This window comes from Jeotgalicoccus huakuii, from assembly GCF_036665975.1.
Classification (GTDB): Bacteria; Bacillota; Bacilli; order Staphylococcales; family Salinicoccaceae; genus Jeotgalicoccus; species Jeotgalicoccus marinus.
The window spans coordinates 114498-163312 of the sequence record NZ_JAVIYN010000002.1 but is presented as its reverse complement, the minus strand read 5'-3'; the positions used below and the strand labels follow the sequence as shown (position 1 = coordinate 163312).

The following is a 48815-nucleotide window of genomic DNA, read 5'->3' as shown; positions in this document are numbered from 1 at the left end:
ATTTTACTTAAAACGGTGATATATCCACCACTACCATAATCTATACAGCGTTTCACACGCGATACTGTCGCGCTAGATGCTCCCGTTTTTTCTTGAATTTTTGAATATGTCATTCCTTCATTAATGAGCTTTGCCACTTGAAAACGTTGTTTAAGCGAGACAAGTTCATTAGACGTGCAAATATCATCAAAGAATTTATAACAGTCTTCTTTTGACTCAAGAGATAAGATACCGTCGAACAAATCATCAAGCTCCTGACCTTTTAACTTATCTATTTGCATGTAATCAACTCCCGTATTTTCATATATCCCACTTTAACATACTAAAGAGCTAAAGAAAATCGTTGTACTTATTTCTGTTCTTTGTTAGTATGTAATTTATCAGATTTCTTTATCACGCTAAAGTAGTAAAGGAGAATATGCATGTCAGCAAATCAGTTAATACTAAAACGAACTGCATTGGGTACAACGTACTTAGACTTATTGGACCGCTCAGGTTTTACCTTAGTCGATATGAATATGATTGAACCTTTTTATATAGACGATAAAAATCATCATCCGACGAGTATCGTGTTTGAACGAGATAGCACAATGTACGCGATACGCAGTGATTGGACGAGAACTTTACTTAATTTCAATAACAATTACTATTCAAATGAAACCAAGTTTGGTTATTTTGGCCCGGTTGTAAGGGAACATGAATCTTTCTACCAGGCCGGTGTCGAAATATATAAGGTCGGAAATCAAGACATTATCAATACTTTACTGATGCATATTCAGTTTGTAGAAAATAGTACAGAAGATACGATTAAGACTTTTGTAATCAACAACGATCAGCTTTTGGATTTGTTTGTCGACAAATACAAACTCAGTGAAAATATCCGCACACTCGTCTACAGTAAAAATATTTCAGAGTTGAGACGGGTGCTTGGTACTGACCATGATTTATACAAGATTATAAGTGCTAAGGTGAGTGAACAATATGGAATGATTCAACATCTTTTCGGCGACACTGAGATAATGCAGTTAATTGAGAGAGTAAAAGACGTTATTAAATCTCAAAATAAAGAAATGAAATTTATTTTAGATCTATCATTTCGGTCACCTCAAAAATATTACAATGGTTTGTACTTCCAAGCTTTCCTCAATGCGAACTCACCTGTACTCAGTGGTGGACAATACAACAGCAGTGCCTTTGGAATAGGCTTAAATCTTTCTGATGGAGGCTTGTTATGATTACGGTAGCATTATCAAAAGGTCGACTATTTGATGATTTCATAAAATATTTAGAAGAAAAAAATTTAGATAAATACAGCGGAGTATTAAAAGAAAAATCTCGGACTTTATATACTACATCCGGAAATGTGCGATTCATTTTTGCTAAAGGGCCAGATGTTCCTGTTTACGTTGAACGTAGTGTCGCAGATATTGGCATCGTTGGATCAGATACTTTAGAAGAGGATGCATTTTCTTATTTAAACGTATCTGAACTTCCCTTCGGGCAATGCCATTTTGCCTTAGCTGGACCACCGAATATAGAACGTTTTGAGACGATTGCCTCGAAGTATATTAATATTGCACGAAAATTCTTTAATGATGAACAACAGGCGGTATCTCTCATTCATTTAAATGGCTCAGTCGAACTGGCTCCAATACTGGGCCTAGCAGATGGGATAGTGGATATTGTACAGACAGGGAGTACTTTAAGAGATAACGGTTTAATTGAATATCAAAAGATATTAGATGTTCAAGCAAGATTGATTGCGAATAAGCAAACCTTTTATACCAAAGAGGATGACATCTATGAATTTTTAAGCGAAATTGGAGTGATTGAATGAATGCCGAGCAGTTTATAGAACGTTTTTCTACATCGACACAAGATGATAGTGACAGCTTGAAGTCGGTTCTAGATATTATCAACGATGTAAAAATAAATAAAGATGAAGCACTAAAGAAATATACGAAAGCTTTTGACGGTGTGGAAATAGAAGATTTTAAAGTGCCAGAAGAGAGCTTAAAGAATAGTTTTGATGCTTTAACTGAAGAAGAAAAGAATGCCCTGATATCTATCAAAGACCGAATTAGTGAATATCAGGCGTCAATTAAATATAAGGATGTCGAAGGCGATGAATTCTCTTATGTCTACAAACCGATAGAAAGTATCGGTATTTACATTCCAGGTGGTACCGCACTTTACCCATCCAGTGTACTGATGACAGCAGTACCTGCCATGGTTGCAGGGGTAAGTAATATCGCCGTTGTAACGCCAACTTTCTCTGATAACAACATTACTTTTGGAGCCTTATATGTCGCTGGTGTAAAAGATGTATACCGTATCGGTGGTGCTCAGGCGATTGCTGCTTTAGCTTATGGTACAAAATCTATTCCAAAAGTGGATAAGATTGTCGGGCCAGGGAATAAGTATGTAGCACTTGCAAAAAAATTATTGTTTGGTGATGTCGGGATTGATATGGTTGCTGGACCTAGTGAGATTCTACTCTATGTGGATGAGAGTGCAGACTATACTGCAATTGCTTATGATATTTTTGCTCAAGCAGAACATGACGTTAATGCACGTACCTTCCTCATCGCTGAAAGTGAGTCAGTGATCGAAGGTGTAGAAGCTGAAGTGAATCGCTTGGTAGACGAACAAGAAAGAGCAGATGTAATTAAAGGCTCTCTTAAAAATAATCACTGGCAAATTGTCGATACTAGAGAAAATTTAAAACAAGTTATCGACTATATTGCACCGGAACACGTATCGATCCAGCATCAAGATGCTAAGTCCATTGCAAGTGAAATTTCTTACGCAGGTGCGGTGTTTATCGGGCAATATTCACCAGAAGCAATCGGTGATTATGCCGCAGGCCCATCCCATGTGCTTCCAACGAACAGAACAGGTCGCTTTAGTCATGGTCTCAATGTCAATGACTGTCTGACTAGTCATGCCATTATTAATTTAAAGAAAGAGACTTATGATGAGATTAGTCAACCTGCTAAGTTGTTGGCTGACAAAGAAGGGCTATTCGCACACGGAGAATCTTTGAATATTAGAATGGAGTGAGCGCATGATCAGTATGGATAGAAACACATCCCCAAAATCACCGCTAACAAAAGACATGATTAATAAGGCGGTTGAACAAGCAAATATTGAAACATATTCAGAGGAAGAACTTGAAAAATTTAAGACACTTTATGCTAAAAGAAATAGATTTAATAGGAATCAAATCGAAGTTGCAAATGGCTCAGATGAATGGATTCAAAAAATTGTAATGACACTTGGTCAGAGTGGTGTGATGTCCTTTAAGCCGGACTTCTTTATGTACCAAGTCTATACAAATCAAGTGGGTATTCGATTTTACTCAGTCGCTTCAAGAGGAGATTTTTCTTTTGATTTTGATGCGGCAGTTAGGGCAATACAAGATAAAAAACCATCCGTCTTCTTTATATCAAATCCTCATAATCCAACAGGCGTCCTATTACCATCTTATGCGATGAAACAGTTAGCCGATGCGATGAAGGCTGTTGGAGGTTACCTTGTTATAGATGAGGCGTACGGAGAGTTTGCTTTGGATCGAGAATTGCCAACAGGCGACCACGTCATCATCTTAAGAACGCTTAGTAAAGTGTACGGTCTTGCCGGCCTAAGAATCGGTATCGCCATTGCAAAAGGAGAAGCTTTCGATAAAATCACCAAGATTAATCATCCTTATCCCTTGAATAGTCTTTCTCTAGTCTTAGCCAATGCACTCTTAAATGACGAAGAGAAACTAGATGAATGGTTTAACTATCAAAAAGAACTTCATCAAAAATTGGTCGATAGCTTTGAAATCGTGCGTCGACACGTCAGAATTAAACCATCACATACGAATTTTGTCTTTGTATATGGTGATAAGGCAAAAGACTTATACAACTATTTACTTGAAAATGGCTTTAAAGGTCGAGTATATGAAGAGGACCAACAACTATCCAATGTGGCGAGGTTCTCAATTGTCGACGAGACAGCTGTAGACGAACTTAGAGCCCTGATCACTAAGTGGGGTGAAGCGAATGACTGAATATAAAAAAGTGAGAGATACAAAAGAAACAAAGCTTGAAATTGTTATGGATCCAAAAAGGGATTTCAAGGAATCTAATATCAATACAGGCGTAGGTTTCTTTGACCACATGTTGGCCCTGTTTAGCTTTCACTCAGAAATATACCTGAACGTAAAAGCAGAAGGTGACCTCCATATTGATGCCCACCACACTGTAGAAGATATTGGTATTGTCTTAGGACAATTGATTAGAGAAATATACGTAGATCAACAGAGTTACCTTAGATATGGATCCATGTATTTACCAATGGATGAATCACTGGCACGCGTTGTGCTCGACTTATCAGGACGACCATTCTTGAGTTTCAGAGCGGAATTTTCAAGAGAAAAAACCGGAGACTTTGATACTGAGCTCGTTGAGGAATTCTTCAATGCAGTAGCGATGAATAGTCGTATGACACTGCACATTGATTTACTTAAGCGAGGTAACTCACACCATGAAATAGAAGCAATATTTAAAGCATTTGCACGCAGTTTAAAAATTGCATTGTCACCAACGAATTCCGGAATTCCATCATCTAAAGGCGTCATCGAATAAGAAAGGACTGTCACTATGAATATTGTACCTGCAATCGACCTGATTGATGGCAATAATGTCAGGCTATCACAAGGTGATTACGATAAAAAAACAGCTATGAAAAGAACGCCAGAAGAGGCACTTCGGTTCTACCAAAGCTTTGATTCGGTTTCTCGGATTCATATTGTCGACTTGATGGGTGCCCTCCATCAAGAATCTAAGGAATCGAATCTAGTGAGCCATCTGAGATCTTTATCCTCCAAACCTTTGGAAATTGGCGGTGGACTTCGTTCATTAGAAATGATTGAAAAATACCACGAAATGGGGGTAGACTACTTTATTTTAGGGACTAGAGCCATTGTGGATATTCCGTGGTTGAAGGATATTACATTAAAATTTCCCAGGAAAATCTTTGTCGGTGTTGATGCGAGAGAGAATGATATCTATATCAACGGTTGGACTGAAAACTCAGGAATTACGATTGATGAATATCTAAAGCAAATTGAAAACCTTGAACTTGCGGGTGTCATATATACCGATATTAATAAGGACGGTATGGGGCTTGGACCTAATTTTCTGAACACTGAAAGAATTAATCATCTAACTAAGCACAAAGTTGTTGCAAGTGGCGGTGTGAGAGATAAGCGTGATTTAGATCGTCTAGAATCACTAGGTATTACCGAAGCGATAGTAGGTAAAGCGAGTCACAAAGATGAATTTTGGGAGGACATTACATGACAAAGAAAAAGATTATTCCATGCTTAGATGTAAAAGACGGTAGAGTAGTGAAAGGTGTTAACTTCGTAGATTTAGAAGATATCGGTAATCCAAAGGATTTAGCAGATAAGTATAATCAAAGTGGTGCCGATGAATTAGTATTTCTAGATATTTCAAAAACTGAAGAAGGTCATGATTTATTACTTGATCTGATTAGGGAGACAGCTAAGGACCTAACAATCCCACTCACAATAGGTGGCGGCATCCAATCTGTTGAAGATATCGAACAATTATTTGAAGCTGGTGCAGATAAAGTGAGCATAAACTCAGCAGCTGTAGCCAATCCAGCTTTCGTTACAGAAGCTTCTAAGAAATTTGGTAGTGACAAGATCGTTGTGGCGATTGATACAGAATGCGATGATACAGAAGATAAGTATTACGTCCTCACACACGGTGGTAAGAAACGTGCAGATATCGATGCTTTAGACTGGGTGAAACAATGTGAATCACTCGGTGCAGGTGAACTGTTAATCACGAGTATGGATCACGATGGTGTGAAACAAGGATTTGACTATGACTTCTTGAGTAAATCAGCAGAAGCAGTGAGCATTCCAGTTACTGCCAGTGGTGGTGCTGGAAGCATCCAAGATTTTATCGATGTGTTTAATAAGACAAATGTAAGTGCAGGACTTGCAGCTTCCATCTTCCACAAAGGAGAAGTTGAAATTTATGAATTAAAATCATCCTTACAAAAAGAAGGCATAGAGGTGGAGATTTAATGCAGGCAGATTTCTCTAAAAATGATCGACTGCTTTCTGTAATTCTACAGGATAGTGAGACAAAACAAGTGTTAATGAATGGCTTTATGAATGAAACGGCATTAGAAAAGACTAAAGCAGAGGGTGTTGTGTGGTTTTATTCTAGGTCAAAACAGCGCCTGTGGAAAAAAGGAGAAACGAGCGGTAATACCCAAGAAGTCGTATCTATGAAGCTTGACTGTGATGGTGACGCCTTACTTATAGAAGTTGATCCAAAGGGACCTACATGCCATACAGGGACAAACAGTTGCTTTGGGGACGATTACTTCAACCTTCAAACACTAGAAAAAACTGTTCAGAAAAAAATGGCACAACCAGAAGAAGGTTCGTATACCAAGTATTTAATGGAAGAAGGACTAGATAAAATCCTCAAAAAATGTGGTGAAGAAATGACGGAAGTCGTTATCGCTGCTAAAAACCAAGACAAAAAAGAGCTCATTGATGAATCTAGCGATCTATTGTATCACTTCTTAGTTCTCTTAAATCAAAATGATGTGACTTTAAAAGATATAGAAGAGAATTTAGAACAGAGACACGGTAAAAAACAAGAATACAGCATACGTGATGATATAGATAAGTGGTAAGTGGTTGTGGTGAGCGTCTAGGAGTTTAACGGTGGAATGGTGTTGACCTTCTGAGCGTCTAGGAGTTTAACGGTGGAATGGTGTTGACCTTCTGAGCGTCTGGAAGTTTAACGGTGGAATGGTGTTAACCTTCTGAGTGGCTGGAAGTTTAACGGTGAAATGGTGTTGACCTTCTGAGTGGTTAGGAGTTCAACGGTGAGATGGTGTTAGCCTCTGAAGCCATTTACTTATAAATAAACCTGTTAGCTACTAATATAGCTAACAGGCCTTTTTTATTTATCTCTAATCTCAATAGAGTATTTAACTTGATTGATAACTAAGATAATACCGATTAAAATGATTGAGAAAATTTGTGATTCTCCAGTTATAATTGTATAGAACATCATCGCTACTAAGGCAAAAAATAGTAGAAGCGTCGTTAAGTTTGTTGAACGATACATTGCTTTTGCCATGATATAAATTTCACCATCATCAGATGCATTAAACAATTTGTCTGCATAATCTTTGTCACCTGGTTCAGGCAAGTCCCTATCAGGGAATAAAGATTGAATTAGACTAGGTGTCACGAAGCTGACGCCAACTGAGACTAAAAATAAAATGCCTGTCGCAATCAACAACCATGTATCTCTTGCATGCATCAGTTGAATTGATAATCCAATGAAGGAGAGGATAATTGCTGAAGATGATGATACTGTCAAAATATTATATGAGTTGTATTTATAACGGTCCCACTCATCATCAGTAAAGTCTTTATTATTTCCTTTAAGTCGTGAAATCAATTGATAATTTTTGACAAGCGTATAAATCACTAAACCTAGAGTAGTAATGACAATCACGATACTCAGATAGTAATAAATATTATCCATATAAATACTATTAATATTTCCATATAAAGCTTCAATCAACAAGTAACCGCCTGCAAAACCTATGAGTGCGCCAATAATCATTTTTAGAACTAATTTCATTACAATTCCTCCTCTTCAAAAATGAAGATACTTTCTATTGGTTCGTTAAAGATATTTGCTAACCGCTTAGCTATAAGTAGAGAAGGAATATACTCTTCTCTTTCAATTAGACTAATTGTTTGTCGTGAAATTTTTGCGAGTTTGGCAAGTTCTGTTTGGTTTAACCTATCTCTAGCACGCAGTTCTCTTAGTCTTGTTTTCATATTTTGACCTCACTGATCAATATTTCAAATCGATTTGATATTTATAATGTAACATTAACACGTCATATTGACAAGTTTATTTGTCATAATGTAATAATTAATTGTCAATAAAGGCGATAAAAAAGGATAACACCGCAGTGTTATCCTTTAAAATTATTTATCTAAATTTGCTTCAATATCTTTCTTAGTATGCTCAAATTCATCCATATCCATCTCTAAAGCTTTTCCACCTTCAGCAATTGATTTAATGCTCTTAAAGTGGTGTTGCCAGCCTCCAAAGTCTTGAGAGAGATATTCAGTATCTAATGGCAATCTCTGGTTGAGCATAATCTTGCTCGAGTCATCATTTTTCTCTAATAGAAATTCTATTTCTCCACCATACCATTCGAAATGAAGCACTTTAGGATTCTCGTATTTGTAGATTTCACAATCCTCTTCATCCTCTGTACCATGGCCGAAAGTGATGACATCTCCACCACGAACTGAAAGCTCTGGGAACCATTGTTGAACGCCTAAAGTTGTTCCGAGTAGTGGGAAGATATCGTCTGGGCGAGCAGCAACATCGGTTATCAATTTTTGGTATGCGCTGTCGTGATCTGTGTGATATGACACCTGCATTGATTTTCACCTCAATTATTCTCTAAAGTATTATTTACTAATACCCGAATTTTTATTTGACTAACAGTCAGCTTGAACATAAATTGAAACTTTTTTAATTCTTGCTTCTTTTTTACTATTTTCAAATTCGAATATATAGGCGTAGGACAATTTTTCTCCTGATTTTAAAGATGTGACACCTGAAGCGGCCCCTTCCTTACCGTGAGTGATTAAATGGTTAATCTCTAAACTGCTGATTGATTCTACATCAGTAAAAAACTCAAAATCACAATCATCTGTGTGTAAATGACGAATCGAAGTTGGCTGGTTAGTATGAACACCAATCACAAAATCCCTTAATATTTCTCTTTTAGGCGCATTATTACAAGATAAAGACCCCATAACCGCAAAAGGTGTCTTAAATGGTAAGGGTTCTGGCACTTTGAAATTTAAATTTTCTTCAGCTAAAGCCGTCTTTAAAATTTTAATGGCTTTCGGACCGACACCGTGAATTTTCTGGAGGTTATCTTCGTCGATTTTTGAAACATGTTTTAATTCAGTGACACCGATATTGGCGAGGGCATTTGTAGCGGGCTTTCCGATCTTTGGTAAAGTCATGTCAAATCCTCCCTAAAATTGTCAAAAATTTATTAAAGATGTAGCGACTTCAAGCATATTATGACATACTTGACCACAAGTAAAAACTTAAAACAAGAGGAGTTAAAGAAATGTCTGAGAAACGGACTGAATTAGAAAGTACGATGTCAAAACGATTCATTTGGGCGATAGCCTATGGTTCTTCTATTGGTTGGGGGGCCTTTATATTACCTGGGGATTGGTTGATTTCATCAGGAACACTTGGGGCAACACTAGGTATCACTATTGGTGGTATTCTGATGCTCATTATTGCAGTGGGCTACGGTGCTTTGACAGCGAAGTTCCCGGTTTCAGGTGGTGAATTTGCATTTACCTATGCTGGATTTGGTAAATTTGCAGCCTTTATTGCTTCATGGTTCTTGGTACTCGGTTACATATGTGTCGTCGCACTGAATGCCAGTGCCTTTAGTTTACTTTTTAAATTTGTCTTACCAGACTTCTTAGAAGTCGGTTACCTTTATACTATAGCGGGCTGGGATGTTTATATTATGGAAGTGATTTTATCCACCTTGATATTGATCATCTTTGCTTGGATTAGTATGAAGGGCTCAGGTCTTTCAGGAAACCTTCAATTTATATTCTGTTTGTTTATGGCCTTAGTTGTAGCAGGGTTATTTGTATTATCTTTCTTCGTCGGAGAATTCTCATTTGAGAATGCACAGCCACTTTTCCATGAAACAGACGGTGTTTGGAAGTCCATCATTCTAATTGTTGCAATAGCGCCGTGGATGTATGTTGGCTTTGATAACATTCCACAAGCAGCAGAAGAGTTTAAATTTAGTGCAGATAAAACCTTTAAACTTATTGTGTTTGGAATTATAGCATCCATCATTACTTATGTCGCAATGATTTTAGTAACATCATGGATTTACCCGGATCAGAATTCTATGGACGGGGCAGTTTGGGTAACTGGCTCAGTCATTCAAAACTCTATGGGGATAATTGGTTTAATGTTTTTAACATTTGCCATAACTTTCGGGGTCTTTACTGGTCTTAACGGTTTCTACATGTCATCATCACGTTTAATTTTTGCACTGGGACGTGCGCAATTTGTACCGGCAATATTTGCTAAAGTACACAAGAAAAACAAGACGCCACATTACGCAGTGTTATTCGTCCTAATCGTTTGTCTTGTTGCACCATGGCTAGGAAGAACTGCTTTAAACTGGATTGTAGATATGTCTTCTGTTGGTGTATCTATTGCTTTCTTAGCAACGAGTGCAGTCGCAGTAAAATACTTCTCTAAACCAGAAAGCAAAAACGTTGTATACGTCATATTTGGTGTTCTAGGTGTTATCATCTCATTAGTGTTCCTAGTGTTATTACTATATCCAGGATCACCAGCAGCACTTTCGGCACCGTCATATTATGCCTTATTAATGTGGGTAATCTTAGGTACTATATTCTTTGCATTTAAATACAAGACCTTGAAATCATTGTCTAAAGAAGAATTGGACTTTTTAATTCTAAATAAAGGTAATGATGACGAAAAATAATATAGGAATGGGTATGTAGTGAGTAGCATATTTTTTAGGAGTTGGTTGTCATATGTTAAAACTAAAGAGAGTGTATGATGATATTTCCACCCAAGACGGCAAAAGAATTCTTGTAGACCGAGTTTGGCCAAGAGGCATTAAGAAGGAAAATTTAGAACTCGATGAATGGTATAAAGAATTGGCACCATCTACTGAACTTAGAAAATGGTTTAATCACGATGTAGATAAATGGAAAGAATTTAAAGTGAAATATGAAGAAGAGTTGAAAGATAAGGGTGATCTTATCACTGAGATTCAGAAAGACTCTGATGGTCATAATGTGACACTTTTATATGCAGCAAAAGACGAACAACACAATCAGGCTGTAGTTTTAAAAGAAATAATTGATGACAAATAAAAAAGAGGGGTGTCCCCCTCTTTTTTATATTTTAAGTTTTCCTCTAAAACCTCTAGCGCCATAATATGAATCCGCACCATTGTGGTATACGAAGATACTATCGTAACGTCGGTCAGAGAAGAGCGCACCACCTAAGGAACGAATTTTTTCAGGTGTAACAATCCAACTCGATGATTTAAGGTCAAATTCTCCAAATTCTTGTAGCGTTCTGTACTCATCTTCACTTAGAATCTCTATACCAATCTCATTAGCGAGATCGACAGCTGAGTTATCAGGTTTATACTTTTTACGCGCTTCTAAAGCTTGGCGGTCATAGCAAACGCTACGTCTCCCTTTAGGGCTCTCTTTAGAACAATCTACAAAATGGAGATCCCCGTCTAAAACAATGACATCAGGTTCACCTTCAGTGACTTCCATGTTGTAAAGCGTTACAAGTTTTTTGTCGTCAAGACGAGATTCAATATCTTCAAATGATAAAGACTCATGTCTTTCTTTGTGAGTATCAAAACGAGATTTTAGTTTGGCAATTAACGTTTCTTTTTCTTCAGCATTTAGCTCTTGTTTTAATGTCATTGGATAGCCTCTTTTCGTTATTAGTACTATAAAAATATATTACCATGATAAAATACATACATAAACAATTTCGATAGGGGTCTTAGGGATGATTGTGACAACTGCTGGTCGTTATTCACAGGAAACTTTGGCGCTAGCAATAGATATCGCTACGCGTTACAAACTGGTATTTGTAAATAGAGAGAAACGCTCTATATCAGCTATAGAGATCCAGTATAACGACGATATACTAGTTGTAAGTTCAGACAGTATCAGTATTAAGCTATCAGGCGTAGATAAGCCACTTGTCTATCATCCAAATTTTGCAATGGTTAGAGCGAAACGCATCATTAAAGGTGAAGTAGATGCCTTAGTTGAAACATCGAAGCTAGAGCAGGGAATGACATTTCTTGATTGTACAGCAGGCCTCGGGGCTGACAGCATTATTGCAGGAATGGCAGTTGGTCAGACAGGAAAAGTGTATGCCATTGAGAAAGACTTTTCACTTTATGTCATGTTAAAAGAAGGAATGAATCAATATAAAAGTCACTTAGATGAAATTATAAGCAGTATGAGGCAAATAGAAGTCATCCACAGTGATCATGTAAAATATTTAGAAAACCTTGAGGATTCTAGTATAGATATCGTATATTTCGACCCGATGTTTTCAACAGAAATAGAGGAGTCACAAGGAATACAGGCTATTGCTACTGTAGCAAATCAAGGTCTCACTACTAAAGCTGTAGAAGAGGCACGGAGAGTGGCAAAAAGAAAAGTGATTCTTAAAGATCACTACAGAAGTCCTAGGTTTGAAGCATTAGGCTTTGAACAAGTTAAAAGAAAATCGAGTAAGTTTCATTATGGAATCATAGAAGTTTGACAAAAAATTCACGATGTATTATTATAAAATGAAATCTATAAAAGTTTTCTAGGGTTCCGTTATGAAAATAAGTCTGGACCGAGAGAAAACGCCGGATTATCCGGTACACGGAGGGACAAAAGCCTGGGAGAGTAACGAATGTTATTCTCCCAGGCTTTTTTCGCTCTAAAACAAAGAAAAGGAGCATTGATATGTGGTTATTAGTTGTATTAGCAGCCCTATTTGAGATTGGCTGGGCAAGTGGATTAAAGTATGCAGTAACGTGGTATGAATGGGCATTAACAGGCTTAGGTGTCGTCGGGAGCTTTTTACTTTTAGTGTATGTTTCTACTAAACTACCCGCAAGTACAGTCTATGCAGTATTTGCAGGCCTTGGTGCTGTTGGGACGGTTGTTGTAGACATTGTTATATTTGGTGAAGATTTTAGCCTTACAGTCATCTTTTTTGTTGCCTTATTAATCTTTGGTGTAATTGGCCTTAAAACGGTAACAGATCATGAGGAGGGTGCGAAATGAGTTGGATTATTTTAATATTTGCTGGACTCTTTGAAGTTGCCGGAGTTACTGGTATGACATGGATTGGTCAAGGTAAGAAGGTACGAGGTTGGTTGACACTTTGCATCGGCTTTCCAATCAGTTTGGGATTATTAAGTCTCGCAATGGAAACAATAGCACTTGGTGTCGCTTATGCTGTATGGACAGGTATTGGTACAATCGGTAGTGCTTTAGTGGGTATAATTTTTTATAAAGAATCAGCGAGCTATAAGCGTGTAATGTATCTTTCAATCATTGTTATTGCTGTCGTTGGATTAAGAATATTTGGTTAATGTTTCACATGAAAAAAGCACGGTCAAATGACCGTGCTTTTGTGTAATTAATCTTGTTTGAAGACACTTGTAGAGTGTTTTGGTTGGATACGAGACTTAGCATCGTATGAAGATTTAGCGTATGAAATTGCGACTGGTGCTTCACCGAATCCAGTGGCAATTAGTTTAACTTTACCTTCAAAGGTAGTGACATCTCCTGCTGCGAAGATACCTTCGATATTTGTCTGCATGTGAGCATCTACTTCGATTGAGTTTTTATCCAGTTTTAGGCCCCAATCTTTAAGTGGCCCTAGTGAAGAAATGTTACCAAAGTTAACGATAAGTTGATCCGCCTGAATCACTTCTTCGCTACCATCTTTAGCAGTTAAAACCAACTCTTCAATCTGACCTGCATCACCCTTAATTTCTGTTACATTAAGAGATGTTTTAACTGTGACACTGGAGTCTTTAACTTGTTGGACTGTCGTTTCATGTGCTGTAAAACGTTCACGTCTATGCACAAGTGTGACTGACTTAGCTAATTTTTCTAACATGAGTGCCCAGTCAAGTGCTGAGTCACCGCCGCCAAGAACGACGACATCTTTATCTTTGAATTTTTCTAAATCACGAACAGCATATTGTAGGGAAGCGCCTTCGAATTCTACTTCATTTTCTAGACCAAGTTTTCTAGGTTGGAAAGCGCCGACACCAGCTGTAATCAAGATTGTACGTGTTAAATATTCACCTTTGTCCGTTGTTAGGACAAAGTGATCATCTTCTTTTCTATATGATTGAACAGTTTCACCTAAATGAAAATCAGGTTCAGCGTATTTCGCCTGTTCAACTAAATTATTCACAAGATCTTTGGCGAGGATTTTTGGAAATCCGCCAACATCATAAATATATTTATCCGGATAAAGTTCAGTTAACTGTCCACCTAATTCAGGTAAGCTATCGATTAAGCGTACAGACATCTGTCTCATTCCAGCATAAAATGTTGAGAATAGACCTGTCGGTCCACCGCCAATAATTGTTATATCTGTAATTTCATCTTTCATTTATATAACCCTCCAAAATATGTGAGAAATCTCATAAGAACTTTCATCTTCTTAATTATTACATATTGCGAATCAAAATTAAAAGTGTTATAACGCGAGATTGAGCGATTGACGCGTAATTCAGACTTTAGTACCACTATATTCTTCGAGGGTCTCGCCAAAATATTACTGTTATAAGAAAACCGATTACTAAAACAATTGCACTGAAGTAATATGGTAAATCTAAATTAATATCAAATAGAATACCACCGATGATTGGGCCAACAACATTTGCAAGGGAAGTGAAAAATGAATTCATTCCTCCTGCAAAACCTTGGTTATCTCCTGCTATATGTGATAGGAAGGTTGTAGCTGCAGGTCTGATTAAATCGAAACCTACAAAGATAATAAAAGCAATGGCCATTATTGCCCAGTAGGACTCCATAAAGGTAATGATAAATACCAAGAAGGCTGAATAAATGATTGATGCCCTGATAATATTGAGTTCTCCAAACTTACGAACAAGTGGTTCAAAAAAGATAATTTGGGCAATTGCACCAATCAAGGCACCACCAGTTATTGCGACTGCAATATCAAACGGTGTAAAGCCGAGTTTTCTATCGAAATATAGACTAAAGAATGATTCGAATGCAGACATACCAAATGTAGAAACAAAGATAACTAAGAAAGCAATAAAGAATACTGGAGTTAAGATTGTTCTAAAGTTGCTCGCCTTAACTTCGGTTTTCTCTGCTGCGACCTCAGTTTTTCTTCTTGGTTCGGTCAATAGAGAGATTGCTGAAACTGCACTGATGATACCGAGTACAGCAGCGACGAAAAATGGTAGACGTGTACTGACTTCAGCTAAGATACCACCGACACCTGGCCCAATTATAAAACCGAAATTTAAAGCAGCGGTCATATAGCCAAGTGCTCTTGCACGGTTTTGATCTGTTGTTAAGTCAACAATAAATGCAGTGACTGCTGGCATTATAAATGCCCCTGCTAAGCCACCTAAAATTCTTGAAATGAAAAGGACTTCTATTGTCGTTCCAAGTCCAAATAGTAGTTCGGAAAAGGCGAAAATGACCATTCCGATAACGATAATAATTTTCCGTCCAAATTTGTCGGCTGCACGACCCGTAAAAGGCGAAAAAATCAGTTGAGTCATTGCAAAAGCAGCTGTTAAGTAACCGACGCCAGCACCAGAAATATTAAGTTCATTCATGATTGAAGGTAGAACTGGTATCACTAAACTGATACCGAGAAAGACAAGGAAAATACTATTGTAAAGTAGATATAATTGATATTTTTGTTTCATAATTTATACACCTATGTACCTTTTAAAATGTGGTAAAGTATTGATATGCCTATAATACACCCAGAAATAGTAAATAGATAGCAAAAAAAACCCAAGAAGCGGAGTGATATTATGAGTGATCATTATCATAATCACGGACATCATGATCATACTCATGGTGCGAATAAAAAAGCACTGACGATAAGTTTAATTCTCATCGGAGTGTTTATGATTGTTGAAGTTATCGGAGGTATTGTCACGAACAGTCTGGCACTTTTAAGTGATGCTGGGCATATGTTAAGTGATGCCTTTTCTTTATTAATCGCACTCTTAGCCTTTAAATTTGGTGAGAAAAAAGCGGACAAAGCCCGTACATTTGGCTACAAGAGATTTGAGATTCTAGCAGCGGTTTTCAATGGAACGACCTTGATTATTATTGCCATCGCAATTTTTATCGGAGCAATTAATCGCTTTATAAATCCACCAGAAGTAGCGTCAACTGGTATGTTAGTTATTGCAATAATTGGTCTTATAGTGAATTTAATTGTTGCAAAGATTTTAATGTCTGGAGATACACATGATAACCTCAATATGCGAGGTGCATTTTTACATGTGCTCGGTGACTTATTTGGTTCTGTCGCAGCAATTATTGCCGCCTTATCCATCATGTTTTTGGATTGGGGATTCATGGATCCTTTAGCCAGCGTTATTGTTGCAGTTATTATTACTGTCAGCGGATGGAGAGTACTTCGCCAATCTCTACATGTCCTTATGGAAGGTGTGCCACATGACGTTAATTTGAATCATTTATTAGAGGAGGTAAGAACCGTAGATGGTGTTGAAGACATTCACCACGTTCATATTTGGAGTATTACGAGCGGTTTTAATGCAATGAGTGGACATATTGTAGTGAATGGCAGCTTAAATGTGCATGAAACGCAAGCAATCATTAATGATATAGAAGAAAAGATGAAAGACTCAAATATCAACCATGTTACTTTACAAGTGGAATGTAAACATCATCATCATAATGGCCAAATTCTATGTAATGATGAATAAGATGGTATATATTTAGTGTAAGGGGGAGATTTAATGAATTATCAAGAAATCGATACACCTGCACTCTTAATAGATGAAGCAGTTCTAGAGAAAAATCTAGCTTATATGAGTGATTATGCGAAGAAGCAAAATGTGAGGTTACGGCCACATACTAAAACACATAAGATGCCTAAACTTGCACAGAAGCAATTACAAAGTGGTGCGAGTGGTGTTACGGTTGCTAAAATTGGTGAAGCGGAAATCATGGCGGTCTATGGTATTCAGGATATTTTTATTGCAAATCAAGTTGCGGGTAAACAGAAACTTGAAAGAATAAAAAAACTTGCAGAAACTGTTGATATTTCATTTGGGGTAGATAGTATTGCTCACATTAAAGAGATTGAAGCAGTATTTGAGGGTGCTCAGAAAAAAGCTCAGATTCTAATCGAAATCGAAGTTGGAGAAGAGCGTTCTGGTATTATTGAGGTCAATGATTATAAAGCTTTACTTCATGAAATAAAATCGTCAAATAACATTGAGTTAAAAGGGATATTCTCACACGATGGCCATACTTACAAAGCAGTAGATCAGGCGGATTGTCTTGATGTATTTAATACAGCAACAACAAGAACCTTATACTTCAACGACATTGCAAGCGAGATGGGCTTTGAACTCGAAACAGTGAGCATTGGCTCAACACCACCATTCATGTTCGGTTTTGATATTCCTGAGGGTGTCACGGAGATTAGACCAGGCACCTATATTTTAATGGATTGTTCACAATCTAACGCGATAGGCACTTACGAACATTCTGCCGCTAGTGTACTGACAACTGTAATCTCTAAACCGACTAAAGAACGAGTGATCACAGATGTTGGTGCAAAAGGTCTAACTGCTCAGTCTAGAAGTAAAGGGCTAACGACAACTACAGGATTTGGTAAGGTCATAGAATACGACGATGTACATGTACACGGTGTGTTTGATGAACATGCGATTATATATAACGAACACTTTAACCAAGCAATCAATATTGGTGATAAAGTTCGCATCATACCGAACCATATCTGCCCAGTATCGAATCTCTATCATAAAGCATATCTATTAAGAGACGGTGAAGTTGTCGACACATTAGACATCGCAGCTCAAGGTAAATTGCAATAGCACAAAAAAGGCTTGATTCCTTTTTGGAATCAAGCCTTTTTTCTTTATATTACACACCTCTAGGCTTATCTTTTTCAGCATAAGCATCGAGTTCTTCTAGATATTCTTCATGAGAAGATTCTTTGTAAGTTTCAAGTCTTTCTTTACTAGGTGTGATAGAAAGTCCAAGATACTTACGTTCGTTGTTTGCGTCTTTGTAGAATGCGAGCATCATACCAATTAAAACAAAACTAAATGGTAGTGCAGATATAATTGCTGCAGATTGTAAGGCATTCAGTCCAGTTTCTCCACCTGCAGCTAATAGTGTAAATGCAATAGCAGAAAGTGAGATACCCCAAATCACTTTAGTCATACTTGACGGATTTAAACTACCATGTGATGTTTGCATACCTAATACAAAGGTTGCCGAGTCTGCTGATGTGATGAAGAAAATTGATACAAGTAAGATAGCAACAATTGACAATAACCAACCTAATGGCAAGGTGTCAAACACTGCGAAAAGTTGAACCTCTGTTGCCATTTCAAAAATTCCTGGGTCGTCATTAACACCAGCCATAATACCAGTGACACCAAATACACTGAACCAAATAATACCAATTACAGTTGGAACGAGTAGTACTGCAATGATGAATTCTCTAATCGTACGGCCTTTAGAAACACGTGCGATAAAGATACCAACAAATGGACTCCAGCTCATCCACCAACCCCAATAATAGATTGTCCATGAACTTAACCACTCAGCTTTCTGTGGATTTAGAGGCGCAACATCAAAAGTATTTCTTACAATTGAGCTTAAGTAACCACCAGTACTTGTTGTCATGATGTTTAAAATCATCATAGTTGGCCCGACAATTAAAATAATTGCAAAAAGGATACCTGCTAAGATCATATTTGTATTACTTAGATATTGAATTCCTTTACTCAGACCACTCCAAGCACTGAATAGGAAGAGCACAGTCACTGAAGCAATAATAATTGCCTGACTTGTTAAGCTGACAGGTAAACCGAATAGATAATTTAAGCCACCATTAATTTGAATGGCACCGATACCTAGAGATACGGCTACACCGATTACAGTAGCGAAAACAGCAAGGACATCGATTACTACGCCTAACCAGCCATCTACTCTATCACCAAATAGAGGACGGAGCGTTTTAGAAAGTAGTCCAACTTCGCCTTTTCTGAAACTCGCGTAGGCTAAGCATAAGCCGACGATTCCATATATTGACCAAGCGTGAATACCATAGTGTAGGAAAGTAGATTGCATTGATTCTGCAAGTGCTGCAGTAGTTTCTCCGTCTGCAGTTGGTGGAGAAAGGTAATGGGCGATTGGTTCTCCGGCACCATAGAATACCAGTCCGATACCCATACCAGCACTAAAGAGCATTGCAATCCAAGAGATTGTTCTAAATTCAGGTTCATCATCAGGTTTACCTAACTTTAGTTTTCCGATTGGACTGAAGATAAGAAAAATACAAAACATAACGATTAAAGCCACTAATATCATGTAATACCAGCCAAAATAACTTGTTACCCAGCCGGAAATGGAGCCAGATATATCACCGAAACGATCCGGGAAAATTGCACCGATGACAACTAGGGCACCGACGATTAAAGCGGCATATAGAAATACATGAGAAATTCCTTTGTTCTTTTCCGAAGATGGCGTTTGATTAGCCATTACATCACTCCTTGGTTTTTGATTAACAACGATAAATAATAACAATCTACACTAACAATTTCAACCTCACTAGACGAAAAGTTTGAATCATGAAAGTAGATAAAAATTTAATCATTATAATATAGATAGCCCTGTATATAAAAAATAAACGTGAAAAAGGGCAAAACCATGAGATTTTGCCCTTTGACAGGTGTGTATTATTGAGTAGATAAACGTTTTGCAGTATCAAAAAGTGTGTTCACAGCAGGTAACATACTGTCTTCATCTATGTCGAAGTTTTCATTGTGATGACCTGCTTTTAATTCTGTGCCGAAAATAGAGTATGTTGCTTGTCCACCTTTTTCTTGAACACGGTTGATTAGAAAAGTTGCATCCTCACTACCGCTCGGTTTATCTTCTTCAATTGTTGTTTGTAAACCATTTGATTGAGCTGCCTGGGTCACGATTTCAGCAAGTGTAGTGTCTCCTTTAGCACTTCGGCCTTCTCCGACAGTTTCAAGTGTATATTCAACCTGAAACATCTCAGCTGCCCCTTTGATAATGGACTCTGCATAGCTTCTCATATAGTCGTTAATTTCAGAAGTAGTACCCCTAATCTCCATTTTTAAAGAAGCAAAATCAGCAATGGCATTACGTGAGCTACCTGCGTGTAATTCACCAACATTCACGCGTGTTGCGCCTTCAGAATGGCGGGGAATTGCATTTAAGTTAATCACAGCATTTGCTGCAGCTAACATCGCATTTTTACCTTGTTCTGGATTGCCACCTGCATGAGCTGACACACCTTTAAATGTTACATTGATTTTAGTTGTGGCTAAGAATCCATTGTTTGACCCTAAGAAGTGATTCATTGGAACACCTGTACCTATATGAGAGGCGATGAGGTAGTCAACATCGTCAACGATTCCTTTTTCAGCCATTGACCGTGCACCTCTCGTGCCTTCTTCGGCAGGTTGAAAAATGATCTTTATAATACCGGACAATTCGTCTTTTCTTTCTTGTACAAGTGTCGCAAGACCAAGTCCAATGGATGTGTGGACATCATGTCCGCAGGCATGCATATCATTATTAATCGAACGAAAGCCTTCTTTAACAGGTACATGGCTGTCGTGTTCTGCCTCGTAGATTGGTAAAGCATCCATGTCGACCCTAAAAGCTGTCGTTGGACCTGCTTTGTTTGTATCAATAGTTGCAACAATACCGGTATAACCATCCTTTAAATCATTTAAATATGCTTCTACGGCCCCGTGTGCTTTCGCCCATTGGTAATGCGCTTTTGTTTCATCATCACTTGGTTTGCCCATAACATAATTGGGATCCATAACTGCCGTACCAATTTCAAAATCAATATCTAGTTCATTCAGTGTTTGAGCGACGATTGAAGCTGTACGCATTTCTAAAAACCCGAGTTCAGGATGTTGATGAAAATCACGACGCCATTGAACGAGTTTGTCTTTTAATTCCATGCTTCTTCATCTCCTAAGATTATTGTGCGCGGTCTTCTAGAAATACTGATGCTCCAGGTCCAAGCGGTAATCCTGTAAAGTAGAAAATAGCTAATAAAATAATCCATGCCAACAAGAAAACTAATGAGTATGGTAGCATCAGTGACATGTAAGTTCCAATGCTTGCATTCTTATCATAGCGCTGCATAAAGGCTAAAATGATAACCATGTATGGGAATAGTGGTGTAACGATGTTAATAGATGAATCTGCAATACGATAAGCTGCTTGAGTAAAGGCTGGATCGTAACCGAGTTGCATAAACATCGGTACAAATATTGGTGCTTCGATTGCCCATTTTGCTGAACCTGATGTAATCAAGAAGTTTAATAGGGCTGTGAAGATAACGTAGCCAATGATTAATGGGAGACCGGTAAATTCAACACTTTCTAAGAATTCAGCTCCATTTACAGCAAGCCATGTTCCTAAATTTGACCAGTTAAAGTAAGCAATGAACTGAGCAATCGCGAATACAAGTACAATATAACCAGCCATGTCCTTGATTGATTCGGTCATGTAATGTGTTGCATCTTTTGTGGAACGAATTTTCCCGGTTGTAACACCAAAAGCAAGCCCAATTAAAATAAAGAATATAAGTATGATTGGAACAATACCGTCAATGAATGGAGATGGAATAATACCACCATCTTCATTGGTTAAAGGACTGTTAGGTATGAAGATGACAGCAATAATTATGCCCCAGTATACTAGACCTGTTATTAATGCAGCAATCAGGCCTTTTTTGGCATTAGGTAATTCTTCTTCATTTTCTTCCTCAACACTGTCACCTGTGTATTTACCTAACCGTGGTTCAACAAATCTAGAAGTTAAAAGTCCACCAATAATTGTTAGCATAAATACTGAGATAATGTTGAAGTACCAGTTGTCTACAGGTGTAACAACGATTGAATCATCAATCAAACGTGCAGCCTCTGTTGAAATACCTGATAAAAGAACGTCGGTACCAGCGATGAAAAGGTTGGCCGTAAAACCAGCCCCAGCACCGGCAAAACCAGCTGCTAAACCTGCTAGTGGATGACGTCCAAGTTTATAGAAAACAAGTGCACCAAGGGGTGGGATAATAACAGCAGCAGCATCAGATGCTAAGTTACCCATGATACCCACAAATACTACTGTATAAGTTACTAGGAATGGTGGTGACTTGAGTATAGTTTTACGGATTGCGTAATCTAGTAAACCAACTTTCTCTGCAAGACCAATACCAAGCATCATAGAAAGTACCAGTCCAAGTGGTGCGAACCCTGTAAAGTTTTCGAGCATGGATGTGAGTATAAACTGAAGACCTGCCCCTGAAATTAAACTATTTATCGGTAGTTCTTCACCGTTACCTGGATGTATAACAGACGCATCGAATAAACTGAAAATCCAAGAAATAACAATGATTAAAAATGCTAATCCTAAAAATAATGCGAATGGGTCCGGAAGCTTGTTTCCGAGACGTTCTAATGTGTCTAGTAATTTCTGAAAAAACCCTTTTTTCTCTGTCATAAAAACCCTCCCATTTGTTATGTAAGTATTTGTGTATGCTAATTCATATACTTGAGTTTACATAATTATTAGAAAGTTGTCCATGCAATATAAACGATTTTGTAGTGGACTGTTTTTAATATACTTATACTACTGAATCTAATATAATAAGCTATAGTAAAATGTACGGATTCTAGGAGGAAAAAAATGAAAATTGCCTATATTGTAGACAGTACTGCAAGCCTGTCAGAAGAGTTAAGTAACCATCCAGATGTATTTCAGGTTCATCTATCGGTTACTTTTAGCGATGGCTCAGTTTTTAAAGATACTACAGATGAAAGTGCCTTGAAATCATTCTATCAACGACTTGCTAATGAAAAGGAATTGCCAAAATCATCTCAACCACAAGTTGGTGAGTACTATGAAGTCTGTGATGAGATAGTAAAAAGAGGCTATGATACTGTAATTGCAATTCATATCGGTAGTGGTATTAGTGGCACATATCAAAGTGCACAAATGGTTTTAGAAGAATACAAGGAAGAAGGCAAATTCGATTACCATCTTATCGATTCGAATGGGACATCATTCATTATTGAACATCTCCTAGCTGAAACAATCGCTTTAATCGAAAGCGGTGTAAGCGTTGAAGAAACGACTAAAGAAATAAATGATTTAGTTGGAGATACAAAAATATATCTAGCAGTTGATGATTTAAACTATCTTGTTAAAGGTGGGCGTCTTAGTGCAGGGAGTGCCTTTATTGGTAGTTTATTTAAGATTAAGCCGATTGTTCACTTTGCTAAAGATGGTAGCGTAAAACCATATGATAAGGTAAGAACGAACAGTAAAGTTATTAAATTGTGGGAATCACTAATAGATGAAGCAATGGATAAGTTCAATGGAAAAATCAAGATTGCTATTGCGCATGGTAATATTTCTGAAGAAGCTCACCAACTAAAAAAACGATTTGAAAACATGTATCCGGGTATAAGTTGTAGAGTAGGATTTCTAACTCCAGCTTTAGGAGTGCATGGTGGAATCGGAAGTAAGGGTCTCGGCATATTCCGTTATATTGACCATAAATAGAAAAAGGAGTCTCTTACGAGGCTCCTTTTTATTATAAGGAGAGAGATTATGTATAAGCGACCAGTAATGAAAGATTATTTTAATGAAGACTTAGCTCGACTGTATGCCGAACATATTAGTGAAGTCTACCCTGCTTTTGATAGAGCGAATTTTATTTATGATGTTGTTAAGGAAACAGAAAATAAGAGAATGTCTGAAAGGATTGAAGCGTTTAGCAGGCAACTAAAAAATTATTTGCCAAATGATTATATAGCAGCAACAGATATTATTATGTCGATACTTGGTGTAGAGAACGATGAATTCTATTTCCCTTTTGAAAAAATGTACTATTACAGAGCCTTATCAAAGTTTGTAGAAATGTATGGCCAAGATCATTTTGAACAATCTATTAAAACTATAGAAGAAATCACCAAAAGAGATACTGCTGAATTTGCCATACGCCCTTTTATAAGAGATGACTACGAGCGAGTTGAAACGGTATTCAGACGTTGGGCTAATGATGAAAACGCACATCTTCGACGCTTAGTAACTGAGGGTACTCGGCCACGCTTACCTTGGGCCAAAAAACTAGACTTTATAAAAGGTGACGTCACTGAGAATTTAAAACTATTGGAACCATTTTTAAGTGACTCATCACGCTACGTTGAAAAATCAGTTGGTAATCATCTTAATGATCTATCTAAATACGATGAGACAGCTGTCACTAATTTTATAAGTGAACATTTCGAGAAGACTAACCCTTTTATTATAAAACGTGCTTTAAGGACGCTAAAGAAAGCAGGAAATGCTAGAGCACTTGAGCTATTAGAGCAATTAAAATAGTTCAAATACTTTTTAATCATCCTTTAAGAATTGATTAACTAACCCTTAGCTTAGTCTGTCTATACTAAAGTCAGAAAGTTAAACAACCGATATGAAATCGGAAAAAATGGAGGATGATTGAAGATGAAAATGACAAAAAGTATCTTTGTAGGTGGCGCATTAGTTTCAGCCTTAGTGTTAGGAGCAACAAATGTTAATGCGGATGATATGGAATGGGATGACGACGACAACCAAGAGCAACTAAGTGGAGAAGCTCAAAAAGCAGCAGATAAAGCAGTAGCAGAATACGGTGGTAAGGTGACAGAAATCGAATACGACGAAGATGACGGCCAATATTACTACGAAATTGAAATTGAAAATAACGGTGAAGACTTTGATGTTAAAGTTAAGGCAGATGACCTAAGTATTATAGAGGATGATCTTGATGTAGACGACCGCGATGACGATATAGATGAAGCGGAAGATGATCGTGATGATGACAGAGACGAAGCGGATGAAAGAGATGACGACGACCGTGACGATAGAAATGAAGTCCAAGCGGCAGAAAAGACTTCTAAATCAAACAACGAAAATACGAATCAAGTTGCATTAGAAGATGCATTTGAAGGTGACAAAGTTGCCAATGCTGTAAAGAAAGCCCAAGAGGAATTTGATGGCATCTTAGAGAGTGTGAATTACCAAGAAGATGATGGTGATCACTATTACGAAGTGACGCTTGTAAACAAAAATGATGAATATGAAGTTAAATACAATGTCAATGATCTTAAGGTTATAGATGAAGAAAGAGACGATGATAGTGATGACTTCAAAAATGTTGAGAAAGCTCAGGATGTAAAGATTCTATCACTACAAGATGCTAAGGCGCTTGCTAAAAGTGAAGTAGATGGCACAATTACAGAATGGGATTACGATGTTGATGACTTCGAATACGATTTTGAAATCGGTGACTATGAAGTTAAAATCAATGCTAAAACTGGTGAAGTAACTGAAGTAGAAGACTAAGAAATACGCCCATATGGGCGTATTTTTACTCATAGTCAACATGATATAATGACCGTAAGAATGAACTGTGAGGGGATATCATGGAGCAAATATTGATTGTAGAAGATGATGAGAAGATTGCTAGAGTGATTCAACTAGAACTGGACTACGAAGGCTATAAAACTGAAATAGCATATACGGGGAAAGAAGCTTTGGAGAAATATGAAGATGGCGCGTTTGACCTAGTGCTCCTTGATGTAATGATTCCAAAGTTAAATGGCTTAGAAGTATTGAGACGGATACGGCTAAAAGATGAAGAAATTAAAGTCATCATGCTCACAGCAAGGGATGCAGTAATGGATAAGGTCAGTGGACTGGATTCAGGTGCCAATGACTATATGACTAAACCATTTGAAGTTGAAGAACTTCTCGCGAGAATTAGAGTACACTTAAAATCGACGACTGTAACAGAGACTAAATCAGAAGTTATAAAGCACCGACATATTGAAATTAACCCCATGTCTAGAGAAGTGTTCAGTAGTGGTGAAGCAGTCTATATGACTCAAAAAGAGTTCGATGTGCTGTTGTATCTTATGAATAATAAGAATCAGGCCTTGTCTCGTGAACAGATTATCGAGGCAGTATGGGGATATGATTACTTTGGAGATACGAACACTGTAGATGTTTATGTCAGATACATTAGAAAAAAACTAGATGAATCCAAGCCCTCCCTAATTTCTGCAGTTAGAGGAATCGGCTACATGATAAAGGACTAAACTTATGAAATTAGGAACTAAAATCCAACTTTACACCACACTGATGATTGCCATCGTCGTGATTTTAATTAATTTGCTTATTTATTTTTCTTATAAGCACTATTCTTTAGAAGCTGAGATGGGACAGTTAGAGAACAGAGGGAATAATATTATTTCTGAAGTTCAAAATGCGAGGGAAAGCAACATTAGTGGGGAAACAGTCCTACAGTATTTCTCACTGTCTAACGGTTATATCGCCTTACAAGATGAAGCGGGTGATTATATCGTTAGAATAGCGACGGATCAGAGCTATGTAGAGCTATCTGAGGACTATAGTACGAAGCAATACACTGACGTTACAAGTCTAGGTGAGCAGCATTTTGTTATGAGTTCCCAGCCTATTATTTGGGATAATGGGGAGGTGTACTCACTCCAAATATTTGAAAATGTTGAGTTTTTATATAGCACTTATAATATTCTGAAGTGGATTCTAGTCATATCATCAGTCGTGATTATACTTCTAGTCTTTATCTTAAACCGAGTAATAACTAACTTAATCATAGGGCCAATTAAACAAGTGATTAGACGTATGAATGACAAAGAAGGTGTTCGGCAATTTAAGACAATCTCAACAAACGAGTCTGATACTGAAGAATTAAAAATGCTGACAGATTCTTATAACGATATGATGTTAACTTTAAAGGCGCACGACGAAAACCAACAAGCCTTTATTATGAATGCATCCCATGAGCTAAAAACGCCACTCACAGTCATATCATCTTATGCTAAGATGTTAGAACGTTTTGGTCGGACAAGAAGTAATTTATTAGATGAAGGTATTACAGCAATTTCGGACGAAACGCTAAGAATGAAATATTTAACGGAACAATTCCTAAGTTTCACTCAAGTATCAAAAGAAGATGAAACAGAGAATAAAGAGTATATACCCGTCGTCCATCTTGTTAATGACGTATCAAAACGATTAGAAAAAGCATTTAATCGAAAGATCGACGTGAGTACAGATGGTACAAATCCTCATATATATATTAATACGCAGTCCTTTGAGCAATTGATTAAAATATTTTTAGATAATGCCTATAAGTATAGTCAAGAATCGATTGAAGTGAACATAAGTAAGGATGCTGAAAAAGTATTTGTAGAAATTCGTGATAGAGGTATTGGTATACCTCAGGCAGAACTCAATCAAATATTTGAAAGATTTTATAGAGTAGACAAAGCAAGAGCAAGAAAGACAGGGGGCTCTGGCCTTGGTCTAGCTATAGCCAAAACACTGGCAGATAAAAACGGTATTGAGATTCAAGTGGACAGTGAATTGAACAAAGGTACAACCTTTACGCTAATTATAGATATGGAGGTGGATCATGACGAAGCGGAATAAATTAGTGTTTGCCATATGCGCTGTTATCATCGGTATCATCGCTGGAATGGTATTTGTATTTTTCAACCAAGAAGACCTGATTAACGAAGATGAGGCCAAGGCAATCGTTACAGAACGTTACGGTGGTTCGGTAGAAGCTGTAGAAGAAGGTGCAGACGATGACATTTACATCGTCAATGTTGAAGGAGATACAGGTACTCATAAGATCACAATTAACCGCCATGATTCATCGGTAGAAGCTATTGAAACTATTGCGAAACCGTCAGAGGATACTGCGGCTGATGATTCAAATACTTCACAAGAACAGAATGAGGCGACTGAAAATGAGAAATCTACTGATTCTGTAAAAACAGAAGATGAGTCAGAGACAGCTCCATCTAAAAAAGAGGAAGCCGCTGAATCGAATGAACCTGAAATTTTAACAGTTGAGCAAGCAGAAAATGCTGCTGCAAATGAAGTTGGTGGCAACAATGTGTATTCTACTTGGAGCGGTGAAGGGCAAAATCGAGAGTATTATATTCTTCAGATTGTCGATGGTGATGATGAAGGCGCTTTGGTCTCTCTCAATGGTGTGACAGGACAAGTCAACAAGGTCGTCTACCTAGATGTTAGCGATGATGACTACGGGAATATTGAACAATTGATCTATGAAGCAAACACCTATGCTGATATGGTTGATGGTCGCTATATCGAATTCGATGATGAATATTTTGACGAAGAAGAGGATGATGACTACGAAGACGATGAAGACTAAAGTTGACATAATCACCTTGGTGATGTACAATTTTATCGATTTCGTAGTAGTTGAGAGGTAATTAATTATATGGACAGAGTTGAAGAAAGTCTGAAGGCTTTTGTAGGAATTAAAAGAACGAATGACCTATTAGAAAAAAGCGTTAAAAAAGATGTGAGAAAACACGGCTTGAACATCAGTGAATTTGCTGTCATGGAATTGTTATACAACAAAGGCCCACAGCCAATTAACAGAATACAAGAACGCATTTTAATAGCAAACTCAAGTACGACTTACGTTTTAGATAAGTTACAAGAAAAAGAATATATCGTACGTTTGCGTGACGAGCACGACAAGCGGAGTATGACAGTCGAACTCACTGAACAGGGTCAAGCTCTAATCGGTGACATATTCCCCAGTCATGCGAACCTATTGTCGAGTCTCTTTGACGAATTGAGTGATGAAGAACTTTCTCAATTCAGAAATATGTTAAAGAAAATTAGTGCCGTAGCAGTCGATAAATAACCTTTACCCCTTAAGCTGAACTCAGGGTTCCAGTTTATGGGGTATTTTTAATATGTTAAATGATTAGTTTGTATTTAATTGTCAAACTGTTCTATAGTATTAAGTAAATACAATTCGAAAGTGTGTGTAAATATGTTAGAAAAACTAGAAGACAAAGCGTTTGATCTTGTTTATCAGCTCATGGCAGAGTCATTTCCAGAGTCAGAGAGACGAACGTATCAAGGTCAAAAAGATTTACTGAAACTTAATAATTATAACATACTCGTGCTAAAGGAAAATGACGATATTCTTGCATTTTATGCAGTATGGGAAAATGAGAAATATCGCTTTATAGAGCATTTAGCAGTTAACCCTAACTATCGTTCAAGAGGTCTCGGGTCTAAAACCTTACAAGCTTTCCATGACCTAGATAACAAACCAGTCATTCTTGAAGTAGAAGTCCCTGATGATGAAACGAAGAAAAGACGTGTGCAATTTTACGAGAAAAATGGTTACTATCTAACTGATTTTAAGTATATGCAGCCTAAAATCAATAAGGACTTAGACACCGTAGAACTCGTACAGATGACGTATCCAAGAGAATTAAGTACAGCCGAATTAACTGAAGCTAAAGCGTGGTTAGATCGAACAGTATACAAAGATACACATTAAAGAGGGATGAAAAATGAAATTTATAGAGCGGGGTACTTCAAAATATAAGCAGACCGTATTAGCTTTTTTTGCAGCAGGTTTTAATACTTTTGCGATTTTGTATGTCGTGCAACCAATATTACCAGACCTAACGACTTTTTATAATGTTACACCGACTGCAGCAAGTCTTAGTCTTTCAGTGACAACATTTACATTGGCTATCAGCATGCTGTTTTTTGGGTCTTTATCAGAAACAGTTGGGCGAAAGAATATTATGATAACTTCTATGTTAGTCGCGTCTTTACTCTGTATTTTAACGGCATTTAGCCCAACATTCTCAAGCCTAATTGTGATGCGTGCGCTACAGGGTGTAGCCCTAGCGGGGTTACCTTCCATTGCCATGGCTTATCTTGGAGAGGAAATACATCCAACTAGCTTACCCGGGGCAATGGGTCTATACATAAGTGGGAATGCCCTTGGAGCGGTATTTGGACGGGTCTTTGCAGGACTTACAGCGGGTTTGTGGAGCTGGCAAGTCGGTGTAATCGGAGTTGGTGTAGTGAGCTTAATTGCAACCGTCATTTTCTGGTTCTCGTTGTCACCCTCTCAACATTTTACTAAAAGAGAATTTAATCTATTAAGTTTATTAAAAACACTAGCTGCACATATAAAAAATCCTTTACTAGTTATCCTATTTGTTATGGGTTTCCTACTACTTGGAACCAATGTGTCTGTGTATAACTACGTATCATTCGTGCTCATTGAAGATTATCAAGTGAGTCAAACTATAGTCAGTTGGATTTATTTAATTTTCTTAGTTGGAGTATTAAGCTCAATGATTTCTGGTCGTTTAGTTTACCAATATGGGAAGACAACGATGTTATATACAGCATTCATCATTTCGATTTCAGGCTTACTAATTTTGTTAATCCCATCACTTATTGCGATTATCATTGGACTCGTCATGTTTACCTTTGGCTTCTTTATTGCACACTCATTAACCAGTGGCTGGGTTGGTAGTATCGCCCACAATAACAAGGCTCAGGCCTCATCACTTTACTTGTTTTTCTACTACACAGGATCTAGTGTTGGTGGTACCTTAGCCGGCTTATTCTGGGGACTAGCTGGTTGGTACGGCGTATCCCTAATGAATATTTCATTTTTAGTGCTCGGATTAATACTCTATATGACTTTTTTATACTTACTAAAAAGAAGAATTTGGCATTTTAGAATATAAAAAATCGTCCGTTTTTTAAACGGACGATTTTCTGTATCTAAATTCTATTCGAAATAGCCTTTAATTGATTTTACTTCTAGGAATTCTTCTAAGCCGTAGTCGCCCCATTCACGACCTATACCTGACTGTTTATAACCACCGAATGGTAAATCATTTGTACCTTTACCTTCGTTGATAATCACTGTACCTGCTTCGATAGAACGTGCCACTTGTTTAAGTTTTTCTGAATCCTTACCAACGACATAGCCTGCAAGTCCGTATACTGTGTCATTGGCAATTTTAATTGAATCTTCTAAAGTATCGTAGGTGATAATGCTCATTACTGGACCAAAAATTTCTTCTTGAGCAATCGTCATACTGTTGTCTACATTCGTGAAGATTGTCGGTTTAACAAAGTAACCTGTTTCTAGACCTTCGGGTTTGCCTGTACCGCCTAATTGTAAGGTTGCACCTTCAGCTTCACCTTTTTCAATATAACTTTGGACTCTATCAACTTGTGTTTTGCTAATTAAGGGTCCAACTTCGACACCACTATCTTTTGGATTACCAACTTTGACTTGTGACATTTTTTCAGTTACTTTCTCGATAAAGGCTTCTTTCATACTTTCAGGGACGATTGTACGTGTTGCTGCTGTACAAACTTGGCCTGTGTTTCTAACCACTCTTCCAGTTGCAATGCGAGCAGCTTCATCTATATCTGCGTCATCTAAAACGATCAATGGTGATTTACCACCTAGTTCAAGTGCAACTTTCTTGAAGTCTTGTGCTGATTTTTCCATGATGCTTCGGCCTGCGCGACCAGAACCAGTAAATGACATCATACGTACATCTGGGTGTTCACTTAATGGAATTCCGACACCTTCACCGTCACCATTTACTAAGTTGAAGACACCTTTAGGTACACCAGCTGCTTCAAAAATTTCTGCTAGTAATACTGCAGTAACAGGTGTTTCTTCACTTGGTTTTAAGACAACTGGTGACCCTGCTGCAAAGGCAGCTGACAATTTCAATGCTGTCTGGTTCGTTGGGAAGTTCCATGGTGTTATTAAACCTGCCACACCAATACTTTCCTTAACGATTAAAGCATCACCACGCTGCTCCTCAAATTCAAAAGTATCTAAGGTTTTAGCAGCAGTTTTAAAATGCCCTAAACCAGCATTATAGTGTGTTTGCTCAGTCATATCTATTGGCGAACCAAGTTCGTTAGAAATTGTTTCGATTAGATCATCTTTACGTTTTTCATATTCTTCAGCAATACGTTCTAGCATCGCTTGACGCTCTTTTACTGGAGTATTACGAAATTCTAAATATACGTCTTTAGCTGCATCGACCGCTTTGTCTACATCCGCTTTGTTACCAGCTGCAACAGTTGCAAATGCCTCTTCTGTTGCGGGGTTAATGACATCTATAGTTGATTTGCTATCACTATCAACCCATTCGCCATTTATAAACTGCTTGTTATAGTTTAACAATTAAAAGACCTCCAAAATATGTTGTCTTTATATTTATCCTTTAACTGCAATTTTTAAACACGATTAATTAGCTATTGAGCATTATTTACGGAATGAGTCTAAGAAGCTTAAGGTACTAAGGCCGAGTAGTTTCAAGGCTTTTTTACTTCCTTCAAATCCATGACCTGCTTTGAAGTGTTTTATGACTGCAACACCGAGTACTGCGTTAACTAAAAGTGTACCAATTCTTGTAAAGGTCTTACCAAAGAAAGATAAGAACAAGAAGATAGAACCTACTGCCTCTAAATAGCCTGCTAATTTCATTTGATCAGCATTCACGTTAAACTCAGATTCAAAATCTTCACCTAGGTTTCCGTCCGCTTTGATCTTGTCTAAGCCACCTTCAATAAGTTGAGATCCAAGATAAGCATTTGCTAAGTATTTAATCATAATAATGCCTCCATTTTTTGTAATTTAATGTATTATAACATTTTTAGTTTAACATAAAGATAAGTTATTCTTTAAACTCAAGTAATTGACTTAAATTTTTTGTTATGATAACTTAATCTCATTGTAATTTTGAAAGGCTTTTCATAATTATACACTGATAGATATACAATGTGGGGGTTTTGGAAATTGACGAGCTGTTAAGTATTGGATTACTTTTAGTTATTTTACTAGTTTTTACGTTATTTACGCATTTCGCGCCATATGGATCTAAAGTTATGGGTGCATTTGCAGGTGCAGCTATTGCGACATATTTAGTTGAGGCACTGAATACATTCGTGATAGGTGACATATTTGGAATACCGTTTTTCCAAGATGCGGGTGCAGTTGCAGGTAGTCTCGACGGCACAATTGTCGTTATGCTAGTTGCCTTAGCAATGAAAGTTGCACCGGTCAATGCAGCAATATTAGCTGCTGGTTTCGGAGATATGGGTCTAATTCCCGGTTTGTTTTCTGCTTATCTAGTGTCATTCTTTGTACTTTGGTTGCAGAAAGTTGTACCGAAGGGCTTAGACTTTATTATCGTGATCCTTGTTGGTCTACCAGCAATTAGATTACTTGGATTAGGCATCACACCACTAGTAGACAACTCATTACTAGAAATTGGTGCAATCATTCAAACTGCAACTGAAACAAACCCATTAGTAATGGGCTTAATGCTCGGTGGTATTGTTACAATAGTTGGAATTTCACCACTAAGTTCTATGGCATTAACAGCCTTACTTGGATTAACAGGTATACCGATGGCTGTTGCAGCATTATCAGCATTTGCATCATCTCCAGCTAGTGCTTGGCTCTTCTATAAGTTGAAAATAGGAGATTTAAAGTCCATTATTTCTGTGGCAATAGAACCGTTGTCTAAGGCAGACTTAGTGACTGCAAACCCTATACCGATGTATGTGACAAACTTTGTAGGTGGGGCTTTATCGGGTGTCGTTATTGCGACGTCAGGTATGGTCAATGATGCCCCAGGAACTGCAGCACCAGTGCCAGGTTTACTTGTAATGTTTGGTTATAATCCTGCAGGACAAGTGCTTATGTACGCTGCAATCTGTGCAGTAATTTCATTTACTGTTGCCGTAATCGGTAGTTATGTATTTAGAAATGTAAAAATTTACAATAGCGAAGCTTTGGAAGAAGATTAAGTGCAAAAAAGGCATGGCTCATATGCGCCATGCCTTTTTTTCGTTCGGTAGGTATATATAATCTTTATTATAAATAAATAAAAGCTAATAGGCAAAGTTGAAAACGAATACAAAATTCCTCTTTTTAAAAGTTTGATGAAATTATGACAAATTAGCTTTGAGAAGCATTTGTAGTAACAAAAAATGGTATATTTGCAGTGATAAAGATAATAAATTTTATAAAGGAGAAAGAACTGTTATGGCGAATCAGAAAGAACAAAAAGCGTATAAGCCGCTTTGGATTATTGTAGCCTTTTTAGTTTTAATTATTATTAATTTCTTGCCAGCACCTGAAGCTCTTGGTGTAGTTGGTTTAAGGTCATTATCTGTACTAGCATTTGCAGTCATCATGTGGGTAACAGAAGCAGTGAAATATCCAGTATCCGCAGTAATGATAGTTGGCCTACTCATTATTTTACTTGGGCTGTCTCCAGTACCAGGAAATGAAATTGGGGAAGCGCTAGGTGTACCTGATGGAACAGATCAATTTGGTACAAGTAATGCACTTAGCCTTGCCTTTTCTGGTTTTTCTAGTTCAGCACTTGCCTTAGTTGCAGCAGCACTATTCTTAGCGAGTGCCATGCAGATTACTAACTTACATAAACGTTTAGCTCTGTACGTTTTACGTATTGTTGGTAACAAAACGAATGCAATTGTCTTAGGTACAATTTTAGTATCTATCTTACTTGCATTCTTCGTACCATCAGCAACAGCAAGAGCGGGTGCCGTTATACCAATTCTGATTGGTATGATTGCAGCCTTCGGTATGTCAAAAGATAGTCGTCTTGCAACACTCCTCGTTGTTACAGCAGTACAAGCTGTTTCTATTTGGAACATTGGTATTAAAACCGCAGCAGCACAAAACTTAGTCGCAATAGGCTTTATTAATGAAGCTATGGGAGAAGATGTATCATGGATTCAATGGTTCATCTATGCAGCACCGTTCTCTATCATTATGAGTATTTTATTATACTTCGTAATGACACGTTTCTTTAAAGCGGAAACAGATGAGATATCTGGTGGACGAGAGATGATCAACAGTGAAATTGAAAAACTCGGTCCAATAAAAGCAGTTGAGTGGCGTTTGATAACGATCGCAAGTTTACTTCTAGTATTCTGGGCGACAGAGGGAATCCTTCACCCATTTGATTCTTCATCCATTACTTTGATTGCACTTGCAATAATGTTAACACCTAAGATTGGTGTCTTTACTTGGAAGGAAGTAGAAGGGACAATCAACTGGGGTACAATTATCGTATTTGCGATAGGTATTTCACTAGGTACAGTACTACTTAGAACAGGTGCAGCGCAGTGGTTATCTGATGTTACATTTGGAGCTATGGGCTTAGATTCCTTACCACTTGTTGCTATTATTGCGCTAGTATCAATATTTAACATTGTAATTCACTTAGGGTTTGCGAGTGCAACATCACTTGCTTCAGCCTTGATTCCAGTGTTTATTGCCTTAACGACAACATTGAATTTTGGAGATTCATCACTAGGATTTGTCCTAATACAACAATTTGTAATCTGTTTCGGTTTCCTCTTACCAGTAAGTGCTCCCCAGAATATGCTTGCTTATGGTACAGGAACATTTACAGTACAAGACCTACTTAAATCAGGTATCTTCCTGACAGTCGGAGGTTACATTTTAATCATCATCATGTCAGCAACATACTGGCAGTGGATTGGCTTACTATAAAGCATAAAAAACTGGTGGATTGCCAAAAGGCAGTTCACCAGTTTTTTTAGTTTATAAAGCTTGCGACATAGTAAGTAACTAGGGATAAAATAATAGATACAATAATTAAGGCAATCAGTGGTTTCATTGCTTTTTCTCTAATAGATTTAAGAGAGACACTTAAGCCAAGCCCAACCATAGCCATAACCATTAGTAAGGTAGTGAGTTGATCAATAATATTTCGTATATTATCAGGTATGTAAATAAAACTGTTCAACACTGTGACAACTAAAAAGAAAACTAAGAAATAAGGTATATCAACTTTTCCTTTTGCATCTGTATGATTTCTCTTCGCGAATGCATACATAATAATAAAGCTGACTGGAATTAATAAGAATACTCGACTTAGTTTTGATAATAGGGCCATGGCCATTCCGTCATCCCCACCAGTTGCGCCTGCAAGAACCACTTGAGCAATTTCATGTAAGCTTAAGCCGCTCCATAGACCATAAACACTGTTGTCCATATTTATAGCTGGTCCAATAAAAGTATAAACTAAGGCGAAAGCTGTTCCGACAACTGAGATTAAACCAATACTAATAGCTGTATCTTCTTCTTTTGCTTTGGTTATTGAACTAACTGCTGAAATAGCGGCAGCACCACATATACCTGTCCCTGCAGCAAGCAAGAACATAATGGATGAATTTGTATTCATGAACTTATTAAAGATATGCATGAGTAAAAAGGATAAGAGAATCACACCTCCTCCAAGTACTAGCATAATCCAACCCTCAGAGATAATAAGTTGTAAATTTAATTTAAAGCCATAGAAAACAATCGCTACTCTTAGGAGTTTCTTAGCAGAAAAGGTAATGCCTGGGCGAATGGACTCAGGGTAACCCAATATTTGCCTGTAAATTAGACCGATAAGTAAGGCAATAGCTAAAGCACCAATGTTCTGTACAATAGGCAGTTGAGCTAAGCCCATACTGATTAATGCAATAAGTAAAGTAAAAGCAATACCCAATATAAATGTTCTGTTTAAATATTTTTCTGTCATTTGTCCACCTCATTTAAAGATTATCATATCTCTATCTTTAAAGGGGAGAGACTTTTAAATAAAAAAACCATCACTCATTATATTAACAAATGAGTGATGGACAAATCGTATTTACTACCCTTTAAGAATACGTTCAGTCTCTTCGAATTCGCGGGTGATTTCTGGTTTAAGTTCTTTCTTCTGAGTCATCTTACTTACGATTATACCAGCGAGTGTTGAAACGATAACCCCTGGAATTATTTCGTATAGTCCAGTGCCAAATGTACCGGCAGCAATCCAAATAATAACAGTTCCGGCACCACCGATAATTGCGGCAAGTGCACCTGAGCGTGTCATACCTTTCCAGTGTAGTGACATTACAACAAGCGGACCAAAGGCTGCACCGAACCCAGCCCAAGCATTGGCTACGATATTCAAGATAACTGATTCGTCATCCCATGCAATAATAATTGCAACAAGTGAAACGAGGATTACTGATAAACGACTCATTGCTACGTAAATCTTATCTAGTTCTTCGGGAGTTTTTGTTTCCTTGCCTCCAAGGACACGACGACGAATCATCTTATAGAAGTCCTGTACTAATGAACTAGATGTAACAAGTAGTTGAGATGAAATTGTACTCATAATCGCTGCTAGAATCGCTGCTAAGAAGAATCCGCCTACGAGTGGGTGGAAAAGCACCTGGCTCATTAGAATCAAGATTGTTTCCGGATCTTCTACATAGTGGCGTGTATGGTCAATGAAGACTACACCAAGTAAGCCTGAAATAGAAACTCCAGCGAGTGAAATCGCCATCCATGTAATACCGATACGACGCGCAGCTGGTAAAAGTTTGTGTGTTTTTATCGACATGAAACGAATAATGATGTGCGGTTGACCAAAGTAACCGAAGAACCATGCTAGGTTACTTATAATAGTTACAAATGAGACTCCACTGATTATAGAAAGATAGTTGATGTCATTTAAAGCACCAAGTTCTTCAAGCTTTATAAATGGTTCAACACCATCTCCAGTTAAAGTCAACCATGTTGCAATCGGCACCATGATAATCGCAATAAACATTATAACACCTTGGAAAAGGTCAGTTAAACTAACAGCTAAGTAACCTCCGACGAATGTGTAGATGATAACGACAGCTGCTGTAATAAATAATCCCCAGTGATATGGGAAGTCAAAAGCGTTCTCGAATAATTTACCACCTGATACCATGCCACTCGCAGTATAGACTGCAAAAAAGATAATGATAACAAGTCCCGCTATGATTCGTATTAGATGTGAGTTGTCTTTAAAACGATTCTCGAAATAGTCAGGAAGTGTAATTGAATTCTCGGATACTTCTGAGTAAATTCGTAGTCTCGGCGCAACGACTATGTAGTTTACATAAGCCCCAGCAGTTAAACCAATAGCGATCCATAAGCTAGACATACCGACGTCGTACATGCTACCAGGCAGACCCATAAGCATCCAACCGGACATATCTGAGGCACCTGCAGACAATGCAGTAACCCATGGCCCGATATTACGCCCACCGAGTGTATACTCATCCATAGTTGAAGTTGATTGTTTATAGGCGTATAAACCAACACCTACAAGTAATAAAAAGTATAGGCCAATCATTAAGTAATGTTGCCAACCTACAGAGAATGTAAAGCCAGAATTTAATGCACTATTTAAAATCATCTTATAAATCTCCCCTTTTGTAATATATTTTAGTAAGAGCAATATATCTGACACATGGGCCAATTATAGCGGTCATCGGGAAAATTTACAACGTCAATTGGAGTATTAAAAAAACTTAAAAAAATTAAGCCGCTTAGGTAAGGTGCTGAAGCGGCTTAATAAAAGTGAATTTATTTATAGATGTACTCGATAACTTCCATCGCTTGTTGAACATTTTCTGTAACAACATTCGCCTTTTGAGAGATTTCTTTTAAAGGATGAATAAGCTTTTCTGGGCGAACTAGAATGAGTGGTTTGCCGAGATTAATCGCTGTTGTTGCATCCATTGCGGTATTCCACTGTTTGTATTCTTCACCGAATAGGGCAATAACAATATCAGCTTTGTTCATCATTACTTGTGTGCGTAAATTATTGATGCTTGAAGCAGCACCATCACGGTAGTACTTACTTGGTTGCTCACCAAGAATGTTTTCACCAATATCATCAGATAAATCATGGTTGGTTTGTGGTGAGACAAAAGTTAATGGTAAGTTCTTTTCTTTTGATAATGTTTCGATTTCATCTCTCCAGTTAGAATGAATTTCTCCGGCTAAATATACTGTTAAATCCATTTTTACCCTCCTAATCGTCATTGCATAATAGTATATACCCTAAATCATTTATGTTAAAATATTTACTATAGATATTACTATTTAGGGAGAGGACAAAAGCGACATGAAAGTAGCATTATTTGATTTTGATGGCACATTGTACCCACATGAAACCTTCGAAACTTTGCGTTTGCATCTTCGAAGTCATCCAAAATATAAAAAGAATTATAAACACTTTGTACGTTATTTTGCACCTACATATTTCGGTTATAAATTAAAATTAGTGCCTAAAATTAAAATGCAACAAAGAGCGCTTGAGTCGTATATTCTTTCCTTTAAAGGTTATTCAAAGACTGATATCGAAGAATTCTTCACTGATGTTGCACGATCTATGTCTGAAGAACTTCGTCGTCCCTTATTAGATAAGATTAAACAGTTAAAACAGGACAATTACTATGTCGTTTTAATATCAGGTGCTTTTATTCCTTTATTAGAAGCTCTCTTTAAAGGTATAGGTTTTGACTTAATTGTGGGATCGTCTGTAAACTATAATAATAAAGGCAAACTTGACTATAAGGCTCGTTTTGAGCGTGTTTTTGCTGAACGCAAAATTGATATCATAAAAGAGCACTTCAAGAATAAGGAAATTGACTGGTCAAACAGTCGTGCTTATAGCGACAGCATTTCAGATTTAAAAATGTTAGAGCTTGTAGGTAAGCCAGTTGCTGTTTCGCCAGATTCAGACCTTTTATCCGTTGCACAGAAAAACAACTGGAAAATCTTGAATAATATATAGGAGGTTACAACATGGAATTACTCAATTTAACAGAGGCAGACCTGTATCCGACGGAAAAATTTGGGCCGTCACTGACGGGGACTCTACTATATAAAGTGAGAGATCAGAATTATTTCAAAGGTGCGTACATGACAACGAATGAACGTATGTTCATGAATGTTGATATGAACGGTGAGGCATACACTCGTGTGTTTGCTTATAATGACATCGTTAAAGCAAGTGTTGAGAATGACTCACTGATTATTGAATTCCCAGATGGTATGGGCAAAATCGCAATGGTAGATATCACTTCAGGTGATGCGGATGAATTTGCTCAATTTGTTAACGATCAACTTTCATAATGAAATTCTTTAATCACATGTTTGTTATAAACAGGTGATTTTTTTTTGAATATTTGATTAGTATGACACATTTTATAATTAGTATGGCACATTACGTAATTTGACTTTAAGAACTTGAGTAAAAAGAGTATACTGAATATAAATAAAGCAATTAATAAGAGAATAAGGGGCTTAGATAAGATTATGGCTACTTCTATTAGCAAATCTGATGTCGTTCTAATCGGTGGAGGAATTATGAGTGCCACGCTTGGAACGCTTTTAAAAGAGTTAAAACCTGAATGGAATATCAAGGTGTTTGAAAAACTGGATGCTGTGGCAAGTGAAAGTTCAAATGCATGGAATAATGCTGGGACAGGGCATTCTGCTTTATGTGAACTAAACTATACGCCGGAAATGAAGGATGGGACAATTGATGCGACAAAAGCAATTAAAATCAATGAACAGTTCCAACTATCAAAACAATTCTGGTCTTATCTAGTAGAAAATGGCAAGTTATCTTCGCCATCTGAATTTATAAATACAGTGCCGCATATGAGTTTTGTTGAAGGTGAAAAGAATGTTGAATTCCTTAAAAAACGTGTCGATAAATTAACTGAAAGTCCACTTTTTGAAGGTATGGAGATCTCAGATGATCACGAAGTATTGAAAAAATGGGTGCCTTTAATGATGGAAGGTCGCCAACCATCTGAAGAAATTGCTGTGACTAAAATTGACTCCGGAACGGATATTAACTTCGGAAGTCTAACTGAAAAATTATTTGATAACCTAGCAAATGATGGTATTGAAGTTGAGTATAAGCACGAGGTGCAAGATTTAAGACGTACAGAATCTGGCAAATGGCAAGTGAAAGTAAAAGATTTAAACACGGGTAGACTAGAATTTCATACCGCTGATTTTGTATTTATTGGTGCAGGTGGCGCAAGTCTACCACTCTTACAAAAAACGAAATTACCAGAGTCCAAAAATATCGGTGGATTCCCTGTCAGTGGCCTGTTCTTAGTTTGTGAAGATGAAGAAATCGTCAACAAACATGAAGCGAAAGTGTATGGTAAAGCGAAAGTGGGTGCACCACCAATGTCTGTGCCTCACCTAGATACACGCTACATCGATGGTAAACGTTCACTATTATTTGGACCATTTGCAGGCTTCTCTCCTAAGTTCTTAAAAACAGGATCATATTTAGACCTAATTGCATCGGTAAAACCCTATAACGTCTTAACGATGCTATCCGCTGGTGCTAAGGAAATGGGATTAACGAAATATCTTATACAACAAGTATTATTAAAACAAGAAGAGCGTATCGAAGAGCTAAGAGAATTTATACCTGATGCCAAAAGTAAGGACTGGAGAACAGTCGTCGCTGGTCAACGCGTTCAGGTTATCAAGGATACAGACAAAGACGGAAAAGGTACATTGATGTTTGGTACGGAAACAATCGTATCAGAAGATGGTTCAATAGCATCCTTACTAGGTGCATCACCAGGGGCTTCAGTCTGTGTAGATGCGATGCTTGATTTAATCAGTAGAGCCTTCCCAGAAGAGTTCCCGGGCTGGGAAGACAAAATTAAAGAAATGATACCAACTTACGGTACTTCCTTGTCCCAAAATCCAGAGTTGTTTAAAGAAGTAAATGAACGAACTACAAAGGCACTTGGCTTAAAAAACCATGAAGAAGGTGCTTTGTTAAGCTAATTGAATAGGGAAGCCCCTTTCGCTCTAATGCTAACGAAAGGGGTTTTTATAGTGCATTCTATTTTATAGATTTTTCTAAAGCTTGTTCGATATCATTAATAATATCATCTGCATTTTCAATACCAATTGATAACCGGATTAAAGTATCATCGATACCGCGTTTTAATCTTTCCTCATCAGGCATTTCTGCATGAGTTTGTGTGAATGGGAATGTGATAAAGGTTTCAGTTCCACCTAAACTTTCTGCAAAAGTACATACTTCAATATTCTCTAAGAATTTATTGACGCTATAGTTGTCATTGAAACGTAAGCTGAGCATGCCTGTAGTTCCAGCATAAAGTACGTCTTTTATACTCTTATGTCCATTAAAATAGGCAGCCACTTTTTTGGCGTTTTCAATTGAGCGATCCATACGGATATGTAGCGTTTTAAGCCCTCTAAGTAAAAGGAAAGAATCAATTGGTGAGAGTGTTGCACCAACCATATTATGATATAGGAATAATTGTTCTGCTAATTCTGGATCCTTAACGGTGACAACGCCTGCTAATACATCATTGTGTCCACCAATATATTTAGTTGCTGAATGAAGTACAATGTCTGCACCTTCAGTCAAGGGTTGCGAAAGATAAGGTGTTAAAAATGTATTGTCTATAATGGTGAGAATTTCATGTTGTTCAGCGAGCTTATATAGAGGTTTTAAATCAGTTTTTTCCATTGAAGGATTAGTAATAGGCTCTATAAAGAACGCACGAGTATTATTGTTTATGTGATTTTTTAATGCTGCTTCATCATTAAAATCGACATAGTGGAATTTGACATTATATTTACTTTCGTAGAAATCAAAAATTCTAAATGTGCCGCCATAAAGGTCAAAACTTACTAATATTTCATCTCCACTGTTGAATAGATTACAACACAGTTGAACAGCGGCCATTCCACTCGCAGTTGCAAATGATTGATAGCCACCTTCTAAGTCAGCAAATGCCTCTTCAAAGAATGATCTTGAAGGGTTTTTAGTTCTTGTATAATCAAAACCAGTTGATTTACCTACACCTTCATGTTCATAGGCAGTGGCTAAATAAATAGGATTTGTTGTTGCTCCAGTATGGTCTGGATTTAATGATATTTGTGCAAGTTTAGTATCCAATATGTAACGCCCTTTCTTCTTATGTATTTGTTGAAAGATAGATTAAATATATATAAAAGTAGTTAGCAAAGTCAATATTTTAATAGAATATTTCGATAATTGAGACGGTGCAACGCCGTTACAACACTATAAAACATCTAGAAATTTGTAACGATAGGCGTTATAATGATTGTATTAAACCTACAGGAGTGATACGGTGAACCAGTCTCGGAACGTTATATATTATACAACCGCACAAGTAACAGAAATGGTCGAGTTATCCGATCAGAATGTGAGAAAGTATGTTAGGTTACTTGAGGATAGAAATTATGAAGTGGCTAAGGATGAATATAATCGTAGACTCTTCTCTAAAAAGGATGTAAGCATCCTCCAGGAAATGATCAAAATTGCTAAATCTCCAGGTAATACTTTGGATTCAGCAGCAGATGAGATTATAGAGAACTTAAATAGTTTCGATGAAGATTCTTCAGAAGAGACAAACGAAGTTTCTAATATGTCGAACCACGATATATCAAGAATGTTTTCACTTGTATTAGAGAAACTAGACGAAATACAAAATGAAAACAAAGCATTAAAAACGAATATCAATACTCTGGTTCAAAGACTTGAAGAATATGATCGTGCAGCGCTTGAATACACACCTTATGAAGAAGATGGGGTACTTTCAACTGCAGATGAGTTAGAATCTGAAACAATATCTGAAGACGAGACAGAAACTACTGTATCTGAAGAAGTCACTGAGGAACCGGCGGCATTAACTGAAACGATTAAAACAGAGGCGCCTGGTGTGGAAGAAGTCGATGACTCTACTATAGAACATAAAGTAAATGTAACAGAGGAAGCTGAAAATACTGGGACTTCAACAAAAGAAGATTCAAAAGCTGAATCTGAGACAACTGAACCTACGGAAACTCATACATCTGAGGAAGCAACTGCTGAGCCATCTTCTGATGACACAAAAGATCAGCCAAAAACAAGTGTGGATATGAGCCAATCTAACGAGGAAAAGGAACCACAACAAGAAAACCTTAACTATGGTGATTCTGTAGAAAAACAAATTGAAGAACCGAAGAAAGGCTTCTTTGGGAAACTTGCAAGTATATTTAAAGGATAGGACCGAAAATTTTCGGTTCTTTTTTATTTCAACGTCTTTCGTTGACATTATAATTCATATCCCTTATAATCCCTATTGGCGAACGAGATAATAACATCATGTAAATAATATACGGATTAGAGGAGCAAGTTATCATGGATAGCGTTTTTGATTATGAAGATATACAGTTAATTCCGAACAAATGTATTGTTGACAGCAGATCAGAGTGTGACACTTCGATTCAATTTGGAAAACACACATTTAAACTACCAGTCGTTCCAGCTAACATGCAAACAATTATTGACGAAAATATAGCCACATACTTAGCGGAAAATGGTTATTTCTATATTATGCACCGTTTTAACCCAGAAACACGTATCGATTTTATTAAAAAGATGCAAGAAAGAGATTTAATCTCATCTATTAGTGTGGGAATCAAGCCTGAAGAATATGACTTTGTACTTAAATTAAAAGAAGAAAACTTAGTGCCTGACTATATTACTATCGATATTGCACATGGTCACTCAGACCGTGTAATGGATATGATTAAACACATTAAAAAACATATTCCAGAATCATTCCTAATAGCAGGTAACGTCGGTACACCAGAAGCCGTACGTGAATTGGAAAATGCGGGTGCAGACGCAACGAAAGTAGGTATCGGACCAGGCAAGGTATGTATTACTAAAATTAAGACTGGATTCGGTACAGGTGGTTGGCAACTTGCTGCACTACGTCTATGTGCAAAAGCTGCATCTAAACCAATTATTGCAGATGGTGGGATTCGTACGCATGGAGATATTGCGAAATCAGTGAGATTTGGTGCTTCAATGGTGATGATCGGTTCACTATTTGCTGGCCACGAAGAATCACCAGGCGTAGTTTACGAAGAAAATGGTAAGAAATATAAAGAGTACTTTGGTTCAGCTTCAGAGTTCCAAAAAGGTGAACACAAAAACGTTGAAGGTAAGAAAATGTACGTTGAATATAAAGGACCACTTGAAGGCACTTTAGTAGAAATGCAACAGGACCTACAGTCATCTATCTCATATGCAGGCGGTAAAGATTTAGAATCAATCAGAAATGTAGACTATGTCATCGTTAAAAACTCAATTTTCAACGGGGATAAAGTATACTAAGAAACAAAAAGCGAGACCTGAAGTGATCACTTCAGGTCTCGCTTTTTGTGTTTACTCTTCATTCAAATCATGGAGATCCATGTAGCGTTTAGTACTCTCGACCATCATGTTTTCCATGGTCGAAACATCGTCATTCTCAATTGCTTGAGTCAGTTTATCAAGTTGTACTTTGAAATTATCAATGTGTTTAATAAGGTGATTTTTATTCATCATAAATAGTTCGGGCCAAAGTTTTTCGTTAATATTTGTTATACGTGTTAAATCTCTATAACTGTCCCCTGTGTATTGCTTTGTATTGCGGTTAGTATCGTCACTATTGATTAAAGAAATCGCTATGACGTGGGCGAGCTGACTGGTAAAACCAATCACCTCATCATGAAAGTCAGGCGTGATCACCGATATATTACCAAAACCAAGTTGTTTAACAAAGTTTTTAAGGAAATCTATATTTTCTTCAAGATTCCGACTAGTGGGTGTAATTAAGTAGTTTGCGCCAATAAATACCTCACGACTACTAAACTCTAGGCCACGATTCTCACGACCTGCCATTGGATGACCGAAAACGAAGTCTGCACTTTTCGGTAAGAGGGGTTCAATTTGATTGATAACAGATGCTTTAACACCAGTCACATCAGTAATGACAACACCATTTTTTAAGTACGGAACATAGCTTTCGACTAAATTCTTGAGTAAAGTAGGGTAAACAGAAAAGATGATTAAATCTGCCTTAGGTACAATAGTGGTATAATCATCTGAACCTTCATCAATTAGTCCGATGGACTGTGCTTTTTCTAGAGTATCCGTATCGATATCGATTGCATATATTTTATAGTCAGGGAAACTTGCTCTTATTGATTTGGCAAATGAGCCACCTATATTTCCTAGACCAATAATTGCGATGTTCATAAATATGCCTCCAAGTATTGTTATCTTAATGACTATACAGTAAATGACTAAATTATGTAAAGATTTAATCAATTTTGAGATTTGATTTGACAAACGAAAAGTGCGAGTCTATAATAACTATCAAATACATTACAAGGAGCGGTTATTATGTTAACCCACAAGATTATACAACCAAATAACACGCTTTACTTTAGCTATTTTTGATACCGTTTGTACTCATCATTTGTACAAACGTAAAACAAATTGTTTGTATCAATGATGGCTGAAGATTTTGTAATGTCTAGCCATTTACTTAAAAATAAGTGGCTAGAGGTCGGGACTTCTAATATATTTTTTTATACCTACTGCCACTTATCTTTAAAGTTAAGTGGCAGTTTTATTTTTAAAATTATTAGGAGGCTATATTTATGATTATTCATGTAAAACGTGACGCAAAGGAAAATGACATTCAGACATTGGTTACAGCAGTAGAAAATGCGGGTTTTAGAGTGCACCGTTCTGATGGTGAAAGAAGAACAATCATCGGTCTAATCGGCGATACATCCAAAGTCTCTGAAAATGATTTTAAAAAATACAGTATCGTGGACGGGGTGTACAGAATTCAAAAGCCATATAAGAAAGCAAACAGGAGTTTTAAAGAAGAAGATAGTGTAATTGATATTGGTAATGGTGTTAAAGTCGGGGCAGATCATTTTATGATGTGTGCAGGACCTTGCTCTGTTGAAGATCTAGACAGCACAGTGGAACTTGCAATTAAACTTAAAGAAGCAGGTGCAAATTCACTGCGCGGTGGTGCATTCAAACCTAGAACATCACCATATAGTTTCCAGGGGCTTGGTGTCGAAGGCTTAAAAATTCTAAATGAAGCAAAGAAAGAAACAGGATTACCAATTGTTTCTGAACTCATGGGTACAGACCATCTTGATACATTCGTTGATATGGTGGATGTCATCCAAATTGGTGCGAGAAATATGCAAAACTTTGATTTACTTAAAGCCTTAGGTCAAACGAACAAACCGATTTACTTAAAACGTGGAATGTCGGCAACAATTCAAGAATGGTTAATGTCAGCTGAGTACATCATGGCTGGTGGGAATGAAAATGTAGTACTTGTTGAACGTGGTATCAGAACATTTGAAACAGCGACACGTAATACTTTAGATATTCAAGCTGTACCGGTAGTACAAAAGGAATCTCATCTACCTATTATTGTTGATCCATCCCATGCTGCAGGTACAAGATATGTTATTCCTTCAATGGCAAAATCTGCAGTCGTTGCGGGTGCAAGTGGTTTACAAATCGAAGTTCATGAAGATCCAGAGAATGCTTGGAGTGACGGGCAACAATGTTTAACACCTGCAGAGTTCTCTGAATTAATGCAGTCAATAAATGTCCTGTTGGAACTTGAAGGTAAAACAATTGATAGTCCAATCCTAACGAAATAATAGAGGAGGTTTACCATGGGGAAACATGAAGAGTTACGCAATGAAATCGATCGTATTGACCGCCAACTTATGAAATTGTTTGAAGAAAGAATGAATGTAACAAGGGAAATTGCAGACTATAAACGTGCGAATAATATTCCTGTCTTAGATCAAGCACGTGAAGATAAGGTCATTGAGAAAAATGTAACTTATCTAAAAGACCATACGTTAGATAAATACGCTCGTGAATTCACTAAACGCCTCATGGAACTCTCAAGAACTAGACAGCGTGAAGCGTTAAATAATAAGGTTACAAAAACATGCTAACAAAAAACTGCTGCAGGTTCGTTGCAGCAGTTTCTTATTTTAACTCATGAAGTTTAGTAAGATCATAAAGCGTATTTTGATAAGTTTCATTTAGCCAGTTGTTAAAGAGAAGATGACCATGGCTTCGCCACTGAAACATTGGTTTTTCTTTTGGGTTATCACCCGGGTAATAATTATGTGGTGGCTGAATATTTGTACCAGATTCTATGTCACGGTCATACTCTTTTTTAAGCGTATCACGGTCGTACTCTAAGTGACCGAAAATGAATAAATCTCTTTGATTAGTAGAAGTGATAATATCCGGTCCGAAAAGCGGATGTTCGGACAGAATTTCTAAGTCCTCAACAGCCCTCACCTGTTTTTCATCTACTTTAGTATGTCTAGATTGTGGAACTTGATAGATGTCATCAAAACCACGAATGTAAGGGTGGCTAGGTAAGACGTTGTGATAGTCAAAGATGCCGAAAAGTTTTTCGTCTAAGTGAAGTTTATCGATATTGTGATAGTAGTTTAAAGCGAATTGTGCGCCCCAACAAATATAAAAGCGGCTAAAGACATGGGTTTGTGCCCAATCGACTACTTTTCTAAGTTCATTGATGTAAGCAACCTTGTCGAAATCAAACTTCTCAACTGGCGCACCAGTAACGATTAAACCATCAAAGTATTCATTTTTTATTTCATCATGTGTCTTATAATACTTTTGTAGATATGAGGTCGGTGTATTTTTACTTTTGTGAGTGGACATATGTAAAAAATCGATATCGACTTGTAAGGGAGAGTTGCCAAGTAGGCGCAACAACTGCAGCTCGGTTGTTTCCTTCAGGGGCATTAAATTTAAGATAAGAATTTTTAGTGGACGAATGTCTTGAGATATCGCGCGTGACGATTCTATGGTATATACTTGTTCCTGTTGCAATTGTTTTCTAACAGGTAAGCCCTCAATTATTTTAATAGGCATATGGAATGCACCTTCCGTTTCCCAGTGATTAATAATATACAATGTATCAGTGAAAGCGATTTGTAGTCAATATCTAAATTATCAAAAAAATTATGGAGGAGAAAGAATGAACTCAGTTTTAATCGCCATCTTAATTATGGTGGTCTTAAGCCTGTGTAAGCTTAACGTTATTTTAGCGT

Annotated in this window: 53 protein-coding genes and 1 riboswitch (1 of these 54 only partly in view); of the genes, 34 read left to right on the top strand and 19 right to left on the bottom strand. The window is 37.3% G+C overall.

Annotation, left to right across the window (positions count from 1 at the left end; all coding sequences use genetic code 11):
- The coding region (locus V6E76_RS01930; RefSeq protein WP_499797693.1) for a YerC/YecD family TrpR-related protein at positions 1–281 on the bottom strand (281 nt) is incomplete at its 3' end.
- A 141-nt stretch (positions 282–422) separates the two neighbouring features.
- Between V6E76_RS01930 and V6E76_RS01925 the strand changes: the two genes are divergently transcribed.
- Genes V6E76_RS01925 through hisIE form a run of 8 tightly spaced genes read left to right on the top strand, consistent with a single transcriptional unit; the run spans position 423 to position 6732 of the window.
- The gene (locus tag V6E76_RS01925) at positions 423–1235 is read left to right on the top strand and encodes an ATP phosphoribosyltransferase regulatory subunit (protein WP_198687155.1); all 813 of its coding nucleotides are present in this window, start codon (positions 423–425) and stop codon (positions 1233–1235) included.
- The gene (gene hisG / locus V6E76_RS01920; protein WP_026865871.1) at positions 1232–1837 is read left to right on the top strand and encodes an ATP phosphoribosyltransferase; all 606 of its coding nucleotides are present in this window, start codon (positions 1232–1234) and stop codon (positions 1835–1837) included. The genes V6E76_RS01925 and hisG overlap by 4 nt, the downstream gene beginning before the upstream one ends.
- A complete protein-coding gene (gene hisD, locus V6E76_RS01915) occupies positions 1834–3063 on the top strand; it encodes a histidinol dehydrogenase (protein WP_026865870.1) in 1230 nt (409 codons plus the stop codon). The genes hisG and hisD overlap by 4 nt, the downstream gene beginning before the upstream one ends.
- 4 nt (positions 3064–3067) lie before the next feature.
- Positions 3068–4057 carry a pyridoxal phosphate-dependent aminotransferase gene (locus V6E76_RS01910; RefSeq protein WP_051220428.1) on the top strand — a complete coding sequence of 330 codons (990 nt, stop codon included), beginning with the start codon at positions 3068–3070 and terminating at the stop codon, positions 4055–4057.
- Positions 4050–4634 carry an imidazoleglycerol-phosphate dehydratase HisB gene (gene hisB, locus V6E76_RS01905; protein WP_026865869.1) on the top strand — a complete coding sequence of 195 codons (585 nt, stop codon included), beginning with the start codon at positions 4050–4052 and terminating at the stop codon, positions 4632–4634. Before V6E76_RS01910 ends, hisB begins: the two co-directional genes overlap by 8 nt.
- Positions 4635–4649: 15 nt before the next feature.
- Entirely contained in the window at positions 4650–5351 is a 702-nt protein-coding gene (locus V6E76_RS01900; protein WP_026865868.1) for a HisA/HisF-related TIM barrel protein, read from the top strand.
- Positions 5348–6109: an imidazole glycerol phosphate synthase subunit HisF gene (hisF, locus tag V6E76_RS01895; RefSeq protein ID WP_026865867.1), complete on the top strand. Its 762-nt coding sequence runs from the start codon at positions 5348–5350 to the stop codon at positions 6107–6109. Before V6E76_RS01900 ends, hisF begins: the two co-directional genes overlap by 4 nt.
- Positions 6109–6732: a bifunctional phosphoribosyl-AMP cyclohydrolase/phosphoribosyl-ATP diphosphatase HisIE gene (gene hisIE, locus V6E76_RS01890; protein WP_247348516.1), complete on the top strand. Its 624-nt coding sequence runs from the start codon at positions 6109–6111 to the stop codon at positions 6730–6732. Before hisF ends, hisIE begins: the two co-directional genes overlap by 1 nt.
- Before the next feature lie 272 nt (positions 6733–7004).
- Here the strand turns inward: hisIE and V6E76_RS01885 are convergent, their stop codons facing one another.
- The 4 genes from V6E76_RS01885 to V6E76_RS01870 all read right to left on the bottom strand — a co-directional run bounded on the left by V6E76_RS01885 (position 7005) and on the right by V6E76_RS01870 (position 9115).
- Positions 7005–7697 (bottom strand): DUF3169 family protein, encoded by a 693-nt coding sequence (locus V6E76_RS01885; protein ID WP_247348514.1) that lies wholly within the window; start codon positions 7695–7697, stop codon positions 7005–7007.
- Positions 7697–7900, bottom strand: coding sequence for a helix-turn-helix transcriptional regulator (locus V6E76_RS01880; protein WP_026865864.1), 204 nt, complete (start codon positions 7898–7900; stop codon positions 7697–7699). Before V6E76_RS01880 ends, V6E76_RS01885 begins: the two co-directional genes overlap by 1 nt.
- A gap of 153 nt (positions 7901–8053) precedes the next feature.
- Positions 8054–8518 carry an SRPBCC family protein gene (locus tag V6E76_RS01875; RefSeq protein ID WP_247348511.1) on the bottom strand — a complete coding sequence of 155 codons (465 nt, stop codon included), beginning with the start codon at positions 8516–8518 and terminating at the stop codon, positions 8054–8056.
- 60 nt (positions 8519–8578) lie between these two features.
- On the bottom strand, positions 8579–9115 hold the full coding sequence (locus V6E76_RS01870; RefSeq protein ID WP_247348509.1) for a helix-hairpin-helix domain-containing protein: 537 nt from the start codon (positions 9113–9115) through the stop codon (positions 8579–8581).
- A 110-nt stretch (positions 9116–9225) separates the two neighbouring features.
- Here V6E76_RS01870 and V6E76_RS01865 point away from each other — a divergent pair, with 110 nt between their 5' ends.
- Positions 9226–10650, top strand: a complete 1425-nt coding sequence (locus tag V6E76_RS01865) for an APC family permease (protein ID WP_247348506.1) — start codon at positions 9226–9228, stop codon at positions 10648–10650.
- Positions 10651–10702: 52 nt separating this feature from the next.
- The gene (locus V6E76_RS01860) at positions 10703–11047 is read left to right on the top strand and encodes a DUF488 domain-containing protein (RefSeq protein ID WP_247348504.1); all 345 of its coding nucleotides are present in this window, start codon (positions 10703–10705) and stop codon (positions 11045–11047) included.
- A gap of 24 nt (positions 11048–11071) precedes the next feature.
- Here the strand turns inward: V6E76_RS01860 and V6E76_RS01855 are convergent, their stop codons facing one another.
- A complete protein-coding gene (locus V6E76_RS01855; RefSeq protein ID WP_247348502.1) occupies positions 11072–11620 on the bottom strand; it encodes a DUF4256 domain-containing protein in 549 nt (182 codons plus the stop codon).
- 88 nt (positions 11621–11708) lie between these two features.
- Between V6E76_RS01855 and V6E76_RS01850 the strand changes: the two genes are divergently transcribed.
- The 3 genes from V6E76_RS01850 to V6E76_RS01840 all read left to right on the top strand — a co-directional run bounded on the left by V6E76_RS01850 (position 11709) and on the right by V6E76_RS01840 (position 13305).
- Positions 11709–12479 (top strand): class I SAM-dependent methyltransferase, encoded by a 771-nt coding sequence (locus V6E76_RS01850; RefSeq protein ID WP_247348500.1) that lies wholly within the window; start codon positions 11709–11711, stop codon positions 12477–12479.
- A 37-nt stretch (positions 12480–12516) separates the two neighbouring features.
- A riboswitch (guanidine-I (ykkC/yxkD leader) is annotated at positions 12517–12611 on the top strand.
- Positions 12612–12670: 59 nt separating this feature from the next.
- The gene (locus tag V6E76_RS01845) at positions 12671–12994 is read left to right on the top strand and encodes a DMT family transporter (protein ID WP_247348499.1); all 324 of its coding nucleotides are present in this window, start codon (positions 12671–12673) and stop codon (positions 12992–12994) included.
- Complete coding sequence (locus V6E76_RS01840) at positions 12991–13305, top strand: DMT family transporter (RefSeq protein ID WP_247348497.1); 315 nt, start codon at positions 12991–12993, stop codon at positions 13303–13305. Before V6E76_RS01845 ends, V6E76_RS01840 begins: the two co-directional genes overlap by 4 nt.
- Positions 13306–13352: 47 nt before the next feature.
- On the opposite strand, the gene V6E76_RS01835 is transcribed toward V6E76_RS01840, so the two are convergent.
- Both V6E76_RS01835 and V6E76_RS01830 read right to left on the bottom strand, forming a co-directional pair.
- Positions 13353–14342 (bottom strand): NAD(P)/FAD-dependent oxidoreductase, encoded by a 990-nt coding sequence (locus tag V6E76_RS01835; protein ID WP_026865855.1) that lies wholly within the window; start codon positions 14340–14342, stop codon positions 13353–13355.
- Between the two features lie 136 nt (positions 14343–14478).
- A complete protein-coding gene (locus V6E76_RS01830; RefSeq protein WP_247348495.1) occupies positions 14479–15642 on the bottom strand; it encodes an MFS transporter in 1164 nt (387 codons plus the stop codon).
- 111 nt (positions 15643–15753) lie between these two features.
- On the opposite strand from V6E76_RS01830, the gene V6E76_RS01825 reads away from it, so the two are divergent.
- Both V6E76_RS01825 and V6E76_RS01820 read left to right on the top strand, forming a co-directional pair.
- Positions 15754–16680 carry a cation diffusion facilitator family transporter gene (locus V6E76_RS01825; RefSeq protein ID WP_247348493.1) on the top strand — a complete coding sequence of 309 codons (927 nt, stop codon included), beginning with the start codon at positions 15754–15756 and terminating at the stop codon, positions 16678–16680.
- A 33-nt stretch (positions 16681–16713) separates the two neighbouring features.
- Entirely contained in the window at positions 16714–17820 is a 1107-nt protein-coding gene (locus tag V6E76_RS01820; protein WP_247348490.1) for a D-TA family PLP-dependent enzyme, read from the top strand.
- A gap of 49 nt (positions 17821–17869) precedes the next feature.
- Here the strand turns inward: V6E76_RS01820 and V6E76_RS01815 are convergent, their stop codons facing one another.
- The 3 genes from V6E76_RS01815 to V6E76_RS01805 form a co-directional block, all read right to left on the bottom strand.
- Entirely contained in the window at positions 17870–19501 is a 1632-nt protein-coding gene (locus V6E76_RS01815; RefSeq protein WP_247348487.1) for a BCCT family transporter, read from the bottom strand.
- Between the two features lie 197 nt (positions 19502–19698).
- On the bottom strand, positions 19699–20967 hold the full coding sequence (locus tag V6E76_RS01810; RefSeq protein ID WP_247348484.1) for an amidohydrolase: 1269 nt from the start codon (positions 20965–20967) through the stop codon (positions 19699–19701).
- A 19-nt stretch (positions 20968–20986) separates the two neighbouring features.
- The gene (locus V6E76_RS01805) at positions 20987–22513 is read right to left on the bottom strand and encodes an AbgT family transporter (RefSeq protein ID WP_247348481.1); all 1527 of its coding nucleotides are present in this window, start codon (positions 22511–22513) and stop codon (positions 20987–20989) included.
- Between the two features lie 186 nt (positions 22514–22699).
- Between V6E76_RS01805 and V6E76_RS01800 the strand changes: the two genes are divergently transcribed.
- The 9 genes from V6E76_RS01800 (at position 22700) to V6E76_RS01760 (ending at position 30660) form a co-directional block, all read left to right on the top strand.
- Positions 22700–23578 (top strand): DegV family protein, encoded by an 879-nt coding sequence (locus tag V6E76_RS01800; protein WP_247348464.1) that lies wholly within the window; start codon positions 22700–22702, stop codon positions 23576–23578.
- A gap of 48 nt (positions 23579–23626) precedes the next feature.
- The gene (locus V6E76_RS01795) at positions 23627–24400 is read left to right on the top strand and encodes a DNA alkylation repair protein (RefSeq protein ID WP_247348461.1); all 774 of its coding nucleotides are present in this window, start codon (positions 23627–23629) and stop codon (positions 24398–24400) included.
- Between the two features lie 123 nt (positions 24401–24523).
- On the top strand, positions 24524–25402 hold the full coding sequence (locus V6E76_RS01790) for a PepSY domain-containing protein (protein ID WP_247348458.1): 879 nt from the start codon (positions 24524–24526) through the stop codon (positions 25400–25402).
- 80 nt (positions 25403–25482) lie between these two features.
- Complete coding sequence (locus V6E76_RS01785; RefSeq protein ID WP_026865847.1) at positions 25483–26157, top strand: response regulator transcription factor; 675 nt, start codon at positions 25483–25485, stop codon at positions 26155–26157.
- 4 nt (positions 26158–26161) lie between these two features.
- Positions 26162–27535 (top strand): ATP-binding protein, encoded by a 1374-nt coding sequence (locus V6E76_RS01780; protein ID WP_247348447.1) that lies wholly within the window; start codon positions 26162–26164, stop codon positions 27533–27535.
- Entirely contained in the window at positions 27519–28289 is a 771-nt protein-coding gene (locus V6E76_RS01775; RefSeq protein ID WP_247348435.1) for a prolipoprotein diacylglyceryl transferase, read from the top strand. The genes V6E76_RS01780 and V6E76_RS01775 overlap by 17 nt, the downstream gene beginning before the upstream one ends.
- A gap of 69 nt (positions 28290–28358) precedes the next feature.
- Positions 28359–28793, top strand: a complete 435-nt coding sequence (locus V6E76_RS01770) for a MarR family transcriptional regulator (RefSeq protein ID WP_247348434.1) — start codon at positions 28359–28361, stop codon at positions 28791–28793.
- Positions 28794–28925: 132 nt separating this feature from the next.
- The gene (locus V6E76_RS01765; RefSeq protein WP_247348431.1) at positions 28926–29444 is read left to right on the top strand and encodes a GNAT family N-acetyltransferase; all 519 of its coding nucleotides are present in this window, start codon (positions 28926–28928) and stop codon (positions 29442–29444) included.
- A 13-nt stretch (positions 29445–29457) separates the two neighbouring features.
- The gene (locus V6E76_RS01760; RefSeq protein ID WP_247348428.1) at positions 29458–30660 is read left to right on the top strand and encodes an MFS transporter; all 1203 of its coding nucleotides are present in this window, start codon (positions 29458–29460) and stop codon (positions 30658–30660) included.
- Positions 30661–30704: 44 nt separating this feature from the next.
- Here the strand turns inward: V6E76_RS01760 and V6E76_RS01755 are convergent, their stop codons facing one another.
- Both V6E76_RS01755 and V6E76_RS01750 read right to left on the bottom strand, forming a co-directional pair.
- Complete coding sequence (locus tag V6E76_RS01755; protein WP_247348425.1) at positions 30705–32132, bottom strand: aldehyde dehydrogenase family protein; 1428 nt, start codon at positions 32130–32132, stop codon at positions 30705–30707.
- A gap of 81 nt (positions 32133–32213) precedes the next feature.
- Complete coding sequence (locus V6E76_RS01750; RefSeq protein WP_247348423.1) at positions 32214–32561, bottom strand: hypothetical protein; 348 nt, start codon at positions 32559–32561, stop codon at positions 32214–32216.
- Positions 32562–32746: 185 nt separating this feature from the next.
- On the opposite strand from V6E76_RS01750, the gene V6E76_RS01745 reads away from it, so the two are divergent.
- Together V6E76_RS01745 and V6E76_RS01740 are read left to right on the top strand one after the other, a co-directional pair.
- Complete coding sequence (locus V6E76_RS01745) at positions 32747–33763, top strand: PTS sugar transporter subunit IIC (RefSeq protein WP_247348533.1); 1017 nt, start codon at positions 32747–32749, stop codon at positions 33761–33763.
- 238 nt (positions 33764–34001) lie between these two features.
- The gene (locus tag V6E76_RS01740) at positions 34002–35504 is read left to right on the top strand and encodes a DASS family sodium-coupled anion symporter (RefSeq protein WP_247348419.1); all 1503 of its coding nucleotides are present in this window, start codon (positions 34002–34004) and stop codon (positions 35502–35504) included.
- A 46-nt stretch (positions 35505–35550) separates the two neighbouring features.
- On the opposite strand, the gene V6E76_RS01735 is transcribed toward V6E76_RS01740, so the two are convergent.
- The 3 genes from V6E76_RS01735 to V6E76_RS01725 form a co-directional block, all read right to left on the bottom strand.
- Entirely contained in the window at positions 35551–36543 is a 993-nt protein-coding gene (locus tag V6E76_RS01735; protein WP_247348417.1) for a putative sulfate exporter family transporter, read from the bottom strand.
- A gap of 114 nt (positions 36544–36657) precedes the next feature.
- Positions 36658–38223 carry a sodium/proline symporter PutP gene (gene putP, locus V6E76_RS01730; protein WP_247348415.1) on the bottom strand — a complete coding sequence of 522 codons (1566 nt, stop codon included), beginning with the start codon at positions 38221–38223 and terminating at the stop codon, positions 36658–36660.
- A gap of 170 nt (positions 38224–38393) precedes the next feature.
- The gene (locus V6E76_RS01725; protein WP_247348412.1) at positions 38394–38834 is read right to left on the bottom strand and encodes a YtoQ family protein; all 441 of its coding nucleotides are present in this window, start codon (positions 38832–38834) and stop codon (positions 38394–38396) included.
- A 103-nt stretch (positions 38835–38937) separates the two neighbouring features.
- Here V6E76_RS01725 and V6E76_RS01720 point away from each other — a divergent pair, with 103 nt between their 5' ends.
- The 3 genes from V6E76_RS01720 (at position 38938) to mqo (ending at position 41642) form a co-directional block, all read left to right on the top strand.
- Positions 38938–39609, top strand: coding sequence for an HAD family hydrolase (locus V6E76_RS01720; protein WP_247348411.1), 672 nt, complete (start codon positions 38938–38940; stop codon positions 39607–39609).
- Between the two features lie 11 nt (positions 39610–39620).
- Positions 39621–39950: a hypothetical protein gene (locus tag V6E76_RS01715; RefSeq protein ID WP_247348408.1), complete on the top strand. Its 330-nt coding sequence runs from the start codon at positions 39621–39623 to the stop codon at positions 39948–39950.
- Between the two features lie 183 nt (positions 39951–40133).
- Positions 40134–41642, top strand: a complete 1509-nt coding sequence (gene mqo / locus V6E76_RS01710) for a malate dehydrogenase (quinone) (RefSeq protein ID WP_247348531.1) — start codon at positions 40134–40136, stop codon at positions 41640–41642.
- A 58-nt stretch (positions 41643–41700) separates the two neighbouring features.
- Here the strand turns inward: mqo and V6E76_RS01705 are convergent, their stop codons facing one another.
- Positions 41701–42792: a PLP-dependent transferase gene (locus V6E76_RS01705; RefSeq protein ID WP_247348528.1), complete on the bottom strand. Its 1092-nt coding sequence runs from the start codon at positions 42790–42792 to the stop codon at positions 41701–41703.
- Positions 42793–42985: 193 nt separating this feature from the next.
- Here V6E76_RS01705 and V6E76_RS01700 point away from each other — a divergent pair, with 193 nt between their 5' ends.
- A complete protein-coding gene (locus V6E76_RS01700) occupies positions 42986–43903 on the top strand; it encodes a hypothetical protein (RefSeq protein WP_247348405.1) in 918 nt (305 codons plus the stop codon).
- 134 nt (positions 43904–44037) lie between these two features.
- Positions 44038–45021: a GMP reductase gene (gene guaC, locus V6E76_RS01695; RefSeq protein ID WP_035855240.1), complete on the top strand. Its 984-nt coding sequence runs from the start codon at positions 44038–44040 to the stop codon at positions 45019–45021.
- A gap of 51 nt (positions 45022–45072) precedes the next feature.
- Here the strand turns inward: guaC and V6E76_RS01690 are convergent, their stop codons facing one another.
- Positions 45073–45927: a prephenate dehydrogenase gene (locus V6E76_RS01690; RefSeq protein ID WP_247348402.1), complete on the bottom strand. Its 855-nt coding sequence runs from the start codon at positions 45925–45927 to the stop codon at positions 45073–45075.
- Between the two features lie 407 nt (positions 45928–46334).
- Here V6E76_RS01690 and aroF point away from each other — a divergent pair, with 407 nt between their 5' ends.
- Positions 46335–47372, top strand: coding sequence for a 3-deoxy-7-phosphoheptulonate synthase (gene aroF / locus V6E76_RS01685; RefSeq protein WP_247348389.1), 1038 nt, complete (start codon positions 46335–46337; stop codon positions 47370–47372).
- A gap of 15 nt (positions 47373–47387) precedes the next feature.
- On the top strand, positions 47388–47678 hold the full coding sequence (locus tag V6E76_RS01680) for a chorismate mutase (protein ID WP_247348387.1): 291 nt from the start codon (positions 47388–47390) through the stop codon (positions 47676–47678).
- Positions 47679–47712: 34 nt separating this feature from the next.
- Here V6E76_RS01680 and V6E76_RS01675 read toward each other — a convergent pair whose 3' ends face one another.
- The gene (locus V6E76_RS01675) at positions 47713–48636 is read right to left on the bottom strand and encodes a homoserine O-succinyltransferase (RefSeq protein ID WP_247348384.1); all 924 of its coding nucleotides are present in this window, start codon (positions 48634–48636) and stop codon (positions 47713–47715) included.
- 106 nt (positions 48637–48742) lie between these two features.
- Between V6E76_RS01675 and V6E76_RS01670 the strand changes: the two genes are divergently transcribed.
- Positions 48743–48815 carry the 5' end (the start) of a Na+/H+ antiporter NhaC family protein gene (locus tag V6E76_RS01670; protein ID WP_247348382.1) on the top strand. Its footprint extends 1241 nt past the window's final position, so the window shows 73 of its 1314 coding nt (coding positions 1–73); the start codon lies at positions 48743–48745; the stop codon falls past the right edge of the window.

Coding starts and splice junctions, on each gene's coding strand:
- V6E76_RS01925 (WP_198687155.1), top strand. CDS start 423: ATGTCAGCAAATCAGTTAATACTAAAACGAACTGCATTGGGTACAACG.
- hisG (WP_026865871.1), top strand. CDS start 1,232: ATGATTACGGTAGCATTATCAAAAGGTCGACTATTTGATGATTTCATA.
- hisD (WP_026865870.1), top strand. CDS start 1,834: ATGAATGCCGAGCAGTTTATAGAACGTTTTTCTACATCGACACAAGAT.
- V6E76_RS01910 (WP_051220428.1), top strand. CDS start 3,068: ATGATCAGTATGGATAGAAACACATCCCCAAAATCACCGCTAACAAAA.
- hisB (WP_026865869.1), top strand. CDS start 4,050: ATGACTGAATATAAAAAAGTGAGAGATACAAAAGAAACAAAGCTTGAA.
- V6E76_RS01900 (WP_026865868.1), top strand. CDS start 4,650: ATGAATATTGTACCTGCAATCGACCTGATTGATGGCAATAATGTCAGG.
- hisF (WP_026865867.1), top strand. CDS start 5,348: ATGACAAAGAAAAAGATTATTCCATGCTTAGATGTAAAAGACGGTAGA.
- hisIE (WP_247348516.1), top strand. CDS start 6,109: ATGCAGGCAGATTTCTCTAAAAATGATCGACTGCTTTCTGTAATTCTA.
- V6E76_RS01885 (WP_247348514.1), bottom strand. CDS start 7,697: ATGAAATTAGTTCTAAAAATGATTATTGGCGCACTCATAGGTTTTGCA.
- V6E76_RS01880 (WP_026865864.1), bottom strand. CDS start 7,900: ATGAAAACAAGACTAAGAGAACTGCGTGCTAGAGATAGGTTAAACCAA.
- V6E76_RS01875 (WP_247348511.1), bottom strand. CDS start 8,518: ATGCAGGTGTCATATCACACAGATCACGACAGCGCATACCAAAAATTG.
- V6E76_RS01870 (WP_247348509.1), bottom strand. CDS start 9,115: ATGACTTTACCAAAGATCGGAAAGCCCGCTACAAATGCCCTCGCCAAT.
- V6E76_RS01865 (WP_247348506.1), top strand. CDS start 9,226: ATGTCTGAGAAACGGACTGAATTAGAAAGTACGATGTCAAAACGATTC.
- V6E76_RS01860 (WP_247348504.1), top strand. CDS start 10,703: ATGTTAAAACTAAAGAGAGTGTATGATGATATTTCCACCCAAGACGGC.
- V6E76_RS01855 (WP_247348502.1), bottom strand. CDS start 11,620: ATGACATTAAAACAAGAGCTAAATGCTGAAGAAAAAGAAACGTTAATT.
- V6E76_RS01850 (WP_247348500.1), top strand. CDS start 11,709: ATGATTGTGACAACTGCTGGTCGTTATTCACAGGAAACTTTGGCGCTA.
- V6E76_RS01845 (WP_247348499.1), top strand. CDS start 12,671: ATGTGGTTATTAGTTGTATTAGCAGCCCTATTTGAGATTGGCTGGGCA.
- V6E76_RS01840 (WP_247348497.1), top strand. CDS start 12,991: ATGAGTTGGATTATTTTAATATTTGCTGGACTCTTTGAAGTTGCCGGA.
- V6E76_RS01835 (WP_026865855.1), bottom strand. CDS start 14,342: ATGAAAGATGAAATTACAGATATAACAATTATTGGCGGTGGACCGACA.
- V6E76_RS01830 (WP_247348495.1), bottom strand. CDS start 15,642: ATGAAACAAAAATATCAATTATATCTACTTTACAATAGTATTTTCCTT.
- V6E76_RS01825 (WP_247348493.1), top strand. CDS start 15,754: ATGAGTGATCATTATCATAATCACGGACATCATGATCATACTCATGGT.
- V6E76_RS01820 (WP_247348490.1), top strand. CDS start 16,714: ATGAATTATCAAGAAATCGATACACCTGCACTCTTAATAGATGAAGCA.
- V6E76_RS01815 (WP_247348487.1), bottom strand. CDS start 19,501: ATGGCTAATCAAACGCCATCTTCGGAAAAGAACAAAGGAATTTCTCAT.
- V6E76_RS01810 (WP_247348484.1), bottom strand. CDS start 20,967: ATGGAATTAAAAGACAAACTCGTTCAATGGCGTCGTGATTTTCATCAA.
- V6E76_RS01805 (WP_247348481.1), bottom strand. CDS start 22,513: ATGACAGAGAAAAAAGGGTTTTTTCAGAAATTACTAGACACATTAGAA.
- V6E76_RS01800 (WP_247348464.1), top strand. CDS start 22,700: ATGAAAATTGCCTATATTGTAGACAGTACTGCAAGCCTGTCAGAAGAG.
- V6E76_RS01795 (WP_247348461.1), top strand. CDS start 23,627: ATGTATAAGCGACCAGTAATGAAAGATTATTTTAATGAAGACTTAGCT.
- V6E76_RS01790 (WP_247348458.1), top strand. CDS start 24,524: ATGAAAATGACAAAAAGTATCTTTGTAGGTGGCGCATTAGTTTCAGCC.
- V6E76_RS01785 (WP_026865847.1), top strand. CDS start 25,483: ATGGAGCAAATATTGATTGTAGAAGATGATGAGAAGATTGCTAGAGTG.
- V6E76_RS01780 (WP_247348447.1), top strand. CDS start 26,162: ATGAAATTAGGAACTAAAATCCAACTTTACACCACACTGATGATTGCC.
- V6E76_RS01775 (WP_247348435.1), top strand. CDS start 27,519: ATGACGAAGCGGAATAAATTAGTGTTTGCCATATGCGCTGTTATCATC.
- V6E76_RS01770 (WP_247348434.1), top strand. CDS start 28,359: ATGGACAGAGTTGAAGAAAGTCTGAAGGCTTTTGTAGGAATTAAAAGA.
- V6E76_RS01765 (WP_247348431.1), top strand. CDS start 28,926: ATGTTAGAAAAACTAGAAGACAAAGCGTTTGATCTTGTTTATCAGCTC.
- V6E76_RS01760 (WP_247348428.1), top strand. CDS start 29,458: ATGAAATTTATAGAGCGGGGTACTTCAAAATATAAGCAGACCGTATTA.
- V6E76_RS01750 (WP_247348423.1), bottom strand. CDS start 32,561: ATGATTAAATACTTAGCAAATGCTTATCTTGGATCTCAACTTATTGAA.
- V6E76_RS01740 (WP_247348419.1), top strand. CDS start 34,002: ATGGCGAATCAGAAAGAACAAAAAGCGTATAAGCCGCTTTGGATTATT.
- V6E76_RS01735 (WP_247348417.1), bottom strand. CDS start 36,543: ATGACAGAAAAATATTTAAACAGAACATTTATATTGGGTATTGCTTTT.
- putP (WP_247348415.1), bottom strand. CDS start 38,223: ATGATTTTAAATAGTGCATTAAATTCTGGCTTTACATTCTCTGTAGGT.
- V6E76_RS01725 (WP_247348412.1), bottom strand. CDS start 38,834: ATGGATTTAACAGTATATTTAGCCGGAGAAATTCATTCTAACTGGAGA.
- V6E76_RS01720 (WP_247348411.1), top strand. CDS start 38,938: ATGAAAGTAGCATTATTTGATTTTGATGGCACATTGTACCCACATGAA.
- V6E76_RS01715 (WP_247348408.1), top strand. CDS start 39,621: ATGGAATTACTCAATTTAACAGAGGCAGACCTGTATCCGACGGAAAAA.
- mqo (WP_247348531.1), top strand. CDS start 40,134: ATGGCTACTTCTATTAGCAAATCTGATGTCGTTCTAATCGGTGGAGGA.
- guaC (WP_035855240.1), top strand. CDS start 44,038: ATGGATAGCGTTTTTGATTATGAAGATATACAGTTAATTCCGAACAAA.
- V6E76_RS01690 (WP_247348402.1), bottom strand. CDS start 45,927: ATGAACATCGCAATTATTGGTCTAGGAAATATAGGTGGCTCATTTGCC.
- aroF (WP_247348389.1), top strand. CDS start 46,335: ATGATTATTCATGTAAAACGTGACGCAAAGGAAAATGACATTCAGACA.
- V6E76_RS01680 (WP_247348387.1), top strand. CDS start 47,388: ATGGGGAAACATGAAGAGTTACGCAATGAAATCGATCGTATTGACCGC.
- V6E76_RS01675 (WP_247348384.1), bottom strand. CDS start 48,636: ATGCCTATTAAAATAATTGAGGGCTTACCTGTTAGAAAACAATTGCAA.